Source organism: Teredinibacter sp. KSP-S5-2, assembly GCF_032773895.1.
Taxonomy (GTDB): Bacteria; Pseudomonadota; Gammaproteobacteria; order Pseudomonadales; family Cellvibrionaceae.
The window spans coordinates 4,698,334-4,756,004 of the sequence record NZ_CP120416.1 but is presented as its reverse complement, the minus strand read 5'-3'; the positions used below and the strand labels follow the sequence as shown (position 1 = coordinate 4,756,004).

At 45.2% G+C, this 57,671-nt stretch carries 54 protein-coding genes (2 of these 54 only partly in view); 20 read left to right on the top strand and 34 right to left on the bottom strand.

Translation table 11 applies throughout. From position 1 onward, the window contains the following. Together P5V12_RS20430 and coaBC are read right to left on the bottom strand one after the other, a co-directional pair. Window positions 1-1,288, bottom strand: partial view of a phosphomannomutase/phosphoglucomutase gene (locus P5V12_RS20430; RefSeq protein WP_316954933.1) — the 5' portion only. The gene continues 1,223 nt to the left of window position 1, outside the view; 1,288 of the gene's 2,511 nt are visible here — the first part of the coding sequence; the start codon lies at window positions 1,286-1,288; its stop codon lies off the left edge, out of view. Window positions 1,289-1,334: 46 nt separating this feature from the next. After that, entirely contained in the window at window positions 1,335-2,528 is a 1,194-nt protein-coding gene (gene coaBC, locus P5V12_RS20425) for a bifunctional phosphopantothenoylcysteine decarboxylase/phosphopantothenate--cysteine ligase CoaBC (protein WP_316954932.1), read from the bottom strand. A gap of 234 nt (window positions 2,529-2,762) precedes the next feature. On the opposite strand from coaBC, the gene radC reads away from it, so the two are divergent. The 4 genes from radC (at window position 2,763) to mutM (ending at window position 5,003) form a co-directional block, all read left to right on the top strand. Further along, on the top strand, window positions 2,763-3,437 hold the full coding sequence (gene radC / locus P5V12_RS20420) for a RadC family protein (protein ID WP_316954931.1): 675 nt from the start codon (window positions 2,763-2,765) through the stop codon (window positions 3,435-3,437). A gap of 184 nt (window positions 3,438-3,621) precedes the next feature. Next, window positions 3,622-3,858 carry a 50S ribosomal protein L28 gene (gene rpmB / locus P5V12_RS20415; protein WP_316954930.1) on the top strand — a complete coding sequence of 79 codons (237 nt, stop codon included), beginning with the start codon at window positions 3,622-3,624 and terminating at the stop codon, window positions 3,856-3,858. Between the two features lie 25 nt (window positions 3,859-3,883). Further along, on the top strand, window positions 3,884-4,039 hold the full coding sequence (rpmG, locus tag P5V12_RS20410; RefSeq protein WP_316954929.1) for a 50S ribosomal protein L33: 156 nt from the start codon (window positions 3,884-3,886) through the stop codon (window positions 4,037-4,039). A gap of 148 nt (window positions 4,040-4,187) precedes the next feature. Further along, the gene (gene mutM, locus P5V12_RS20405) at window positions 4,188-5,003 is read left to right on the top strand and encodes a bifunctional DNA-formamidopyrimidine glycosylase/DNA-(apurinic or apyrimidinic site) lyase (protein WP_316954928.1); all 816 of its coding nucleotides are present in this window, start codon (window positions 4,188-4,190) and stop codon (window positions 5,001-5,003) included. An 89-nt stretch (window positions 5,004-5,092) separates the two neighbouring features. Here mutM and P5V12_RS20400 read toward each other — a convergent pair whose 3' ends face one another. The 3 genes from P5V12_RS20400 to rph form a co-directional block, all read right to left on the bottom strand. After that, complete coding sequence (locus tag P5V12_RS20400) at window positions 5,093-6,208, bottom strand: DUF5009 domain-containing protein (protein WP_316954927.1); 1,116 nt, start codon at window positions 6,206-6,208, stop codon at window positions 5,093-5,095. A 132-nt stretch (window positions 6,209-6,340) separates the two neighbouring features. Next, window positions 6,341-8,032 carry a sugar MFS transporter gene (locus P5V12_RS20395; protein WP_316954926.1) on the bottom strand — a complete coding sequence of 564 codons (1,692 nt, stop codon included), beginning with the start codon at window positions 8,030-8,032 and terminating at the stop codon, window positions 6,341-6,343. Window positions 8,033-8,315: 283 nt separating this feature from the next. Next, window positions 8,316-9,038, bottom strand: a complete 723-nt coding sequence (gene rph / locus P5V12_RS20390; protein WP_316954925.1) for a ribonuclease PH — start codon at window positions 9,036-9,038, stop codon at window positions 8,316-8,318. 111 nt (window positions 9,039-9,149) lie between these two features. On the opposite strand from rph, the gene P5V12_RS20385 reads away from it, so the two are divergent. Continuing rightward, window positions 9,150-10,016, top strand: coding sequence for a YicC/YloC family endoribonuclease (locus P5V12_RS20385; RefSeq protein ID WP_316954924.1), 867 nt, complete (start codon window positions 9,150-9,152; stop codon window positions 10,014-10,016). A gap of 63 nt (window positions 10,017-10,079) precedes the next feature. On the opposite strand, the gene P5V12_RS20380 is transcribed toward P5V12_RS20385, so the two are convergent. From P5V12_RS20380 to P5V12_RS20360, 5 genes are all read right to left on the bottom strand, one after another. Further along, a complete protein-coding gene (locus P5V12_RS20380) occupies window positions 10,080-11,174 on the bottom strand; it encodes a lipid A-modifier LpxR family protein (protein WP_316954923.1) in 1,095 nt (364 codons plus the stop codon). Window positions 11,175-11,312: 138 nt separating this feature from the next. Then, on the bottom strand, window positions 11,313-11,897 hold the full coding sequence (locus P5V12_RS20375) for a TetR/AcrR family transcriptional regulator (protein ID WP_316954922.1): 585 nt from the start codon (window positions 11,895-11,897) through the stop codon (window positions 11,313-11,315). A gap of 45 nt (window positions 11,898-11,942) precedes the next feature. Beyond that, window positions 11,943-14,015 (bottom strand): pyridoxamine 5'-phosphate oxidase family protein, encoded by a 2,073-nt coding sequence (locus P5V12_RS20370; protein WP_316954921.1) that lies wholly within the window; start codon window positions 14,013-14,015, stop codon window positions 11,943-11,945. Window positions 14,016-14,059: 44 nt separating this feature from the next. Then, a complete protein-coding gene (locus tag P5V12_RS20365) occupies window positions 14,060-14,683 on the bottom strand; it encodes a glutathione S-transferase (RefSeq protein ID WP_316954920.1) in 624 nt (207 codons plus the stop codon). Window positions 14,684-14,714: 31 nt separating this feature from the next. Further along, window positions 14,715-15,125, bottom strand: a complete 411-nt coding sequence (locus P5V12_RS20360) for a nuclear transport factor 2 family protein (protein ID WP_316954919.1) — start codon at window positions 15,123-15,125, stop codon at window positions 14,715-14,717. A 222-nt stretch (window positions 15,126-15,347) separates the two neighbouring features. On the opposite strand from P5V12_RS20360, the gene P5V12_RS20355 reads away from it, so the two are divergent. Next, on the top strand, window positions 15,348-15,914 hold the full coding sequence (locus P5V12_RS20355) for a TetR/AcrR family transcriptional regulator (RefSeq protein WP_316954918.1): 567 nt from the start codon (window positions 15,348-15,350) through the stop codon (window positions 15,912-15,914). A gap of 21 nt (window positions 15,915-15,935) precedes the next feature. Here P5V12_RS20355 and P5V12_RS20350 read toward each other — a convergent pair whose 3' ends face one another. The 5 genes from P5V12_RS20350 to P5V12_RS20330 all read right to left on the bottom strand — a co-directional run bounded on the left by P5V12_RS20350 (window position 15,936) and on the right by P5V12_RS20330 (window position 19,452). Then, window positions 15,936-16,541, bottom strand: a complete 606-nt coding sequence (locus tag P5V12_RS20350) for a nitroreductase family protein (protein WP_316954917.1) — start codon at window positions 16,539-16,541, stop codon at window positions 15,936-15,938. Window positions 16,542-16,543: 2 nt separating this feature from the next. Continuing rightward, the gene (locus tag P5V12_RS20345) at window positions 16,544-17,287 is read right to left on the bottom strand and encodes a GNAT family N-acetyltransferase (protein ID WP_316954916.1); all 744 of its coding nucleotides are present in this window, start codon (window positions 17,285-17,287) and stop codon (window positions 16,544-16,546) included. Next, a complete protein-coding gene (locus tag P5V12_RS20340; RefSeq protein WP_316954915.1) occupies window positions 17,280-17,723 on the bottom strand; it encodes a DMT family transporter in 444 nt (147 codons plus the stop codon). The genes P5V12_RS20345 and P5V12_RS20340 overlap by 8 nt, the downstream gene beginning before the upstream one ends. 39 nt (window positions 17,724-17,762) lie before the next feature. Next, a complete protein-coding gene (locus P5V12_RS20335) occupies window positions 17,763-18,380 on the bottom strand; it encodes a Crp/Fnr family transcriptional regulator (RefSeq protein WP_316954914.1) in 618 nt (205 codons plus the stop codon). Window positions 18,381-18,525: 145 nt separating this feature from the next. Then, the gene (locus P5V12_RS20330) at window positions 18,526-19,452 is read right to left on the bottom strand and encodes a DUF2167 domain-containing protein (RefSeq protein WP_316954913.1); all 927 of its coding nucleotides are present in this window, start codon (window positions 19,450-19,452) and stop codon (window positions 18,526-18,528) included. A 333-nt stretch (window positions 19,453-19,785) separates the two neighbouring features. Here P5V12_RS20330 and gmk point away from each other — a divergent pair, with 333 nt between their 5' ends. The 4 genes from gmk to P5V12_RS20310 all read left to right on the top strand — a co-directional run bounded on the left by gmk (window position 19,786) and on the right by P5V12_RS20310 (window position 23,582). Next, window positions 19,786-20,409 carry a guanylate kinase gene (gene gmk / locus P5V12_RS20325; RefSeq protein WP_316954912.1) on the top strand — a complete coding sequence of 208 codons (624 nt, stop codon included), beginning with the start codon at window positions 19,786-19,788 and terminating at the stop codon, window positions 20,407-20,409. 128 nt (window positions 20,410-20,537) lie between these two features. Further along, window positions 20,538-20,837: a DNA-directed RNA polymerase subunit omega gene (gene rpoZ, locus P5V12_RS20320; protein ID WP_316954911.1), complete on the top strand. Its 300-nt coding sequence runs from the start codon at window positions 20,538-20,540 to the stop codon at window positions 20,835-20,837. A 208-nt stretch (window positions 20,838-21,045) separates the two neighbouring features. Further along, window positions 21,046-23,157 carry a bifunctional (p)ppGpp synthetase/guanosine-3',5'-bis(diphosphate) 3'-pyrophosphohydrolase gene (locus P5V12_RS20315; protein WP_316954910.1) on the top strand — a complete coding sequence of 704 codons (2,112 nt, stop codon included), beginning with the start codon at window positions 21,046-21,048 and terminating at the stop codon, window positions 23,155-23,157. Between the two features lie 35 nt (window positions 23,158-23,192). Then, window positions 23,193-23,582: a RidA family protein gene (locus tag P5V12_RS20310; protein ID WP_316954909.1), complete on the top strand. Its 390-nt coding sequence runs from the start codon at window positions 23,193-23,195 to the stop codon at window positions 23,580-23,582. Window positions 23,583-23,629: 47 nt separating this feature from the next. On the opposite strand, the gene P5V12_RS20305 is transcribed toward P5V12_RS20310, so the two are convergent. The 4 genes from P5V12_RS20305 to P5V12_RS20290 form a co-directional block, all read right to left on the bottom strand. Next, the gene (locus tag P5V12_RS20305; RefSeq protein ID WP_316954908.1) at window positions 23,630-24,400 is read right to left on the bottom strand and encodes a hypothetical protein; all 771 of its coding nucleotides are present in this window, start codon (window positions 24,398-24,400) and stop codon (window positions 23,630-23,632) included. Window positions 24,401-24,452: 52 nt separating this feature from the next. After that, window positions 24,453-25,181, bottom strand: coding sequence for a hypothetical protein (locus tag P5V12_RS20300; RefSeq protein WP_316954907.1), 729 nt, complete (start codon window positions 25,179-25,181; stop codon window positions 24,453-24,455). Window positions 25,182-25,478: 297 nt separating this feature from the next. Next, window positions 25,479-25,958: a hypothetical protein gene (locus tag P5V12_RS20295; RefSeq protein WP_316954906.1), complete on the bottom strand. Its 480-nt coding sequence runs from the start codon at window positions 25,956-25,958 to the stop codon at window positions 25,479-25,481. A 120-nt stretch (window positions 25,959-26,078) separates the two neighbouring features. After that, window positions 26,079-26,918 (bottom strand): SDR family oxidoreductase, encoded by an 840-nt coding sequence (locus P5V12_RS20290; RefSeq protein ID WP_316954905.1) that lies wholly within the window; start codon window positions 26,916-26,918, stop codon window positions 26,079-26,081. Between the two features lie 53 nt (window positions 26,919-26,971). On the opposite strand from P5V12_RS20290, the gene P5V12_RS20285 reads away from it, so the two are divergent. The 4 genes from P5V12_RS20285 (at window position 26,972) to P5V12_RS20270 (ending at window position 33,866) form a co-directional block, all read left to right on the top strand. Next, entirely contained in the window at window positions 26,972-27,886 is a 915-nt protein-coding gene (locus P5V12_RS20285) for a hydrogen peroxide-inducible genes activator (protein ID WP_316954904.1), read from the top strand. 18 nt (window positions 27,887-27,904) lie between these two features. Continuing rightward, window positions 27,905-29,986, top strand: a complete 2,082-nt coding sequence (gene recG, locus P5V12_RS20280) for an ATP-dependent DNA helicase RecG (protein WP_316954903.1) — start codon at window positions 27,905-27,907, stop codon at window positions 29,984-29,986. Window positions 29,987-30,152: 166 nt separating this feature from the next. After that, on the top strand, window positions 30,153-31,511 hold the full coding sequence (locus tag P5V12_RS20275; protein ID WP_410483349.1) for an HDOD domain-containing protein: 1,359 nt from the start codon (window positions 30,153-30,155) through the stop codon (window positions 31,509-31,511). Between the two features lie 267 nt (window positions 31,512-31,778). Continuing rightward, entirely contained in the window at window positions 31,779-33,866 is a 2,088-nt protein-coding gene (locus tag P5V12_RS20270; protein ID WP_316954901.1) for a TonB-dependent receptor plug domain-containing protein, read from the top strand. 93 nt (window positions 33,867-33,959) lie between these two features. Here the strand turns inward: P5V12_RS20270 and P5V12_RS20265 are convergent, their stop codons facing one another. Both P5V12_RS20265 and P5V12_RS20260 read right to left on the bottom strand, forming a co-directional pair. Then, entirely contained in the window at window positions 33,960-34,382 is a 423-nt protein-coding gene (locus tag P5V12_RS20265; protein ID WP_316954900.1) for a hypothetical protein, read from the bottom strand. Next, the gene (locus P5V12_RS20260) at window positions 34,383-35,087 is read right to left on the bottom strand and encodes a response regulator transcription factor (protein WP_316954899.1); all 705 of its coding nucleotides are present in this window, start codon (window positions 35,085-35,087) and stop codon (window positions 34,383-34,385) included. 233 nt (window positions 35,088-35,320) lie between these two features. Between P5V12_RS20260 and P5V12_RS20255 the strand changes: the two genes are divergently transcribed. Continuing rightward, window positions 35,321-36,517 (top strand): sugar efflux transporter, encoded by a 1,197-nt coding sequence (locus P5V12_RS20255; RefSeq protein WP_316954898.1) that lies wholly within the window; start codon window positions 35,321-35,323, stop codon window positions 36,515-36,517. Here the strand turns inward: P5V12_RS20255 and P5V12_RS20250 are convergent. The 4 genes from P5V12_RS20250 to P5V12_RS20235 all read right to left on the bottom strand — a co-directional run bounded on the left by P5V12_RS20250 (window position 36,514) and on the right by P5V12_RS20235 (window position 39,709). Next, window positions 36,514-37,584, bottom strand: a complete 1,071-nt coding sequence (locus P5V12_RS20250) for a class I SAM-dependent methyltransferase (RefSeq protein WP_316954897.1) — start codon at window positions 37,582-37,584, stop codon at window positions 36,514-36,516. The genes P5V12_RS20255 and P5V12_RS20250 overlap by 4 nt on opposite strands. A gap of 175 nt (window positions 37,585-37,759) precedes the next feature. Beyond that, window positions 37,760-37,939 carry a hypothetical protein gene (locus P5V12_RS20245; protein WP_316954896.1) on the bottom strand — a complete coding sequence of 60 codons (180 nt, stop codon included), beginning with the start codon at window positions 37,937-37,939 and terminating at the stop codon, window positions 37,760-37,762. A 139-nt stretch (window positions 37,940-38,078) separates the two neighbouring features. Then, window positions 38,079-39,350 (bottom strand): dicarboxylate/amino acid:cation symporter, encoded by a 1,272-nt coding sequence (locus P5V12_RS20240; protein WP_316954895.1) that lies wholly within the window; start codon window positions 39,348-39,350, stop codon window positions 38,079-38,081. Between the two features lie 80 nt (window positions 39,351-39,430). Continuing rightward, complete coding sequence (locus P5V12_RS20235; RefSeq protein WP_316954894.1) at window positions 39,431-39,709, bottom strand: HU family DNA-binding protein; 279 nt, start codon at window positions 39,707-39,709, stop codon at window positions 39,431-39,433. A 106-nt stretch (window positions 39,710-39,815) separates the two neighbouring features. On the opposite strand from P5V12_RS20235, the gene ubiA reads away from it, so the two are divergent. The 5 genes from ubiA (at window position 39,816) to P5V12_RS20210 (ending at window position 46,644) form a co-directional block, all read left to right on the top strand. Continuing rightward, window positions 39,816-40,688 (top strand): 4-hydroxybenzoate octaprenyltransferase, encoded by an 873-nt coding sequence (ubiA, locus tag P5V12_RS20230; RefSeq protein WP_316954893.1) that lies wholly within the window; start codon window positions 39,816-39,818, stop codon window positions 40,686-40,688. 214 nt (window positions 40,689-40,902) lie between these two features. Further along, window positions 40,903-41,610, top strand: coding sequence for a phosphate regulon transcriptional regulator PhoB (gene phoB, locus P5V12_RS20225; protein ID WP_316954892.1), 708 nt, complete (start codon window positions 40,903-40,905; stop codon window positions 41,608-41,610). A gap of 43 nt (window positions 41,611-41,653) precedes the next feature. After that, window positions 41,654-42,970, top strand: a complete 1,317-nt coding sequence (gene phoR, locus P5V12_RS20220) for a phosphate regulon sensor histidine kinase PhoR (protein ID WP_316954891.1) — start codon at window positions 41,654-41,656, stop codon at window positions 42,968-42,970. Between the two features lie 61 nt (window positions 42,971-43,031). Continuing rightward, window positions 43,032-44,204 (top strand): GNAT family N-acetyltransferase, encoded by a 1,173-nt coding sequence (locus P5V12_RS20215; RefSeq protein WP_316954890.1) that lies wholly within the window; start codon window positions 43,032-43,034, stop codon window positions 44,202-44,204. Between the two features lie 124 nt (window positions 44,205-44,328). Further along, a complete protein-coding gene (locus P5V12_RS20210) occupies window positions 44,329-46,644 on the top strand; it encodes a PQQ-dependent sugar dehydrogenase (protein WP_316954889.1) in 2,316 nt (771 codons plus the stop codon). 1 nt (window position 46,645) lies between these two features. On the opposite strand, the gene P5V12_RS20205 is transcribed toward P5V12_RS20210, so the two are convergent. From P5V12_RS20205 to P5V12_RS20165, 9 genes are all read right to left on the bottom strand, one after another. After that, window positions 46,646-48,073 carry a deoxyribodipyrimidine photo-lyase gene (locus P5V12_RS20205; protein WP_316954888.1) on the bottom strand — a complete coding sequence of 476 codons (1,428 nt, stop codon included), beginning with the start codon at window positions 48,071-48,073 and terminating at the stop codon, window positions 46,646-46,648. 57 nt (window positions 48,074-48,130) lie between these two features. Further along, the gene (locus tag P5V12_RS20200) at window positions 48,131-48,991 is read right to left on the bottom strand and encodes a response regulator (protein WP_316954887.1); all 861 of its coding nucleotides are present in this window, start codon (window positions 48,989-48,991) and stop codon (window positions 48,131-48,133) included. Between the two features lie 38 nt (window positions 48,992-49,029). Beyond that, window positions 49,030-49,800: a peroxide stress protein YaaA gene (yaaA, locus tag P5V12_RS20195; protein ID WP_316954886.1), complete on the bottom strand. Its 771-nt coding sequence runs from the start codon at window positions 49,798-49,800 to the stop codon at window positions 49,030-49,032. A 30-nt stretch (window positions 49,801-49,830) separates the two neighbouring features. Beyond that, a complete protein-coding gene (locus P5V12_RS20190; RefSeq protein WP_316954885.1) occupies window positions 49,831-51,012 on the bottom strand; it encodes a GAK system CofD-like protein in 1,182 nt (393 codons plus the stop codon). Between the two features lie 84 nt (window positions 51,013-51,096). After that, window positions 51,097-51,981 (bottom strand): N-acetylglucosamine kinase, encoded by an 885-nt coding sequence (nagK, locus tag P5V12_RS20185; protein ID WP_316954884.1) that lies wholly within the window; start codon window positions 51,979-51,981, stop codon window positions 51,097-51,099. Between the two features lie 39 nt (window positions 51,982-52,020). Continuing rightward, window positions 52,021-53,562 carry a tryptophan halogenase family protein gene (locus P5V12_RS20180; RefSeq protein ID WP_316954883.1) on the bottom strand — a complete coding sequence of 514 codons (1,542 nt, stop codon included), beginning with the start codon at window positions 53,560-53,562 and terminating at the stop codon, window positions 52,021-52,023. 10 nt (window positions 53,563-53,572) lie between these two features. Next, a complete protein-coding gene (locus P5V12_RS20175; protein ID WP_316954882.1) occupies window positions 53,573-54,283 on the bottom strand; it encodes a SapC family protein in 711 nt (236 codons plus the stop codon). Window positions 54,284-54,473: 190 nt separating this feature from the next. Next, window positions 54,474-57,140, bottom strand: coding sequence for a TonB-dependent receptor (locus P5V12_RS20170; protein WP_316954881.1), 2,667 nt, complete (start codon window positions 57,138-57,140; stop codon window positions 54,474-54,476). Between the two features lie 281 nt (window positions 57,141-57,421). Further along, window positions 57,422-57,671 carry the final stretch of a Gfo/Idh/MocA family oxidoreductase gene (locus P5V12_RS20165; protein ID WP_316954880.1) on the bottom strand. The gene runs 653 nt beyond the window's last position, so only the last 250 of its 903 coding nucleotides appear in the window; the start codon falls outside the window, past its right edge — the gene reads right to left on this strand; its stop codon occupies window positions 57,422-57,424.

The window sequence follows — 57,671 nt, the reverse complement described above, 5'->3', positions numbered from 1 at the left end:
GAGTTCGAGCGTCACGAGCAACGATAAGCGTATCCTCACCGTAGTCAATCGCCTCGCTCCCAAGCGCCTGGCCAATTTTTTTCGCCAGCTCATTACTAATCTGCTCTCGAGCTATGCCGCGAATATCGTAGGCTCGAAAAATTGATTCAGGAATAAGTTCTTCCGCATCCTGCAAATCAAAAATATCATCCTCTTCTTCTGGTATAGGTTCGATCTCTGCCCCGTCCTCGACCGATTCCAAACCAAGCAACTCTTCATCTTCTTCCGCTATTTCAACATCCAGAATATCGGATGTTTGATAAATAGGGTTTACCAACTCACTCTCACCCGTAACACCGGATACTGAACCCGTTTCAACGGATTGCTTTTTAAGTCGATTTATTTCTGCAATCTGCGCAAGGCGCATTCCAACATAAACAGCCAAACCAATAAGAATTAAGGAAGCGACAACAATTATCAAAACCGGCTGCAACATATTGACATGGGTTTGGTCTGATAAAGCGCGGGATGCAGTAAAGTTTATTGACCAAAAGCTTTCTGGAATAATGACCGATTTACTCGTCGCCAGCTCACCCTGCCCAACAAGAACAACTACCTGTGCTGACTGATTTGCACCAAAGCTTTGTGTGAGCTGCACCTGACCTGAAGTTTCAACACTCTGTTGGAGCTTTTGGTTTAAAACAGATAAATCAAACGTCGCCAGGAGAGTACCAACCGGTTCCTGACCAGGATCATCTGGCGCGCCTAACACAAAATTCAAATACCATTTACCTTCTAACTGGAATGCTTCAGGCAGAACACTCTCTCGATGCTCTGCACGCCGAATCATTTCCAGTTCTGAAAATCGAATGGGGGGAAAAATATCTTTGTTTAGTTTTGCAGTTTGTCGCGGATGCAATCGAACGGATAATACGCCGTCGAGACGCTTTAAAATTTTCTCTTCTGTATCTTTCAGATATTTTGTGTCATTTACTGCAAAGGAAGCGCTTAGCAATGGTTTACGAGCATAAAACGCCAACTGGGATGTAGTTTCTTTAATATAGGCCTGAACAGTGTCCGCCGCGAGTTGTGCCCGCTGCTGTGATAACTCTTCCAATTGCTGCTGTTTAACGTCTATAACAAGAATTTGAACAACAACAAACCCGACTACTGCACTTAACAGTATGCCAACCGCCAACCCGAGCAATTTACCAACTGCCATCGGTTCAATTTTTTTAATTTTCTTTGGCGCGGCGACAGAAGCTTCTTCCTGTTCCGCACTAAATCGTCTTTTAACACCCTGAACCACAAAAATTTCCTTTTTGACTAAGCTGTGAAATCAAGTCGTAACATATTTATATTTTTTGAGCGATAAGCTGGATAAGCTGCTTGGCCAATTGATATTTACTTAACCCTGCAATCTCTGTTTCGCCGTTGGCATCGATAACAGTGACATTATTGTTATCACTGTTAAAACCTATGCCCGGCTGCGACACATCATTGGCTATTACCATATCCAGTTTTTTGTTTACACGTTTTGCTCTCGCATACTCCAAAAGGTTATCTGTTTCAGCCGCGAAACCAATGACACACGCCACCTGATTAGTTTCCGCCACCCCGGCAATGATGTCGGGGTTTTTAGTCAATTCGATGGACATGGTCTCGGAGGCAGTTTTCTTCAGTTTAGCTGCTGCACACTGAACCGGACGATAATCAGCAACAGCCGCTGCACCAATAAACACCTGTGCATTTTCTATTCGAGCCATTACTGCCGCATTCATCTGCTCCGCACTTTCTACTGCAATAAACTCCACATCTGCCGGTGGTGGCAAATTGGTAGGCCCCGAGATTAAAATCGTTTGCGCCCCAGCTTCTGCCGCTGCCCGAGCCAAGGCATAGCCCATTTTTCCAGAGCTGTGATTACTGATATACCTTACGGGGTCAATTGCTTCTCGAGTCGGGCCTGCGGTAAGCACCACTTTTTTTCCTGCCAGGACTCCTGAATCAAAACACGCTTCTGCGCATGAAGCGATTTCACTCGGCTCCAGCATTCGTCCCAGCCCCACATCACCACATGCCTGCTCTCCACTCGCAGGCCCCCAAACCTTAACACCTCGATCAATCAACTGTGCGAGATTCGCCTGAGTTGCCTGATGGCCCCACATAGCCTGGTTCATGGCCGGCGCTATAGCCAAATCCGACTTTGCGGCCAAGCACACGGTCGAAAGTAAATCTGAGCCTTCTCCAGTAGCGAGTTTGGCAATAAAATCTGCAGTGCAGGGAGCGATAATGATGATGTCGGCCCAGCGGGCGAGTTGAATGTGGCCCATGGCTGCTTCTGCGGCCACATCGAGCAAGTCGGTATGGACCGGATTACCCGACAATGCTTGCATAGTAAGGGGGGTTATAAACTCCTGCGCCGCTCGAGTCATCACCACCCGAACATCAGCACCAAGCTCTGATAAACGGCGAATAAGCTCTGCGCTTTTGTACGCAGCTATGCCACCGGTAACTCCGAGCAACACATTCTTATTCGTCAAGCTCGACATAAGATCCTCGTCCTCAACATATTCGTTTGGCTTGAACAGCCTTTGCGGAATCCCAAAAAGTTAGAAAAGCTAGTCCTTACTAGCGCCCTACCACCAAAAAGTGCGGGGCTTTGCACCCAGCGACCCAAAGGCGGTAAGATACCACTTTAACGCAACGGAAAGTACCGGCTAGGTGGAAAATCACGGAAAAAATTCCCTACCAAAAACCGGAAAACAACAACAAGGAAAAAGACTATGCCTATCACCGATTGGCCCGCCGACGAACGCCCAAGAGAAAAACTCCTTCTTCGCGGGGCTCAAGCCCTATCTGATGCCGAATTACTTGCAATATTCCTACGCACCGGCTGTGCTGGAAAATCTGCTGTCGACCTTGCCCGGGAACTTCTCAAACAATTTGGCACTTTACGATCTCTGCTAGAAGCACCAAAAAACGAATTTTGCCGAGCAAACGGTTTAGGTACAGCCAAATATAGCCAACTCCAGGCAGTTCTGGAGATGTCCCGCAGGCATATCCACGAAAAAATAACTCTATCCAAAACCCTTTCCAGCAGCAGAGTCGTTAAAGATTTTTTCATCAGCAAGTTACGACACCACCACAGGGAAGTATTTGCCGCAGCCTTCCTAGATTGCCAGAATCAATTCATTGCTTATGAGGAGCTTTTCTTTGGCACAATCGACTCCGCCTCAGTTCACCCGAGGGAAGTGGTCAAAACCGCCCTCCACCACAACGCGGCATCGGTTATTTTTGCCCATAATCACCCTTCAGGTAACGCAGAACCCAGCCAACAGGATAAAGTTATCACCCAAACTCTGCGCAGAGCCCTCCAACTGGTCGACATTCATACTCTGGATCACATTGTTGTCGGCCACGGCGAACCGGTCTCTTTTGCCGAAAGAGGACTGATATAAGAGAAAATCCAAGAAAAAAAGCCAAATAAGTTGCTATTAAGAAGTCCTTCTGGTATAAAACGCGCCTCATTTTTCGGCCTATACCTCTTAACCTCAGTAGGTACTTGGATTTCTAGATTGGCCGGTAGATACTGGTGCGAAATGCACCCGAAACCAACTCAGTATTGAAGATAGAGGCAGGACCATGTCTAAGGTTTGTCAGGTTACTGGTAAGCGTCCAGTAACAGGCCACAATGTATCACACGCAAAAAACCACACTAAGCGTCGTTTTTTGCCTAATTTGCACAGCCACCGCTTTTGGGTAGAGTCTGAAAAGCGTTTTGTTAAGCTTCGCGTTTCCAGTAAGGGTATGCGAATCATTGACAAGTTGGGTATCGAAGCTGTTTTAGCTGATATCCGCGCTCGTGGCGAAAAAGTTTAAGCGCCCCGCTAAAGGAGATTAATCCATGCGAGATAAGATTCGATTGAACTCAACCGCTGGTACCGGTCACTTCTACACGACCGATAAGAACAAGCGTAATATGCCTGGTAAAATGGAGATCAAAAAATTTGATCCTGTTGTTCGCAAGCATGTACTGTACAAAGAAGGCAAAATTAAGTAATTCGCAGACATTGTCGAATTACCGCTGTAACTCAGCAAATTTGTAAGAAAGCACCCTTTGTATTCAAAGCCTGGTTATACCAGGCTTTTTTTATGTCTGAAAAATATTCTAATATAGCGTAATTAATTAACCTGATTACGACCTTCCCATGCCAGAACTACCCGAAGTTGAAACGACACGACGAGGCATTGAACCTCACATCACGAACAGCAAAATTATTCGGGTCGACATCCACAACCCCGACCTGCGCTGGCCGGTGCCCACAGAATTACCCGACTTAATAACCAATAAAAAAGTCCTGCGTGTAACCCGTCGCGGGAAGTACCTCGTGTTGCATTTTAAAAATGGATACATCCTGTGGCATCTGGGTATGTCTGGCAGTCTACGCGTATTGGAGACCCCCTCTGATCGACAAAAACACGACCATATTGAAATTACGTTCGCCAATAAAAAACGCTTGAGATTCAATGACCCGAGACGGTTCGGGTGCGTATTGTGGTCGGACGAAGATATTGAATTACACAAACTCATTCATCATTTGGGTCCAGAACCACTCACCGACGAATTCCACAGTGACTACCTTTTTCAAAAATCACGCAAGAAAACACAAAAAGTAAAAAGCTGGATTATGGATAGTAAAGTGGTCGTAGGGGTTGGCAATATCTATGCGAATGAATCACTGTTTCTATCCGCCATCAATCCCAATAAACCCGCAGGAAAGCTCACAAAAGCCAACTGCGAACTTCTGGTCGACAATATAAAAACGGTTTTATCAAAAGCCATCTCCCAGGGCGGCACAACATTAAGGGATTTTGTCGGCGGAGACGGAAAACCCGGTTACTTTGCACAAGAACTCAATGTTTACGGCAAGGAAGGCACCCCATGCCCAAAATGTAAGAAACCACTGACTTTAAGGAAAATCGCCCAACGTGCGACTGTCTACTGCACTCAATGCCAGAAATAAAAAAACAAGAGAAGAAAAAGAAAAGACACGAATACCCGTTAACCCAGGCTGAGACTGGCGTGAGGTAACGGGTATTTTTAAATATTGCTCTAGATTTTTATAAATATTTTTTTCTTGTACATACCCCAGGAAATAAACCAGAAAAGCAACATGTGTACAAAAGCATACATGTGAGAGGCCACATATTTATTTCCAAGCGCCGGTAAAAACCAGGCTTCATACATATAGCGGCCAAAACCAACACTTTCCCCATTCAAGTCCATTGGAATAAGCCAGTATGTTGAAACCCACAACCAGGATAATGCATAGATGAATAACGGGTTAGTGCCGTAGATACGAAACGGCTCCATTATTTTTTGCCCTTTCTCTGTGGAGCAAATCACAATTAACAAACCCAGTACAATGAACGCCCAACCACTACTCACAATGACATAGGAACTCGTCCAAAGGTTCTTACTGATTGGGAAGATTAGCCCCCAGAGCTGACCAACAACTACCAGGCCAACACCCCACAACATAAGCTTTTTAAACTTTTCTCCGTCATCCTTCATTGTCGATATGGCTTTGGTCACCCAAAAACCGATGGTCACATTGACAATGGCTGGAATGGTACTCAACAGACCTTCCGGCTCGAAAGTAGGATGCATATGCGGGAACATATGAGATGGGCCTAAAATAGCAAAATCGATAACTCGGACAATATTATTTTCGATACTGTACGGCTCTGGAGATGTGCCGGCAAAAAATAAAATTAGCCAATAAATAAATAAAATAGCCGCAGAAAAAATTACCAAGCCACGGGTAGAAAGATACAAAACAGCAATAGATGCTATGCCATACGCAATAGCAATTCGCTGTAACACTCCCATGATTCGCAGATCATCAAACGATTTGGTAAATGGATACCAATGCAGGAATATTCCAATACCAAAAATGATCAACACCCTTTTACCGAGTTTTTTTAACACTCCCGGCGAAGGTTGATAATCAAAACGCTTCAAGGCAAAAAACATTGCCGAACCGGTGATAAAGAGGAAAAAGGGGAAAACCAAATCTGTGGGTGTATATCCATACCAGGCAGCATGCCCAAGAGGCCACCAAATTGCTTCCCAGGTACCAGGAGTATTCACTAGGATCATTAATGCTATGGTCATGCCCCGCAAGACATCTAGAGCAATGTTTCGCGATGGGTTTGTTGTTGTCATGTTTATTTCCGATCTAGAAGTGCGCTTCAAACAAAAAATCGTTGAAAGCAGTTGTTATTAGATTAGCATTTCCTAAAAAAAAGGCGTACTGAGAATGTACGCCTTATTACCTTATACAGCAACAGACAATCCCTACTCGGCGTGAGTGTCTGCAAACTCCCCTTCTTTAAGCTCGTTAATTTTCCCCATGCGATAGCCTTTAACCGCATAGAAAAGAATATAAACATAGCAAAGCATACAAATCAGGAAGCTGAGTTTATAACCGGCATGGTCGGCAATCCAGCCGATAGTCAACGGGATAACCGCACCACCGAAAACCCCCATAACCAACACACCAGAACCTTGGGAAGTATGACGCCCGAGCTTGGCGATACCAAGAGGGAAGATTGAAGGCCACATAACCGAGTGGCATAAACCACATAAGACTAAACAAACCGCAGCAACAGGGACATGAACATTGATAAAGCCAATGCTAAATGGATCTCGCACCAAAGCCAGCACAGGAATATCAAGCCAGGTGTTCAGCAACGGCGGCATGAAACTGAGAGCAAGCAAAATAATGGCGGCAACCACGACCACTCTCAACAATAATTCAGCACTTAGTTTGGTACCCACATAGGAACCAATAAAACGGCCAATCATTGCGCTACCCCAGTAATAGGCCAGTAAGTAAGCTGCGTGCTGGTGGCTTAAACCACCCATTTCTTTGTTTTCCAGATACAGAATAAGCACTGCACCGATGGAGACTTCCACACCAACGTAAAAGAAAATTGCCAAAGCACCCAGCTTCATATGCAGATAATCAAAAGCAGAACCATATAACTTACGATGCTTGTCTTCTTCGCTTACCGCTTCTTCATGAGCCAATATTGGTAGCTTGATAAAGAAAAGCGTTCCTGCCACCAAGAAGCAGACAACACAGAGCGCAACATAGGGAAGCAATACGGAATTGGCTTTCTCCAGTTTATAGTCCCACCAGAGCTTCTCTGATTTATCGTCAACAGCTTTAAATTCATCTGAAGCAAACAAGGTTTTCAGACTTGGCTTGACTTGATTTAACAAGCTTTCAGCTTGATCCTCGGAAGGCGCGTCGACACTATTAAGCGTACCCAGAATAACCTGAACCTGGCCGCTTTCGTCTTGCCAGGCAGCTGGATGAGATAACACTTCTTTAAGTCGATTCAAGTCAGCAAGCGAAGATTTTTCTTCAGCAGCGTCAACTTGAACTTCATAGACTGATTGAACCTTATCAATTGCATCGGCGGAGGGATAATCAGGCGCGGTGACATGCTGCAAAATAAAAGCACCACCGATAATCGGACCAATAAAGGTCGCCGTAGAATTGAGCGCTCCCCCAAGATTAAGACGGGAAGCCCCCGTTTCCTCAGGCCCCAAAGCAATGATGTAAGGGTTGATACAAACCTGAAGAATAGTTAACCCTGAGGCCGTCACAAACAGCGCCAGAAGAAATACCGGGTACATCACCAATTGGGCGGCGGGAATAAACAACCCCAAACCAACAGCCATAGTACACAGGGCAATAATAATACCCCGCTTGTAACCGGTTACTTTGACAATACTTCCCGCAGGGTAGGCCCAGACGAGGTAGGCACCGAAAAAGACAAACATAATGAGCATGGCATCGCGATTGGATAGCTCGAACAAGCCTTTTAATCGCGGCAATAACACATCATTTAAAACTGTAATAAAGCCAATAACAAAAAACAGGGACACCATAAGCGCCAAAGCAAACTTATAGGAACCCGTACTTTGGCCGCCAGACGCAACTTTAGTGGAGCCTGTACTGGGAATACCACCCGCCATAATATTTCTCCGAACGTTTTTATAATCTTTATTTGAGAGCGGCAATAAACCACCCCAACACGCCGCTTGCGAGACACCTTAGTGCCTCTCCCCCTGGCTGTGAGCAATATGTGAGCTTACCCCAACTCACACTAAACTCTTAGAATAGCGTAGAAACGGTGAAAATCAGAAAAAGCCGGCACAAGTTGGCTGCATTACACCCATTGAGATGAATAATTAGACTAACCTATACAAAACTATCTGTCCGGTCATGCGTTTAAAGCGTGAAAATGCCGTACGCACGCTATTCTTTGTCCAATGCAGCTCGCTGTGTTTCCACAAGCTCTGCAATACCTTTCTTAGCAAGAGCAAACATCTTGGTAAACTCTTCCTCAGAAAAGGGCGCTTTTTCTGCAGTCCCTTGAATCTCGATTAAACCGCCCTCTTCTGTCATAACGAAATTCATGTCCGTTTCGGCACTGGAATCTTCCGGATAATCCAAATCCAGCACTGCTTCGCCTTCATAAATGCCTACAGAAACAGACGCGACCATCTTCATTATCGGACCAGTAGAAACCTTTCCCGCAACCTGCAAAGAACGAATCGCATCAGCCAAAGCGACGCAAGCCCCTGTAATAGATGCAGTTCGTGTCCCTCCGTCTGCCTGAATGACATCACAATCGATAGTGATGGTGTATTCCCCAAGGGCCTTTAAATCTACCGCAGCACGCAGTGAGCGACCAATCAAACGTTGAATTTCAACCGTTCTGCCACCTTGCTTACCTCGCGCAGCTTCACGCCCCATTCTGGTTCCAGTCGAACGTGGCAACATCCCGTACTCCGCCGTGACCCATCCCTGCTCTTCACCTTTGAGAAAACGAGGAACGCCTTCTTCCACCGACGCAGTACAAATAACTTTGGTATCACCAAAGCAAACCAGCACTGAGCCTTCGGCATGTCGAGTAAAGTTTCGGGTAATGGATACATCGCGCAGCTGATCTGCCGCTCTTCCACTTGGACGTTGCATGGGAGCCTCTTAAATCAATAAATTTGCAAGGATTATATAAGGGTAGGGATTAGAAAAACCATCACTGTGTTAGTATTGCTCCTCTTATGTACCTTTTATAGGAAACACTCCATGTCTCGCAGTATGACAGGCTTTGCTCGGCGGGAAGAGCAATATCCCTGGGGCACGCTTTCATGTGAAATTCGCAGTGTCAACCATCGCTACCTTGAACCTTCATTTCGAATGCCGGAAGTATTACGGCGGGTTGAACCCATTTTCCGGGAAGCTCTGCGTAAAAAGCTAGCCAGAGGCAAGTTGGAAATCAATATCTACCTGAAGACCGAGACAGCGGAATGTACCGATATTGAACTGAACCAGGCATATTGCAATGAAATCGTTCATCTTGCAGAGCAGGTCAGCACCAAAATCAGCAACCCAGCCCAACTCAATCCTCTTGAGGTACTTCGCTGGCCTGGCGTGATTCAGGCGGCTGAAATTCCACCAGAAGTCCTGGCTGAAGCCGCAGAAACACTGTTTTCCGAAGCTCTCGAACAGCTGATCGAAAACAGAGGCAGAGAAGGGCAGGAACTGGTCAAAATTATTGAACAAAAACTGCAAGGCATTACCGAAAATGTCGCTCTGGTGAAAAAGGCATTACCGGAAATCCTCGAACATAATCAGCAAAAACTGCAAACCAAGTTAGCCAGTATTGAAGTCGATGTCGACCCGGATCGTCTTGCTCAAGAATTGGTAATCATCGCCCAAAAAGCCGACGTAGCCGAGGAACTGGACAGACTGGAAACCCATGTTGCCGAAGTTGCACGAACACTAAAGAAAAAAGAACCGGTTGGCAGACGACTCGATTTTCTTATGCAGGAGCTAAACCGGGAAGCGAATACACTTTCCTCCAAATCCATCAGTACAGATACAACGCAAATTGCCGTGGACTTGAAAGTGTTGATTGAACAAATGCGCGAACAAATTCAAAACATCGAGTAACTATAAAAAAAGCAGAGCGTATAAAACGCTCTGCCAAGGTTCTCTTACTTACCAGTTAAGAGATTAATGAATTCGTTTACCGATCATCAAGCCTCCCCAAACAACACTTCGATTCGCTACACCGTGGCGAACTTCTGAAGAATGACCACGCAAACCATAACTAAAATAAAAGCCGTTTTTAAAACCGTGGGTATAACCCAACCACGCCTCCACAAGAAAATGATTTAATTCATCCGAATCGAAAGTGACTGGTGAATGTTTAAACTGCCCCTGTAAAAAGGCGTTATAGGCTCGCGCTTTAACAGCAACACCCGCCCAAAAATAGGATTCCCGGTATTCTTTTTGCGTTTTCACACTGCTTTCCGCATAAGTTGCCACCTCCGGGCTAAACCCATACCAGGCGGATTGAATATCTCCGGCACGAAAACTTAACCCCCAGCTAGCCTCGGTGATGTAGCCAAGGGAAATCGAACGCGTATGCTTCAATTCGTAGTTGTTTCCCAACTCCCCTAACAACTGTTGTTTCGACAAGCTGTAACGAAACGTAGGCTCTCCACCATCGGAAATTTGCCGATTCCAGCCAACCTCCTCTGCACTGTCAAGCAGCTGGTGTGTCATGCTCTGAAGTTCCGCAGCAATATTTAACCCCAACACCCCAAACGTTAGTTGAGAACGCAACACCGTTTTATTACGCGGACTCACCCGATCCGCACCCGTGGAAACATAAACCAGACTCGCAAAAGGACGATCCTGAGCATCCTTAACTTCTTCTCTCGGCTCGGCTGGAGTAAATGCATATAAGCCTACCTCCATGGAGCGACGCTGTATGAGATTGCTTTCGATACCCAGCAACTCATCACCAAGTTTTCTTGACCGGGTAAAGAAATTATCTTTCAGATCGGTTCCAACATAACTGCCGCTAAAACCGTAGGTGTAATCCTGATCTTTACCTCCTGGCACCAAAAAATCATTCTCAAAACTAAACGACCAACGTTCGAACTCTTTGGTCGAACCACCCAGATTCAACAGGTTGAGCCCCAACTTTTCGTTCACATCAAATACCGACTGTGTAAATTCATTTGCCTTTAACGGAACGGCTTGTATGCCCACTACAAACAAACCGATAAACAACACCAAGGCTTTTGTTACGTACTCCATAAGCGCCTCTTATATATGACCGGTCGTCTTACTTTTCCAGAATACAGACCGGTCGGTATGTTTCGGGATGATCAAAATGTCTCTGTGTTTTTTTTGTTAGTGTTTTTTAGAATTGTTATAAGAGGGATGTATGACCGACTACTTTAGTATATATCGAGTCATAGTCAGAAAAGCGTCAAAAGGCTCCCTATTCTTGGTAGCCTTAGCACGCATTAACGCACCTTCCCAGGCATTAAACAAAAACTCAGCGACGATAAAAGGTTGAAGCTCCGATGCATCACCCTCCTGCTTAGGATGCACTTCCTCAACTACTTCCGCGATCAGAGCTGTGACCCTGTTTAGCGCCGCTTTAAGCTTGAGCCGGATAGGATCCGAAGTGTCAGACATCTCCTGAGTAAGATTCCCCAGAAAACAACCATGCTTAAACTCCGAATCACAAGCCTGATCGATGCCACTTTGGAAGAAATCAACTATACGCTCCAACGGTGGCTTGGCTGTGTTTAACAACGTCTTCTCCGCATTTGCGTAACTGCTGCTCGCCGCCTTCTCGATTGCTTCCAGCACAAACGCTTCCTTGCTTGCAAAGTAATTATAAAAGGACCCCTTAGGCACACCGGCAACATCAACGATATCTTTGACGCTGGTTCCCTGATAACCACGCAGCTTCATTACCTCCATACCGGACGCAAGAAGATGCTCTTTTTTGGATTGCCTTTTATTCATATCTTAAACATATGACCGGTCGTCTTGTTTTTCAACCAAATGCCATTAAATATTTAGACGAATTACGGGTACACCTTCAGCTGCGGCCGGCATAGCGCAGCACAAAAGCACCTCACCCTGTCCTAAAGCCGCTGTTGGCATATGCGTATAAGCCACCTCCCCACCACGAAGCTCAACGCGACAACTTCCACAATTGCCATGACGGCAGCCATAATTTGGCGTCAATCCTTGGGTCTCAAGAAACTCCAATAAACTGCCATCGCCTTTACGCCAGTGCAGCTCACCACCCGAAGCTATCAGCTCAACCACCGCCTGATCCGCAAATTGATCTTCTGTTTCGAGCCCCATTTTTTCACTGTTTCTCGTTAACGACGCAGGACCAAACGCCTCAGCATAAATATGCTCATCCGCTACACCTAAGCTTGATAAGTCGTCGTACACACTTTGCATGAAACCCGAGGGGCCACAGAGAAAAAATTCGCTGCTCTCCAGTTCATCGCCAAACACACTTCGCAATAAATGCGAGTTAATTCGGCCAATAAAATCGACTTGCCGCTTAGCATGGAGACTGATCTCTTGAGTTAAACCCGATAGGACATGAATCGCGGAGTCAGAACACGCAACCAGGTCTTTCAGTTCATCAAAAAAGGCTCGATCACTATCCGTCTTAGCCAACGCAATAAGAGTAATTGGACGAATATAACGGGTACGTACCAACTCGCTTACCGCATGACGAATCATCGCCATCATAGGCGTAATACCAATCCCGCCGGCAATGAGTACAGCCGGCTTTGGACTCGAACAATCCAATACAAATTCGCCGGAGGGCTGACTAACCAAAAAACGCTGACCAATATCTACCTGCTCATGCAGAAACGTCGAAAAAATACCGTCTGGGTGATTATCATCTGTCGCGTACTCAGCTTTAACACTGATTCGATAATAACCTTCGTTTGGAGCATTAGATATAGTGTAATTCCGACTAAACTCACGACCATCAATTGAATGCTTTACGGTAACAAATTGTCCAGGAAGAAAATCCGGCAATAAACTCTTCACATCTGGAAATAGGTAAAACGACTTTATATTGTTAGCTTCCAGCTCAATTTTTTTAACTTGAACAGAAAACCACTGTTTTTTTTCTTCCATTAATTTCCGGCGGGCAGCTGCCTCGTCCCAATTACCAGCCAAGAGTGAATTTGGCGAATATTCCTCCAAGTGCCAACGATATGGCAGAGCATATTTAATATAATGACCAAACTCTAAGTCAAAATGCCACAGTCGTTCCGCACTACGAAAAAACTCTCTATCACTTGAATCAAAATCCAGCCGAACCTTACCTATCAAACTCATAAGACCCCCGGATTCAAAGTCGACAAATAACAACCCCGCTTTAGGGTTCACTAAAAAGTTTCCCAAAGTATTAAAGAGAAGATTACCTGGATAGTCTGGCACGGTGATAGAACGATCAGAGTTAATTCGAATAAAACCGGGCTTGCCTCCACGATGAGAAATATCTACCCCCTGATTTATATCATTACTATCACCAGTAGAACTCGCAACAAAAAAAGTGTCACACTGCTCCAAAAACAATTTCTCTTTTTCAGAAAAACGGAAAAATTCCTTTTTCTCTGGTTTAATACTGACTGTTTTTATCAACTCCCGCTTTTGAATATACTGCGGGCAGTTACCAAATGTCTGATCAACATTAACCGTAAACCTTGAGAAATTCCCATCCACAACTTCACCGTTTAATCGGTTTCGTCTTCGGGTATGCAGTTCAATACCCAACATGCCCACTTTCAACCCGCTTCTAATAAGTTTCCGAGCTGGATCGTCATAAATCATCTCACCATTAATAGACAATTGATGATCATTAAGAGCGCGTATAAATCCCGGTTTTCCTGTTACGATAGTTGCTCTAGGCCAACCATCGTCATCAACATACCCAATAAAAACGTAAGGTAGATTTTGATAAAAACGTTGGTGTTGTTCGGGCATGTATTTTCGAATATACCGGCGACCCAAAGGCTCCATTTTCTCCCGCACGCCAACTATTTGCTGAACTTGCTTTTCCCCATCATGAAAGGGTGATTCGGGAGACTCGTATTTTTCCATTTCAGATGCTCTTTCGTTTCGGCTACCCGAAGGTAGCCTTACTTTTATGCACAAAGTCCAACAGGGGTAGACTGCATAGGGACAAAACCTGGAAGTTGTTCAAATCGATGCAACCAGTTTTTTATATTGGGGTAATCGTCAAGAGATACGCTACCTTCAGGCGCGTGGGCAATGTAAGTATAGTTGGCCACGTCTGCAATAGTGGGATGATCTGATACCAACCAATCCTTGCCTGCCAAATGCTGTTCTAAAACCGCAAACAGTGCATGAGAAGTGGTAATTGCAAAATCGGCATCCAAGCCGGCACCAAACACGTTTATCAACCTTGCAGCGGCCGGGCCAAATGCGACACGACCCGCTGCCACAGAAAGAAAACGCTGGATCTCGGCGGCAACAATAATATTGTCGGGATACCAGGTTTTATTTTTGTCATACTTATTAGCAAGATATAGAAGAATAGCGTTGGAATCACTTAACGTGATATCACCATCTTCCAGAACAGGCACCTGGCCAAATATATTTTTTTGCAAAAACTGTGGCTGCTTATGCTCACCATTCTTCAGGTCGACATTGACCAACTCAAAATCTACATCTAATAACGATAAAAAAACTTCAACCCGGTGAGAGTGACCGGATAAAGGGTGGCGATATAATTTTATTGCTGACATCGTATTTGTTCCTTGTAGTTAGAGATTGAATCTAAAAAATTTCTCTTTCGCTGTGTTGAATTGGAATTTCGTTAATACTGGCTTCACGCACTTCCATTAAACCTTGCTCATCAAATTGCCAGTGTTCATTACCGTATGCGCGATACCACTGCCCACTGTCGTCACGATATTCATACTGGAAATTGACTGCAATTTTGTTGCCGGAAAAAGTAAAGAGTTGCTTGCGTAAACGATAGTCCAATTCTCTTGTCCACTTGCGCTCCAGCAACTTTTGTATAGCTTCCCGGCCAGAGGCAAACTCACCTCGATTTCGCCAATGCGAACCTTCAGTGTATGCAAGAACGACTTTTTCCGGATCCCGAGTATTCCAAAGATCCTCTGCACGCTGAACTTTTTCTATTGCTGTCTTCTCTGTAAAAGGGGGTGCAATAACCTGTGACATATTTACCTCTGCTTTCAAGATCACTTTATCGAAGAGAAACAGATCTGTATCCCTTCGATGCAGAATGTAAACAGATCTGTTTCCTTTGTCAACCAGTTTTTTATACCTAAATCGCCTATATTTAAAAAGCACCCGCCATTTCGGCCAATAATTAATCGCTTTTATTGAAAAAAAGGTAATTTAAAGGTATACATAGTTGTTTATTTAATTTCGAGGAAAATCATGCCAGCGGTTTCCAAAAGAGAGCATATCGTCACCACTGCGCTCAACCTGTTCTACAAAAATGGCTTTAACGCAACAGGTGTCGATACCATCATTGCCCAGGCCGGCGTGTCCAAGAAAACGCTATACAATCACTTCCGAACCAAAGACGAGCTAATACTGGCAACCTTGCGTAAACGTGATGAGTTGTTTCGTAACTTTTTTATGCGCGAAGTGGAAAAAAAGGAAAAGACTGCCAGAGGCCGACTATTAGCTATCTTTGATATGGTCGATAACTGGTTCAAAAGTGATGACTTTGCCGGATGCATGTTTATTAACGCTTCTGCGGAATTTGGTGCCGCCGACAACCCGAATCATATCTTCTGTGCCGAACATAAACGTCTTATGCTGGACTACATTCGCGACCTTGCTTCCCAGGCAGCCGCATCCAACCCAGATCAGTTAGCCGATCAGTTGAATTTGTTAATTGAAGGCGCCATTGTCTGTGCTCATGTGATGGGGGATAAAGAGGCCGCTTTAAAGGCCAAAGAGATGGGAATGAAATTTATCGAGTCGGCCATCAATTAAGTGGTCGACCCGATAAAAATTTTAAAAGCCGTTTTCGTATACCAGCTCATCCAACGTTAACTGCCCTGGTTTTGGCCAGGCGTCTTTTGTTCCCTTCCCAATGGCAATTAACGGCCCCATAACAAAACCTTCAGGTAACTGAATCAACTCAGCCACACCATCAAAATCGTAGCCAATCATTGGGCAACTGCTGTACCCCATTCCATGAGCCGCCAGCATCAGCGTTTGCATGGCAATACCCATTGAACGTTGCGCTTCATCTCGCTGTAACAATTCCCTTCCTTGATAAAAAGGCTTAATCATCCCCACCAGCATATCAGCAACCTCCTGTGGTGCATTTTGCCAGTAGCGCTCTGGTGATTTATTCCAGGCTTGAGTATCCGCGACTAATAATATCAACAGGGATGCATCGGTTATCTGAGCTTGGTCGTAACCATACTCTTTACGAATTTTTTCTCTCAATGCCGGCTCTCGAAGAATAACAAATCGCCAATGTTGAATATTAAAACTTGTGGGAGACTGAATGGTTGCTTCAAGTAATTGTTTTTCTTCTTCAGCCGTCAAACGATGCTCCGCGTCATAATGTTTAATTGCTCGTCGCGCATAAATAGTATCAATGACATTCATTTTTATTTCTCCTGATTATCCCGCTGGAAGTTTCGAATAACGAATTGCTCTTGAAATCCCAGTCTTTTATATATATTGATGCCCAAAGGCGAGGCTTGCAGAGTTGCGTATTTCACGCCATCTTTTTTGCCTCTAGATAACACAGCGTGCATTATTTTGCTCGCAATTTGCTTGCCTCGCATATCACTCACCACACCGACTTGGTGGATACCCAACACATCTCCAGTAACATAACTCAAAACGGTTGCGACAGGATGATCGGCATAATATCCGACTTCAATAATGACATTATTCTGATTTAACAACTTTTCCATTACCGAAAAATTAATTTGATAGCCAAAAGCTGAAGACCCTAACGCTCCCCATAATTTAAGCAGTTCAGCATCTTTAACTTCTCTTAAGACTAACCCTTGCTCTGGACTATATGAGTGAGAAGCTAACTCAACATACATTGCAATTTGCTCGGACCGAAAAACAAAATCTTTTTGCTTTAATACAGCTTCAAGCTGGTCGTAACTTCCCCATACCGGAAAAACGGCATCTATATGGGATTGATCGATACTGGCTTTCAATTGACCAGGTTCCGGTGAGAAAAGATCTTCCCCTTCTAACCAATGTTTATTAGGCCACATCGAACAGCGGTAAAGATTTGCTGTGCTATCTAATTCGCTTTCCTTCGCTCCCATCAACTTCCATAATGAAACCAAATTAAACAGGTTCTCTTTTTCTAAGTTCATACTACTCATGGTTTACTAAAACAACTCCAAGAATTAACGCCAGGACACCCATTAACTTTAAGGTTGAAAAGGGTTTTATAGGCATACTAAACCAGCCGAAATGCCCAATTAAAATTGCAATGATCAATTGTCCTGAAAGCGCAAACGACATCATTGAGCCTACGCCCATTTTAGGTATTAAAAAATAAAACATGGCGATGCCAAAACTACTTAACATACCGCCGGCGAACCAAAGGTAAAAAGGCACGGCTTTCAGCAATGCAGTTGGCGGCAACTCTTTGCTGAATACACCAATGGCAAGCATGGTAAAAAACACACTGCTTATAAAAGCAACACCGGTTGCTAATAATGGATTATCTAGCAAGCTGCCCAGCTGCGCGTTCATACTGGCTTGCACTGCGATGGCCGCACCGGCAATAAAAGCTAAAAAAGATAAGTAACTCATAGGCACAGATTACCTACAAGCTACTCCAACCTCATTTACCTATGTAAACGCGTGGCCTAATTTTTTTCGGATACGACTTAATTGCGTAGGCGTTACGCCAAGATGGGATGCAACGTGGTACTGGGGAATGCGTTCGAAGATATTGGCATAATCAGCGATGAACCGGAGATATCTTGCTGATGCATCATCCTGAACAAGTTGAACCTCGCGAGCATCTTTCGCCAACAGCCAATTTTTTTCCAAATACAGAATATGGTATAGCTTAAGGTCCTCATCTTTTTGTAACAGATTACGGTAGCCTTTGAAATCAATCAGAATAACCTCTGAATCTTCAAGTGCCTCAATGCAAAACTGTGAAGGGGTTTGGGTGAGGAGAGCGGTCATACAACCGGGGAACGTACCTTCTTGAAAGAAGTTTTTGTTGTATTCATGACCGTCTTCGTCTGTCACATACACGCGAAACAGCCCGTGAACAACAAACGCAAACGCCGTAGGTTGGACTCCTGCGGAAAAAAGCTCTTCAGACTTGGCCACATGACGAAACGAAAAAAGCGACTCCAACCCCTCCCACGTAGCCGATGAAATGGGATAGTAGGATTCCATTACAGATTTTAGATATGCTAAAGACAACTTCGTCGACATACTAAACTCACTCACAAGCCCAACCTCAGGGCAACTCGTTCACACAATAAGGTTCCGAAAAAAAACCACCTGATTAACGGGTGGTCTTTTCAATATTCGGAAGTCGTTTCGTTTTGCTATTGAAACCATTGCCTGCTGGAAGTATATCTCCCGGCATTTTCTAGCGATTCCCTTGGTTACCGGAGAAAAGCTTTTTCAAGAAAGCGCCAAGACCAACAACAATAAACACGCCAAATTTCTTCAGGAATAATAACAAGCCTGCCAGAATACCGGATTTTGCCAACACCTTACCGGCAACCAGCGCACCAATACCATATGCAGCGACTTTGTCCACATCCGGATCAAAGTCCGCATAGCGGGCACCTTCGTCAAAGGATGCCATAGCCAAAACCGTGTTCACTTCATTCTGGATAACAGGCAGCTGATCAACCCCGGCAATGAAATTCATCACCAGCACACCTTTTCGCCCAAGTGCACGGATATTGTAGTTCAGCGTGTTCTCTTCAGAATCACCAAACTTCACTTCTTTTGCCCAATGCAGTTTATTGGTCGCTGCATCATAGAACGGTGCCGCAGCCCAACCAACAAGCTCAATACTTTCGTAGCCCTGCTTGATTCGAGCTTTACTCGCTTCACGTGTATCCCGCTGCATATCACGCAACAAATCATCGTAATCGATAGAAGCAGCATCCTTATCGGACACATAACCATCTTCTTCATATTCGATGGTCACCGCCCAGGCATCGCCATCAAAGGGCGTTGATTCCATTGGAAAAAGCATACCAAGGACATTTTGCCCAGGAGGATTCCCCCACACATCCACCAGCACTTTTTCTGCATCAGCCGAACCAAGAAAATAAAAGTTTTCCGGTACTTTTAACGTCACTCTCGCCTGATTCAGTGTGACATCTCCGGTTTTGCGATCCAGGGATTCCCACAGGTTGCGAGCCCAGTCCATATAGGCCTGATCCTCTGCGCTTATTTGCTCTTCAGCAGCATCAGCTTGCGCTTCCGGTTCTTGGGTCATCCCAAGTGATGGCCAAAGTATTCCCAGTACCACGGCAACAATACCCAAATATTTGTACATAATTTATACCCTTTTTACTTATACACGATCCAGTTTGTTGGTAAGGCGACAAAAAGAAGCGTTCACACTAAACGTGGAAAACAAGATATGCAGAGCTAGTTTGAAGTGCGTTGAACAATGATGATTTTCGTCCGCTGTATACCTGATCCTTTTTGTGCAGGCCTATACTAACCTGAAAGCCTTGTGATATCAGTGGCGAATTCATGCACTGCTCAAAAAATCTCCAGGCGTTTGATTCAACACACAATAATGCGAAGTGCGGATTCCCTTGTTATTATTATTACCAATCCTCATTGAGCCCCAACAACTTACAGAGAATCCATACCCATCTCCATGAACAACCGCCAAATCGGAACGCTATATACCATCTCAGCGCCTAGTGGCGCTGGTAAAACCAGCCTGGTCAACGCACTTTTGGAATCAACAAATGCGATTCAGGTGAGTGTATCGCACACCACCAGAGAAAAACGCCCCGGCGAAGTAGACGGAGTGAACTATCACTTTGTCGATCAGGAAACCTTTTTGAGCATGGTGGGGGAAAGCGCGTTTCTTGAACATGCTCAGGTGTTCACCAATTACTATGGCACCTCCAAACAGTGGGTACAGGACACTTTGTTATCGGGCAACGACGTTATATTGGAGATAGACTGGCAAGGTGCTGCACAGGTGCGCAAGCAGCTGCCAGAAACCCGAAGCGTATTTATACTGCCCCCATCACGCCAAACCTTAAGGGAACGACTGACTGGAAGAGGTCAGGATGGCGAATCGGTGATTGAAGCCCGAATGGCTGAAGCCAAGAGCGAGATATCGCACTATGTCGAAGGAGATTACATCATCATTAATGATGATTTCGACCAAGCGCTTATGGAACTGCGCTCAGTGATCTATGCCGAACGGCAAACCCTGGCCAAACAACAAGTCAGGCATCAGGCACTACTTGAAAGCTTATTGGCCTGATATTCAGTTTTTCACCCCAAAACCGCATTTTTTCATCGGTTTTGGTTGAGAGAAGTGGGCAATTTGCGTACACTTCCACGCCCTCCCGTAGGTCGTACACCAATTGATTCTATTAGTGGATTTAAATTATGGCTCGAATTACCGTAGAAGATTGTCTTGATCACGTAGATAACCGTTTTGAATTGGTTATGGTGGGCAGTAAACGTGCTCGTCAACTTGCAGTGCAAGGCAAAGACCCTTTGGTAGATGAAGAAAATGATAAGCCAACTGTAATTGCCTTACGTGAAATCGAAGAAGGCTTGGTTGATGCCAGCATTTTGAACGAATCGGATGAAGAAGAAATTCTGGAAGAAGAAATCAATCTTGCTGACGATTCTGCACCAGCAATGGGTAACATGATCGACCCATCTCAAGGTCCAATGCTGTAACATTTTTATCGGATAGCAGTTGTTCTTCTGCTATCCGAAATTCCTTTCCCCCACTTCTCTCCTATACTCCCGTTTAAATTCGTTTTTATTTCGGGTAAATAATAAAATTTATTTCAAACATAAGCATGAATTTACTGCTTGCCCCTTTTTATCAAATACAAGCAGCTATATATTCTCTATCATGACATCCTAAATTAGAGCTGAGTTTATGCTGACAATAGACACCTTGAGTCACCGCCTTTCCGGTTACCTGGAACCTTCCCAGGTAATGAGCGTTAAGCGTGCCTATTACTATGCAGAGCAAGCACACATGGGCCAGTTTCGGCGCAGTGGTGAACCCTATATTACGCACCCTCTTGCTGTGGCAAATATTCTCGCCAGCGTGCGCATGGATCATCAAAGCTTAATGGCCGCCATGCTTCATGATGTCATTGAAGATACCGGAATTCCAAAATCAGCCATCACCGATCAGTTTGGTCAGACCGTCGCAGAAATTGTGGACGGTGTCAGTAAGCTGGCCAAAATTGATTTTGAATCCCAAGCGGAAAAACAAGCCAAAAACTTCCAGAAAATGGCTTTGGCCATGACCAAAGACCTTCGAGTAATCGTGGTCAAACTGTCAGACAGATTACATAACATGCGTACATTGGGTGCGCTATCTGCGGATAAGAAACGCCGCATAGCAAAGGAAACATTGGAAATCTACGCCCCCATTGCTCACCGTCTGGGCATGAATGATTGGCGTATCGAATTCGAAGACAGAAGTTTTGCTGCCACTCACCCTTTGAGAGCCAATCGATTACTTGCATCGCTACAAGAAGTTCGCGGGGATCGAAAAGCGATTGTCGATAAAATTAAAGCGGCCATTCAGGATCGTTTGGATCGACAGGAAATTGATGGCTTGGTGATCGGTAGAGAGAAACACCTGTACAGTATCTACAGCAAAATGCGGGCAAAATACAAATCGTTCCGCGAAATCATGGATGTGTTTGCGTTTCGCATTATTGTCGACAATATCGACGATTGTTATCGCACTCTGGGTGCGATCCACAATCTGTTTAAACCCCGCCCCGGCGAATTTAAAGACTACATCGCTATCCCAAAAGAAAATGGCTACCAATCATTGCATACGGTGGTAGTTGGCTCACAAGGTGTGCCGATTGAAGTCCAAATTCGCACCAAGGAGATGGATGATTTTGCCAACAGCGGTATTGCCGCTCACTGGATATACAAAACCGCCGTAAACGAAGAAAGCGAATCACTCGAAGGCCACGATGGTGTGCAACGTTGGGTACAACGTCTACTGGAAATCAACAAGCTCACTTCAAGCTCAACGGAATTCGTTGAGAACGTAAAAATCGACCTGTTTCGTGATGAGGTGTACGTCTTCACCCCCAAAGGTTCCATTATCGAATTGCCTTCTGGCGCAACGCCCGTCGACTTTGCCTACGCAGTCCATACCGATGTAGGCAATACCTGTGTGGCCTGTCGTATTGATGACCGCCCGGCACCGCTCTCACAAGTTTTGTATAGCGGTCAAAAAGTTAAAATCATTACCTCTGGCAATACCCAACCCAACCCCAATTGGCTTAACTTTGTTGCCACAGCCAAAGCCAGAACCGCCATTCGCCACTATTTGAAAAACCAGCGTCATATCGAATCCATCGAACTTGGCAAACGTATGTTAAATCGCTCGCTGGTGAATCTGGATATGAATCTGGAGCAAATTACCGACCAACAATTCACCCATGTATTTGAAGAAACCAAAGTGGAATCTCTGGAAGAACTCTTCGAATGTATCGGTATGGGTAAGATCCAGGCGTTTACCATCGCACAGATATTAAAACCCGATGCCGAACTCAATAGCCGGGATTCCGCCCCCATTACCATTGACTCAGCAGACAGCCTGATGGTGAGCTTTGCTCGCTGCTGCCGTCCCATTCCCGGCGACCCCATTATTGGCCATTTGAGTAAGGGTAAAGGCGTTGTTGTTCACGCGGAAACCTGCAAAAACGCAATGAACCTGCGTAATCAGGGGGAAAACATCGCTAACGTCAACTGGTCACTGAATGTTACCGGGGAATTTCAGACTGGCGTCCGCATTGAAGTTCGATCAGAACGTGGCATTATCGCCACACTTGCCGCACGTGTTGCCCAAACCGGGACAAGCATCGAAGGCATTCAGGTCGAAGAACGGGATGCGGAACACAGTGTAATCACGCTCACCTTATCGGTAACTGGACGTGTTCACCTTGCCCAAGTGATGCGCACAATAAAAACCATGAGTTCAGTAACCAAAGTACACCGATCAAAAAAATAATTTATTCAACGAGTTAGAAAGTCTTGGAGACCATTATGACTGACAAAGCAGTTGTCCACTCTGATAATGCACCGGCGGCAATCGGAACCTATTCCCAAGCTGTTAAGGTTGATAATACCGTCTATCTATCTGGACAAATTCCCTTGGTTCCCGAAACCATGACATTGGTGGAAGGTGATTTTGCCGCACAAGCGGAACAGGTATTTAAAAACTTAAGTGCCGTATGTGAAGCCGCTGGGGGCAGTTTACAAGACATCGTCAAACTTAATATTTACCTGACAGACTTGAGCAACTTTGCAATCGTTAACGAAGTGATGGATAAATATATTAAGCAACCTTACCCAGCACGTGCAGCGATTGGTATCAATCAGCTACCCAAAGATTCTCTTATCGAAGCTGATGCCATTATGGTGTTAAAAGCCTAACAAGCTATTGGGGGCTGCAATAACGAGCATGCCCCCAATTAGGAGGACTAAGGCTGAAGAAGCCCTTCGACCACCTCCGATTCCATTCGCTCAAACTGTTTCATTCCTTTTTTAAGACGCCCTTTCAAATGTGGTTTCAGATACTGCTTTGCTTCAGAAATCGGAATTTTCTTTAACTTACAAAATACCGCCAAAGCAAACAGGCATTCATCCTCACTCAGTGCTGCACTGCGGTTGGCATGTGGGTTGTAGCAACTTCCGCACCCGCCACGAAAGGTATAAGCCGAATTAGAAAACAAAACGCCGAAGCCCATAAATATCGCAACCACTTCCGCTGCAGGCACAAATAGCTCTGGCCCACCCGGTGGAGCCTGGTGATATTGTGCCAACATATGTTGAGCAAGCCCGTGAGCAAAGCTCGCTGCCAAATCCCCAGGTTTAGCGACCTGTTGTGGAGGGTAACTCAGCACAAGGCTGGATTCTGTTTGTTGGGTAACTAAAGCTTTTTCCGTGTGCCGTTCTATTTTCTCAACCCCTAAGCGCATGGGCTCTTGCGGAGAAAACATTTCGGGACTGGTTAACGTAAATGGCCAATGTGTCAGCCCCGTGTAGGTCAGACAATGTTGAAATATAGAGTCCGCTTTTTCGTGGACACTGGTCACCCGGCCAGGGAAGAATGCATTGGAGGGTTGAATTAATTGGGTCTGCTGAAAAAACGCTTTACCGTCAAAATGCTCGATGGCCCACTGAAACACATCAGAGATCCACAATGCGGTATCAGCATCAATTAAAGGTCGAGGCGTAAAAAAGGAAATCATGGGCTCTTCTTATTCTATAAAAGCCCATGATACAACGCTTTTTTATAAAAAATCAGTGACAGGCGGGATGTTTTTTATGTTCATGACGATGAAATAGCTTAAGCCGCCAACGCACACTAAACATATAAAAGAACTTAAACAACGCACTTAATGTGCCGTAAAACCCCTTCTTCGGCCTTTGCCAATACTCAGGAAAACGGTTGTGCTTCCATATGCAATCGATATCATCCATAGAAAAGAAACGCCGTCCCTGCGCATCCCGCTGTGCATAGATCTCCATAACCGTGGATATTTCCAGGGACTGAATATTGGTTCCCAAGTTAGATTTAAAATTGACTGGACAACGGTGAAAGTCATTGGCTGCAGCAGCCATCTCTTTTTTATGCAGACACTTACCATCGTCAGAAAAACTTTTTAGATGATCTAACCGTTCTTCGGAAAAACCGTGAGTATTATTGAGAATCCCGGATGAACTACCGTGATCTAAACGCGTCCCTTTTAATTCAATAATGTTTATATGGTCTTTCCGTTTAAACTCTGTCGCACCCTCACTTACAGATACCAGTTGTTTTAACACCTGAGATTTCTTTTTCGCACCGATATAATTTAAAAAATTTTTCATTTCGGCGGAAGAGACCCAACCGTATTTGTCAGGGTTCAGCAATCCCATTCGTACTCCGATACGAAGATTAGGACATAAAATTTTATTGAATTGTTCAACGGTAAGCTGGGTGTCTTTAATTTCGCGATATTGCGGTTCAGAAATCGAATGGCTATCCATATAAATGTCCCTATATGCACACAAAAAATAAACTAATGTATTTATTTCCAGACTAGCACATACAATGACATTTACTTTCAGATGCAAAAGTCACTTGCCAATTAATTAATATTATTTAGTTATATGCGGGAAATTCTGGCCATAAACCGGAGAAAAGATATTAAAAAAAAATTGCTTATGACCAGAACGTAAAGAGACTAATTTCATGAACGTTTTTTAATACAAAAACCTATAACCTCATTAAAGCTATTGGATCGAAAAAATAGTTTCCTGTTTAAGGTTGTTTAACAAAACACATTAGGTAAAAGTGTTCAATGTCACCTGTGTGTTCCCTGCTTGCTGCTCCATCTCACCCAGTCGATTCCCCAGTGCTTTCAAATATTCAGCAATATTGGCAACATAAAAATTATCTGGTTCGAAGGTACACTCTTCGTAAACACAGGGAATCTTGAAACCGTAACAATGATCGTCTTCCAGTGTTAAGCCTTCATTCTCCAAAAGCATAGCCAGTTCTGGCATGAAATATAAATCCAGCGTCTCTTTGTCTTCAAGCAGAGAGGAAAAAGATTCCAAAGAGTCTGAAATTTTTTCGTAACTGCCTCCAGAGGAACTCATAAACCAGACTTCGTCGTCATCGTTTATAACAAACAACTCGGCAAATTTGGTCACAAGCAAAACTTGTATCTCAGGATTCTTTTTCAACAACCAGGACCAGGACTGCAGGCAATCTGACCAATCAGTTTCTTCATGGGAAACGGTAAAATCTTCAAAATTCATTAATAATTCGCCTTTTCGTTTTTCATATTCGATGCATCCAAGTTGACGATAAGCCCCAGTAAATATGCCACCAACTCACGTAATCATTCAAAAAATACTTTTTACAACAGACAAAAGAAATCAGTTTTCTATCATAGAGGCGTAGCCTTCTTTATACGACGGATACAAAAACACATACCCGGTTTCCAATAGCCTCTTATTGGCGCATTGTTTTCCCAGACTGCGACTTTCATCTGCTGAGCTAAGCAAGTCTATACCAAGTTGCTCTGCTAACCACTTACGGACGTCTTCACCAGATACGGGAGCGCTGTCGCTGGCGAGATACACGCTTTCAAGGCGGGTCCCCTGCATGTGGCAACTAACCAAGTGACTAAGTACACCCGCACAATCCTCCGCATGAATACGGTTGGTATAAGCAGGACTTCCTCCCTTCCCTTCTTTAACTTGCCGCAGTAAAAAGTCTCGCCCTGGCCCATAAATTCCCGAAAAACGCACAACACATGCACAATAACCCAACTGCAATACCGCTTGTTCGGCTTCAAGCATGACTTCGCCACGAAAATTTTCCGGCTCAGTTGGGCTCAATTCATCAACCCATTCTCCCTCATCTTGTCCATATACAGCGGTACTGGAAACAAAAATCACCAATCCGGGTACCGTGTTTGTATCACGCCAGGCATCAACCAGCGCCTTGGCATTGGCCAAGTAGGCATCACGATAACCGGATTCCGTTCTATCGTCTGGAGTAAGCGTAATAATGGCCGCAGAAAAATGCTCTGCGGTTATTCTTTTTAGAATTGCTTGATCACGAACTGAACCACGCCAAATATCGACTCCCGAGTCCGCTTTTTTGTCGGATCGCGCAACACCAGTGACCAAAAAGCCCTGTTCAGTTAAGCGCCTGGCTGCTCGTTGGGCAATATCTCCATAACCCACAAAAAGTACTTTCTTTAGACTCATTTTATGAAATACTCTGCATTAATAAATTTTGACTACAACAACGAGTGATCGCCATGACCTTAACTGAGCTACGTTACATAGTGACCCTAGCGCAAGAACAGCATTTTGGACGAGCTGCCGAACGATGTCATGTATCACAGCCCACTTTAAGTATCGCGGTAAAAAAACTGGAAGAAGAACTGGACACTGCAATATTTGAACGTTCCAAAACGCGTGTTTACCCCACACCACTCGGGCAAAAAATTATTTCTCAGGCACAGAAAGTTCTGGAGCAGGCATCCACCATTAAAGATATTGCCAACGAAGGTAAGAACCAGCTGGTTAGCCCATTGCACATTGGTGCGATCTTCACTATTGGCCCCTACCTCTTCCCACAATTGATTCCCGAAATTCAACAAATGGCGAAGGATATGCCTTTGTACGTGGAGGAAACCTACACCGCCACGTTACGCCGGCGTATTCGACAAGGTGACTTGGACGCAATTGTCATCGCCTTACCGTTTACCGAGGCCGATATTGTTACCCAGCCACTCTATGACGAAGAGTTTGTGGTGTTGATGGATAAGAACCATCCGTTAACACAATTTACGCAGCTAGAGCCTGAACAGCTTACCGAATACAACGTATTGTTACTTGGAGAAGGACATTGCTTCCGTGATCAAGTATTGGAAGCCTGCCCTAACCTGAAACCATCCATAGACGACCCCAGAGGGAAAATTCGCACCGCTGCAGAAGGCAGCTCGCTGGAAACACTTAAGTATATGGTAGCTTCCGGCCTTGGCATTACCATTTTGCCGCAGTCGGCTGCAGTAGGTAATCACACCACCAGCTTGCTGGAAACACGGCCATTCAAAACCCCACCAACCAGAACCGTTGCCCTGGCCTGGCGAGCCAGCTTTCCGCGCCTGCAGGCAATTGATGCCGTTCGTACGGCCATTACCCGCTGCCAACTTGGACAACATAGTTAAGCGCAAAGGTTGTCGACTGTGGGTGGGCGGTTACTGAAAAATATTCCCGTTACTGCGCTGAAAGGCGTTGGGGACAGCCTGGCAGGAACCTTAAAAAAGCTGGGGATAACTAACGTCCAGGATTTACTATTCCATTTACCTAGCAAGTATCTGGATCGTACACGTATTACACCACTCGGCCATTTACGGCTGAACACCATGGCCGTCGTTCAGGGCTACGTGTTAACCAGTCAGATCAAATTTGGCAAACGGCGAAGCCTTGAATGCACCATTGAAGATGGCAGCGGTACTGTTCGGCTGCGCTTTTTCCACTTTAATAACACCCAAAAAGCCCGTCTGGAAAAAGGCACGCTTTTGCGCGTATTCGGCGAAGCCAGAATGGGGGCAACGGGCATCGAGTTCTACCACCCCGAATACGAATATATCGATCCGCACAAACCTCCTGAGGTTGAAGAGACCTTAACCCCCGTTTATGGCTTAACCGAAGGCATTACCCAGCCCCGATTACGAAAAATCATCATGCAGGGGCTCGAGCTTCTGCAAAAACACGCGCTGGAGGAACTGCTGCCCCCGGAGATCAATCGAGAATTCGGGGTTGAATCCCTTAGCCATGCAATCCAGTTCATTCATAACCCGCCGCCAGATACCAGCGTCGACTATCTGCTTTCAGGCCAGCATCCCTGTCAAAAGCGTTTAGCCTTTGAAGAATTACTCGCACACTTTATTGTTCGTCAGCAGTTACGGCAGGAAACTCAAAGCCATCAGGCACCAGAGATACAACAAAGCCCCGAAGTGATACAGCAGTTTCTCGATTCGCTTCCCTTTACCCCGACACAGGCACAACAAAGGGTATATGGCGAAATTCTGGATGACTTCCGTGGTGGCTATCCCATGCTCAGGATGGTTCAGGGGGATGTTGGCTCGGGGAAAACACTGGTTGCGGCACTTGCCGCGTTACAGGCCGCCGCCAGTGGCTATCAGGTTGCTATTGCCGCACCAACTGAAATATTGGCGGAACAGCACTTTAAAAATTTCGCAGCCTGGTTGGAACCGTTAAATATTCGTATTGGCTGGCTGGTGGGAAAGCTCACAGCCAAGAAAAAACGGGAAACCTACGAAGCCATTACACGCGGTGAATATCAGATTATCATTGGCACCCATGCCCTGTTTCAGGACAACGTCTGCTTTGCACGCCTGGGCCTGGTCATCATCGATGAGCAACATCGGTTTGGGGTAAACCAGCGCCTCAGCCTGCAACAAAAAAGTCTCTCCCGAGAAATGCCACATCAACTGGTCATGACTGCCACGCCTATCCCTCGGACGTTGGCCATGACCGCCTACTCGGAATTGGATTACTCGATTATCGATGAACTTCCTCCCGGCCGAACGCCCATTAATACACTTTTAGTCAGCCAGAAACGACGGCCGGAAATTATCAACCGGATTAGTGCCGTATGCGCAGAGGGGCGACAGGTTTACTGGGTTTGTCCATTGATTGAGGAATCCGAAACCTTGTCAGCGGCCAACGCCGAAGAGTTGGCGGCCATGCTCAAGGAAGCCTTGCCTAATATCTCCCAAGGACTCTGCCACGGACGACTGAGACCCGCGGAAAAAGAAGCCGTAATGACGGCATTTAAACAAGGCGAGGTTCAGTTGTTGGTAGCCACGACCGTCATCGAAGTCGGTGTAGATGTGCCCAATGCCAGTTTAATGATCATCGAAAATCCTGAGCGGCTGGGCCTGGCTCAGCTCCATCAATTGCGCGGTCGAGTCGGACGAGGCAGCGCAGAGAGCCATTGTGTTCTGCTCTATGGCGATAAGCTTTCTAATGATGGCCGCGAGCGGCTCAAAGTTCTTCGCCAGTCTACCGATGGTTTTGTTATTTCGGAAAAAGACCTGGAATTACGCGGCCCAGGCGAGCTCCTTGGTACCCGTCAAACCGGTAATATGGAATACCGCATTGCCGATGCGCAGCGAGATAGCGCTATGCTTCCTTTAGTTCACAAAGTAGGTAAAGACTTACTCACAGACAATTCCATATCTGCAGAACACCTTACCAATCGCTGGTTTGGTGATGCCAGAGTCTACGCCAGGGTGTAAAAAAAGCCCCCTTTCATCACATTGCCAACCCTGATTTTTCTCATTCCCTGGCGATTGCTCATAGGCCAACTATATTGATTAAGAGGCGCATTGTTTGTCTTTTGTATGCGCACTTAAACAATAATTAAGGAGATATCTTGTGAGTCTGCCAACTAGCGTTGTTGAAATGCTCGAAACTCAAAAGGTGCATTACAACATCACCGAGATGGATTTACGGAATCCAAAGCTACCGGTTACACCAAATACCGGGAATAGCTGTGTTGTCAGGTCAATACTTGTTGAAGATGCCCAAGGCAGAGCACAGGTTTTGATTCCTAGCGATACCATGTTGGATCTGGATTCCATGTACCAACAGTTTGCACGTAACTTTGTTGCGGTGCCGAACTCGGAAGTCCGCCCTCTCATAAACGAGCATCACCTTACGGCCGTTCCAGCCATACCACGCTGGCAGGGTATGCCCACACTGGTTGAAGCCAGTTTATTGCAGCGGGAGAACTTGCTGCTAGAAACCGGTGACCAGCACAGTATGCTTGAACTCGATCACAATGGCTTCAGCAGTATTATTAAAACCGCCAGCATTGGCAGTTTTGCGATAAAGATTCCCGAGTTATCTGCCGACCCGGATAAAGACGAAAAACAAATTCAGTCCAGCGTAGAGCGCTTTACTCAACTTAGAATTAAGCAGCGCCTGGAAGAAACTCTTGAGCTTCCGCCCTTACCAGAAAGTGCACAGCGAATTATTAAGCTTCGCGCAGACCCCAATGCCGATATTAGCGATCTCACCAATATTGTTGAAATTGATCCTAGCCTTGCAGCTCAAGTTGTGAGCTGGGCGGCATCGCCTTATTACTCTGCTCCAGGAAAAATAAAATCTGTTCACGACGCGATTGTTCGTGTACTGGGTTTCGATATGGTACTTAACCTGGCACTGGGTTTGGCCCTTGGCAAAACCTTATCCACCGAGCAACTAAGCCACAGACAAGTTGCAACCTATTGGCGCAACGCGGTGTATACCGCTGCGGCAGTTGAGGGGTTGGTGACATCCATTGCGCGTGAACACCGCCCCAGTTTTGGTATGGCTTACTTGTCGGGCCTGCTCAGCAATATTGGTACGCTCATTCTTGCTGAGGTATTTCCTCCATACCTAAACAATATCATGCGTCTTTCTGATGCCAATCCCCACGTTCCTGTCGCGGCAGTTGAACAACACTGCATTAAAGTAACGGGCAATCAGATTGCATCTTGGTTGTTAGATAACTGGAATATGCCGCAGGAAGTGGTCATAGCTTTACGCCAACAAAACAACATTGACTATTCCGATCACCACCAAACCTACTCTAAACTCATTTATCTGGCCAAACGTATGCTTGCCAATCACGGTTTTGGTACAGCGTATGGCGGGGCCATTCCAATGCAACTCTTTAAGTCTTTGCACCTCGACCCAGAAACGGCGGACATTACGATTGAAAACCTATTGGAATCCGGCGACGACTTAGACGATATTGCCGATAAACTCCGCGGTTAGTTTTGTTTTCTTTGCTGTTACTCTGTGAATATAAATTTACAGGATAACAGTAAAGAGCATTACTACACGTTCCTTCCTGAAACAGTCATTTGTATTCTTACGAATATTCTCTAATCAAACCGACAGCTTGTTTACAAACTGCCCTTAATTAGCAACGCTTAGTAACACTCATTGCAGCTGATGTAACAAACCATAACATACCCCTCAAATACACAGCTCAAGTCAAGCCGTAGAATTTGCCGCATAAAAATTATTACGGACAGTCAGATGAACATGCCTCTAGCAAAAAAGATTCTATCGACCAGTATTGTGAGCGCGCTTGCCCTAAGCTCTCTGCAACTGCACGCCGCAGATGCAGAAAAAACCACACCAAGTTCAGATGATCAAAAAGGTGAGGAAAACATTGAAGAAACCTATGTTTATGGCAGCCGCAGAGCAAACTTCACAGAGATAACCGAAGAAGCGCAAAAACTGGTGGATATGCCAGGTTCATTTGGTGACCCACTCGGCGCAATCTATAGTCTGCCAGGTGTCGTGTATTCTGATGGAGATGGCGGTGAACCTGCGGTACGCGGCTCTTCACCTGCGGATAATATTTTCCAGGTTGACTTTCTTCCCGCAGGCTATGTTTTTCACCAATTCACCAACTCTATCTTTCACGAATCCATTATCCAGGATTTTCAGATGTACTCCGCGGGCTTTGGTCCCGAATACAGCAACGTGACTGGCGCCGCATTCAATATTACTTTGCGCGACCCAAAAGCCGAACAATTTCACGCGATCGTCGACGCATCGATGTTACGTTCGGGCATATTCCTTGAGTCCGGTTTGTGGAAGGGCGGAGCCTTCTATGCGAGCTACCGAAAAAGTTTAATGCATCTATTTATTTCCGAAGGGGAAGAGGAAGATGGCATCACTATTGAGCAAGTACCGGAAGATGACGATTATCAATTTAAGTTCGTACAGGATGTTGGCGAAAACAATAAGCTAACACTTTCGGCCAATGGTGCTTCCGATGAAGCCGCTGCAAATTTCTCTCGCGAATCAGAATTTGTGCGCAGTAATCCGGATTTCGAAGGCGACGCAAAATTACTTGATCGATATGTCGGGCAATCCGTTATCTGGGACAATTTCGGGGAGAGTGGTCGACATATAAAGTTGGGGGTCGGAAGCTTAACGTTTGATACCGATGTAAACTGGGGGAATAACTTCTTTTCCAATACAGAGGAAAAACTCGATACGATAAAAGGCCAGATAGTCCAGCCCATAGGCAAGTCCCACACATTTACGCTGGGTGCGGCTTCCTACGACTACACCACCAAATACAAATACAGAATGATTCATTTTGTCTGTACTGAGTTTGACCCTTCTTGTGATGAAACCCGCCGAGGAGAAACGGAAGATAATAGTCGTTTTGATAGAAAAGAATACACAGCATATTTAAACGATGACTGGTCGATTACAGACAGATTCACGCTCAATATTGGTGTTCAGTATCAAGAGAATGATTACACCGATGAGTCATTTACTCATCCACGATTGGCCGCCAGTTACATTATTTCAGACAGTTGGAAAATATCCACCAGTTATGGCAAATACAATCGTTTCCCGGATATCGAATATGTTATCGAAGGCATAGGTAACCCAAATCTGAAATCACCAACAGCAACCCATTACACTGTCGGTGTCGAAAACACGTTACAAAATGGATGGAGTTGGACTCTTGAAAGTTATTTCAAAGAATTGGAAAACCTACCACTCGGACTGAAAGAGGAAGAAGATCCAAACCATCAGTATTTCTCGAACGAAGTCAGTGGTGAAGCTTACGGGTTCGATTTGTTTGTTAACAAAGAACTGACCGACAAATTTTATACCTGGGTTGGTTTAAGTTGGGCCAAAAGTAAACGAACCAATGAACGAACCGATGTTACCCAGGACTATAACCTGGATACACCGTTAGTCTTTAACTGGTCGGGCAACTATCAACTTACACACAATCAGGATATTGGTTGGCGCTGGACAATTCGAAGTGGTTCGGCCTACACCCCCATCGTCGGCGTGAAAGACAACCCATATTTTGAAGATGAAACCGCTGTCTTACCCGAATACGGCGAGCCTTATTCTGATCGACTACCAACATACAGCCGACTGGATATACGTTACAAAAACGAATTTAAAATTGGCAAATACGATGCTGCCTTTATTGTCGATGTCATCAACGCATTGAACCAAAAAAATGTCACAGAGCGTTCTCTGGATTACGACAAAGTGAACAGTCCGGATGATGACGTAGCCATTGAAGAAGAGGAAGGCCGGGGTATATTTCCATACCTTGGGCTTCGCGTAGAGTTTTAACCCCCTGGTAGGTTTACAATTAGACCGACCCCTTGCCGCAAGGCAAGGTTTTGGGAGCGAGTTCATCGCTCCCTTTTTTTTATCCAAAAAATTTTACTTTGTTTTTTTAACAGCGGAAAAAATGGACTGATCAAACGCGACAGCTAAAAAATAGTCTTCTTGTGGCAGTTTATTCTTAACGGTAACAAAACGCATAAAATACACAGGAAGAACAGAAGCGTGACATTGAATGCTGTCAATTTGGACAGAATATAAAATAGTCTCAAGCTTACTGACGGGATTTTCAGCCAAATACTTTATGGCTAGTTTTTTTGCTTTATCAATTGGCAATGGAGGAGGGATTTTCGTATCCCATTGAATATTTTTTCCCGCCTCAGACGCCCCTTGAAGGGAATAGTCTTGTCCTTCAAACCGAAACTCAAACGGTTCCCCGGAAATAAATAACTCACACCCATTTTCTTCTGCCAATACCGATACGGGCAGAAGAAATATCAGGACAATGAGTAGTTTGTTCATTTACTCATTCCAGGCATCGGATGCAAATAAGTAGCCTTTACCCCGTACAGTGATAATTTTTCTTGCGATTGACCCGTTATCTTCCAATTTTTTCCGCAGGGCGACTATTTTGGTATCAACAGAACGATCCAGCCCATCAAACTCAATACCCCGCAGTTCTTTAAACAATTGGTCACGACTTAAGACATCGTCTGCATGGTTCGCAAGCAACCATAAAAGATCAAATTCAGCCGGGGTCAAAACGACTTGCTTGCCGTGCAAATACACTTCACGGGTATTGTTCTTTATTGATAAACCACCAAATACCAACTGTTGAATATGCTCGCCACCGCCGGGATGGGACTCAATTCGTCGCATAAGCATACGAATTCTGGCTAACAACACGCGAGGTTGAACCGGTTTCTTAACAAAGTCATCAGCTCCAAGCTCCAGGCCAACAACCTGGTCCATATCATCTTCGCTGGCGGTTAAAAACAGAATTTTCCCGGTATAGGTATCTCTCACCTCTTTACATACATCAAAACCATTTTTCCCTGGCAACATTAAATCCAGAATGATCAGGTTTGGTCGAAACTCTTCAATCGCAGCGGGAATTTCTTCTCCATCCTGCTCTCTTCGAGTGATATATCCCTGGTTATCCAGATACTCTTGAAGAAGCTCTCCCAGCTTCTGGTCATCCTCAACAAGTAGGATTCTGACACTCATGCCCATTCCCCAGCTCTACTTTCAATATCATAATGTTAGACGCAAGATCATCTTCGATGCAGCCCAAAACTCACCCGGATTTTACTAAACATTCTTTAAAGTTTCCCCGTTTTCTGTATTTGTGGCTGAAATCTTTCGCAAAATCAATCATTTTCACAAGCTACACTTTGCTGTAGCGTATTTCACACTAAAATCAACTCGACTCCCTCGCAACAACAGGCGGATACACTTTCGTGCAGCAATATCAAACACTCTATTCAAAGTACTCTCTTATCATGTGCATAGTATCGCTCTTCGGCGGCGGCCTATTCGCGCTTATTGTGCCCACTTTGAGTGTTTATCTCGCCGAACACCTAAAGGTAACGCCTTTTTTGGTTGGCAGCTTCTTCGTCGCCATGTCGGCCACCAGTATTGTGTTTGCGCAAGTGGTTGGCCATTGGTCAGACAAACTTGGCGACAGACGCCATATCATCCTTATAGGTATGAGCAGTGGTGCCCTGGCCTGTATTACTTTTGCTTTTGCCGATAGCTATGTATTGGTATTAATCGCAGGCTTAACATTTTTTGCTTTTTCATTGGCGTCTACCTCACAAATGCTGGCAATCACCCGCGAATATGCCGACCAGTTTCTCCATCCAGACCGCAATGCGTTATTTAACTCTATTGTAAGAGCCTGCGTAGCGGTGTCCTGGGTTGGCGGCCCACCGCTGGGTTTTTACTTATTTACCCTGCTGGGCCCCAAGTACCATTACCTTCTGGTCGGTTTTTGCTATTTTGCTGTGGGCCTGTGCGGTCTGGCCTTTTTACCTAAAGTCCAGCGTGTCACCACACCACCGCTGCAACCCGCCGCAAACCGCAACAGAACCCTCACCATTGCCATTCTGGCATTTGCGCTGCTCTACAGTGCCAACCAGACTTACATAATCTGTTTGCCATTGTTTCTCGCTGAATCCATGGCAACGCCAAGCAGCCAAGCCGGTTGGATATACGGTACCGCAGCGGGACTTGAAGTACCGGTGATGATCCTCGCCGGATGGTTAGCCAGCCGTTTTTCGCTGTTGGTAATGATCAGAATAGGCGCATTTTGCGCTGCATTGCTTTATGCCGGATTTTTCTTCGCAACAGATTTGTGGCAGCTATTCGCCCTACAAATTTTTAATGCCATTTTTATCGGTACGCTTGCCGGCCTCGGTATGACCTGGTTCCAGAATATGATGCCAGGGAAGACCGGTACAGCCTCAGCCATGTTTGTAAATACAATCAGTGCGGGGAATGTAATCGGTAGCAGTGTTGTTGCGGTGGTTGCTCAATGGTTCGGCTACCACTCCGTGTATGCCGTAAACATATTCGTCGCGTTAATTGCACTCGTTCTTTTGATCACCATGAACAGCTCAGTTGGGCACCGCAGCGCCCAACTCAATGCCGCTTAAGCTTTACGGCATACCACCAATGAGTGGCCTTTACCGATATGGTCGATGGACTTATCTATAGTCAGACCTGCGCGTTGCACTATATTTTTAAATACGTCGGACTCATACATACGGCTGTTGCCATTGGCAAAGCAACTAAAGTACAGGGATGTACAATTAATGCTTAGTGCCGCGGCTTCATAATTCTGTCGATCCCAGAAGGTTTCCAGAATACAAAGACGCGTACTATCAGACATGGCCGCTGCGGCTTTCTTCAAAATACGCTCAATTTCTTCTTCTGAAAAACAATCCAGGAACTGGCTCATCCAAATAACATCTGCGCCTTCAGGTAAGCCACCTTCCAGAGCCAGGAAATTATATGGCTGCCCATCTATCCGATCCTTACCCGTTTTATTCGCGATATTTTCTTTCATTAACGCCAATTGCTGCGGCAAATCCAGAATAGTGACGTTGACATTTTCATCGTATGCAACACAGGAAAGCGCAAATTTTCCAGTGTTACCACCACAATCGAGCAATCTCTTTACCGGCTGCTCGAAGATAATAGGCAAGACTTCTGGAAAGGCACTGTCAGAAAAGTAGTGATCAAAATTAAACCAGCTCGCTTTGGCCGGTTCTGGCAAAGAAGATAAAATCGGGTAAATGGTTTTCTCTTCGGAGTACTCTTTTAAACCTTCCGGCACACCCGTTTGAATCGAGGACATCAGTTTTTCCAAACCACGGTAACTAAAATCCCGGCTAAACTCGAAATTTACGCGAGTCATCTGATCATGCAACAAAAAATGGCCGGCTTTGGTTAACTTAAACGCACCGCCCTGTTTGTAAACCAAACCTATCGAAAGGCCAGCATCCAACAACACACTCACACCATAACGCGACAGGCCCAGCTGCTGTGCAACCTTATCAACCGATACCCCTTCCTCTTTGGCCTGATCCACTGCCCCAAGAATGCCTAACCCATCCAAAGCAACCGTTGCCTGGAAGATGTAGGGAGCAAAAGCAATTTTATGTGCATCAGTTATCGCTTCCAGAGCAGATTTTGTGTCGCTAGTATAGAGTTCAGCCATGATTTTATAATTTTCACAAATAAAAAGGGGTTGATGATAGTAGACGAGTCAGCAGGCCACCAAAAGAAGAAAGCCTTCAACTGTTGACCCAACGCAAATCTAACCAAGCGGCAAAAATATACTAAGCCAAACAACAAACAGCAACTCTATCCAATGATAAACAGGCCATATCTGCTTAATGGCTATTGAAGCCAATTGCCGGACAAAAAAAACCGGCAACTGCCTTAGTTTTTTTAAGTCCGCAAATAAAACTCGACTCTAAAGCAAAGTATGTTTGGAATTTCCCTTGATCAAAAACATGATGATGAAAAACGCCACCCAAAATTATTTTGGCATGAAATATAAAGGCAGCCATGTAACAGTCTCAATCAATTCTTTGTAATAGATTGTGTTGATATTCCTCACACCATGATAACAATGCTATTTACCACGCCCATAAAAAAACGTTTACCCGCACTGAAAAATTCAATTATTCCCTGTGGCATTTAAGGTGATTACTGCAGCGAAGTTTCTTCACCTTCTGTACGAGCAATCACTGTGGCACAGCAACTATCACTAAAGACGTTGACCGTGGTACGCATCATATCGAGGATCCGATCGGTAATCATCAGCAATCCAATACCCTCCAAAGGTAAACCGACCGCAGACAAAATTACGGTGATAGCAACCAGACTGGCGGATGGAATGCCAGCCACCCCAATCGACGTCAGTAATGCAATTACAACAATAGTAAATTGCACACTAAACGATAACTCCAAACCATACGCTTGTGCGATGAACATTGCCGCAACACATTCGTACAGTGCGGTTCCGTCCATATTAATGGTTGCCCCCAGGGGCAAAACAAAAGAGGTTGTTTTATTCGACACCCCTGCATTTTTTTCCATACATTCCATCGTCACCGGCAATGTACCCGATGAGGATGCGGTAGAAAATGCCGTGAGCATAGCGGGAGAGAGCGCTTTAATTTGTTTTACCGGATTCACTCTGCCCAGCACTTTTAACAAGATCGGCATAGTAATCAGCGCATGCGCAAGTAAGGCCATAGCCACAGTCAAAAAGAAAAGCCCGACTGTTTCCATTAACTCTCTAAAATCTGTTGCAATGGCTGTTGTTGCAACCAAGCCAAACACACCGTATGGCGAGAGTTTCATAACAAACATGGTGATAAACATCATGGTTTGAAATACACCCTGCCAAAAACCGATCATAATATTTTTATGCTCGTTTTCTATCTTCAGCATAAAAAAGCCAAATAAAATGCCAAAGAAAATTAAACCAAGCATTTGCCCTTGCGCTGCTGCAAATACAATGTTGGGCGGCACCATCCGTAAAAAAACTTCTGCAATATCTCCTGCCCCGCGATTGCCGATGCTTTCCAGCTTTTGTTCAACTTGCCCATCGATCGTTAAACCCAGTAATTCCTTCGCTGGCTCGCCACCAATAATGCCTGGTTGAATCATGTTAACCAGAAACAGGCCCATTAAGATGGCAAGCAAACTTGAAATCATGTAGAACGCCAGAGTCTTTCCACCTAGACGCCCCAAATTACCGCCACTGCCAATACCCGACATTCCGCAAATAATGGATGACAACACCAGAGGCACGATCACCATTTTTAATGCGTTAAGAAAAAGTGTGCCAAGAAATTCAAAAATGCTAAGTAACGGTATGGAAAAAATCGTTGTGGTTGGTTCAAAAGCCGTACCAACAACCACAGCTAAAATGATGGATATCAGGATCTGCCAATGAAGCTGTAACTTCATTCCTTCTCTCCTTACTTAATTATTATTTTGCACTTCAGCGAGGAAGTTAAAGATCATTAAAGCTTCGTCACTACGGCTATCTAGGCCGGCTGAACAATCTCTTTCAACGCCTTACCAGGCTTAAAGACTACTTGATTATGCGCAGCAATGGTAATGTCTTCCCCTGTTTTGGGGTTTCTTCCTTTTCGTTCCGCACGAGATTTCACGGAAAACGCCCCAAAACCAATCAGATTAACGGATTCCCCGCGCGCGAGCGCGTCAGTCATGTGTTCTAATGTGGAAGCAATGATATTGTCGGATTCTCTATGAGAAATGCCCAAATATTCGGCAACAACAGCAACCAATTCGGTTTTATGCATAAACTCGGACCTTGTAAATTGAGATACAACTAAAAGAATACGTTAAAATTCGGACTACAACGGCTCATTCGTCGATATAACTCAAAAAAATGATAAAGACCGCACCGTGAAACAGAAAATCAGCGCTTATCTCAACCTGACCCGGCTAAACAAACCCATCGGGATTTATCTCGTTCTATGGCCGACGCTCTGGTCACTTTGGTTGGCTGCGGATGGTATTCCGCGCATAGACATATTGATTATCTTCACCCTTGGTTGTGTACTGATGCGTTCCGCAGGGTGTGTGATTAACGACTTTGCCGATCGTAAAGTCGATGGCCATGTAAAACGCACCGCCAACAGACCCCTGGTAACCGGCATAGTCTCCGCCAGTGAAGCCTTTATCCTGTTTCTGGTGCTGTCCTTAACGGCTTTTGGCATGGTGCTGCTCACTAATCAACTTACCATTCAGTTGTCTTTTGCTGCGGTAGCGCTCGCCTTTTGCTACCCCTTTATGAAACGCCACACCCACCTGCCCCAAGTGGTATTGGGTGCGGCATTTGCCATGTCTGTGCCGATGGCCTTTGCTGCCCAGGCAAACGAACTGCCGGAAAGCATATGGCTGGTGTATACCACCGTGGTGCTTTGGACGGTAACTTACGACACCTTCTACGCCATGGTTGACCGTGACGATGACCTTAAGATTGGGGTCAAATCGACCGCAGTATTGTTTGGTGATAGCGACAAAGCCATTACCGGCATACTGCAAGTCATGACCATTGTTTCACTGATGATGATCGGCAGTCGCTTCGAGCTGGGGTTCATCTATCAGCTTTCTGTGGTGATATGTGCGGGCTTCTTTGCCTATCAGCAATATCTGGTGCGCGATCGGAACCGACAGGCCTGTTTTACGGCCTTTTTGAACAATAACTACGTTGGCATGGTGATTTTTATCGGTATTGTACTGGACAAGACATTCGGGCCTATTACAGGCATATAGGGCACAAAAACAGAAAATATCCCCTGCCTGAGCCATTTTTTCTGTAATTAAACGGCAACTTGAGCACCGCTGTCATAAAATGGCAACAAAAGCTTTATTTAATCTGCGTACCTAAAGTGTTGGAGCAACAACAAAAGCAATCTTGCGCCAACCCAGATTTAACTTCTTAGTAAGCAACTATTGGAAGCCTGGTCTATTCACCAGGTTAGGTAAAATGGCAGAAAAAACGATTTTAGTAGTAGACGACGAAGCCCCGATTCGCGACATGCTCCGAGTGGCTCTGGAAATGGCAGAGTATTCCGTATTGGAAGCAGGCGATGCGCAAGAGGCCCACGGCCTGATCGTCGACCGCAAGCCAGACTTGGTTCTACTCGACTGGATGCTACCCGGCACCAGCGGCATTGAGTTAGCACGACGTTTGAAACGTGACGAAGTCACCCGCGAGTTACCCATCATCATGCTTACCGCAAAAGGTGAAGAGGATAATAAAGTTCAAGGGCTCGAAGTCGGTGCTGACGATTACATCACCAAACCTTTTTCCCCACGGGAGTTGGTGGCTCGCCTGAAAGCGGTACTCAGACGCACGGACACCTTATCGACAGGTGAACCTATTCGCGTTGATGGCCTTTGTCTTGACCCAAGTAGCCACAGAGTCACTATTAACGACGTGCCTGTCCAAATGGGTCCAACAGAGTATCGTCTGCTAGAATTCTTCTTAACTCACCAAGAGCGCGTATACACTCGCAACCAGCTTCTCGATCACGTTTGGGGCGGTAATGTATATGTGGAAGAACGTACAGTGGATGTCCATATTCGACGCTTGCGTAAAGCCTTATCGCTTGATGGACATGACCGTTTTATTCAAACTGTACGCGGGGCAGGTTACCGATTCTCCAATAAAGTGTCTGTGCCTAATAATTAATACTCAGAGCAGAATATGCTCTTCACCTCGATAATTGGGCAGTATGTTTCGCAGAGGTCTGAAAACCGAACTGCGGTGGTTAATTCTTTACCTCGCGGTTGTTGCTTTTATTGGCGTAAGCATTGAAAAACTCGCCGTCTCTCTGGTTATAGGCCTTCTGCTCTATATCGCCTGGCTGTTCTACAACCTGCATAAACTGGAAAGCTGGGTACTCACCACACGACGTAAATCCGCCCCGAAGAACACATTAAACGGCATCTGGGGCGAAATTGCCGATGACGTAATTCTGCTATGTAACCGCTACGAAAAAGACAAGCAACGCCTTCAGGCGGTGGTAAGCCGCGTTCAGGACATGACCTCGGCCCTTACCGATGGGGTTATTCTGGTTGATGGCCGCTCCAACATTGAGTGGTGGAACCAGGCCGCCAAACGGCTATTCGATTTTCGGCAAGTAGACTTGGGCCACAAGCTGACCAACATTATCCGTCACCCGGATTTTATCCAATATTTTGAGGGGGGTAATTACGACGAACCGATAGAACTGGAATCCGTTCGCCTGTCAGGCCAGCATTTACAATTTCAGGTTCACCGGTTTGGAATTGGCGAACGCATGGTCATCGTTCGCGATATTACCCGCGTGTTCAAACTCGAATTAATGCGCAAGGATTTTGTCGCTAACGTATCACACGAGTTACGCACCCCCCTGACCGTGGTTCGCGGGTATATCGAAACCCTGGCCGATAACGACGAAATTCCCAATGTATGGAAACGTGCGTTCAGTCAGATGCAAGATCAGTGTCAACGTATGACGGCGTTGGTGAACGATTTAATTACCCTGACCAAACTGGAAACGGATGACAGAGATATTCGTCAGGAAGCGGTCGATTTACTTCCCGTTATTGAATCCATATTGGCAGACGCCCGAGCCCTGTCTGGAGAGCGGAATCATAATATCCATGCAAAGGATGCGAGCGATATTGTCATTCTTGGCAACGAGAGAGAGATACGAAGCGCAATTTCCAATTTGGTCTTTAACGCGGTTAAGTATTCTGCCGATGGCTGCGATATTAGTGTGGCTACGCATATTCTCGAAAACGAGTTTGTTATTGAAGTGACCGACACAGGCGCCGGAATTGATCCGAAACATCTGCCACGATTGACCGAACGGTTTTACCGGGTCGACGGCGGTCGCGCAACTAAAACCGGCGGTACCGGTCTCGGCTTAGCCATCGTCAAACACGTGCTTTTACGTCACGATGCCTATCTAAAAATTTCAAGCAAACTGGGTAAGGGCAGTACCTTCAGTTGTCATTTTCCTCTCGACCGCCTGGTCGAACACAATATGGATATTGTCAGCTAAGCATCCGTGATCTATGTTATAGCTCCGCCCACAGGTAAACCCGGCCTCAACAGGTGCCAGTTTGAACTTACAATGTCAATTTATCGATTCAATAAACGCGGTAAAAGCCAGTGAGTGGAACGCCCTGTTTCATCACAGCGATAATGAAACCCAACCCTATCCATTTATTTGTCATGAATTTTTAGCTGCATTAGAAAATGCCGGCTGTACAACAGAAACCACCGGATGGAAACCACAACACCTGTTGGTTTTTCATAACAGCGAATTAATTGCAGCCATGCCGCTGTACCTGAAATATCACTCTTACGGTGAATATGTATTTGATTGGAGTTGGGCGGACGCCTATGCACGTTATGGTTTGGAGTACTATCCAAAATTACTGAATGCCATCCCCTTTACCCCATCCGTCGGCCCCAGGTTTGGGCTTGCACCTTTTGTATCCGGAGATGAAAAGGAAAACATTTATTCATTTGCCATTGGGAAGATACAGGAACATGCAGAAAACATTCACGCCAGCGGTTTTCATTGTTTATTTCCCAGCAATTTCCCGTCGAAAACCAAAAATGGTTTTAGTACACGCATAGGCTGCCAATTTCGCTGGCAAAATAACAATTACCGAACCTTTGATGAGTTCCTTACCACATTTAACTCACGCAAACGTAAATCCGTAAAAAAAGAACGCAAAGACATCCTGTCGCAAAATATCATATTCAAACGAAGAAAGGCATCGGAATTATCCAGCGAAGACTGGCAACGCTTTTATTTTTTATATCGCGACACCTATTTAAAACGCAGCGGTCACGATGGCTACTTAAATCTGGAATTTTTTCTGCAGGCAGCTTCGGCGTTGCCAAAACAAACATTATTAGTTACCGCACACAAACAAATGAAAACCGATTTTTTTGCAGCGGCGCTTTATTTTATGGATTCCCACACACTTTATGGGCGTTATTGGGGAACGATCGAAGATATCAATGGGTTGCATTTCGAAACCTGCTACTACCAGGGTATCGAATATTGCATTGAAAATAATTTACACAGCTTCGATTCCGGTGCACAGGGAGAACATAAAATCCAAAGAGGATTTACTCCAATTGAAACCTGCTCGTACCACTGGATTCGCCACGCTGAATTTTCTCATGCCATTCATCAATTTGTGAATGAAGAAGCTAAGGAAATAAAACGCTATATCACGGACTGTAGTAATTACCTTCCGTTTAAAACAATTCCCTAATTCTCATTTGATTTATGAATACTGTGAAATGGTATAAGCCATTCGCTTTTACCTGTGTTCACTGAAAATGACTGTGATAGTATCCGCTGCACTCGATAACTTCCTATTTATCTGGTTCACTATCATGAACGATAATTTCTTACGCAGAATTAAGGCGCTATCCGTTTTTTTATTATGTTTTGTGATAGTCGCCTGTAACGGAAAAAGCAGCGGCCTAGCTCAACCTTCCAGTTCCAGTTCCAGTTCCAGTTCCAGTTCCAGTTCCAGTTCCAGTTCCAGTTCCAGTTCCAGTTCCAGTTCCAGTTCCAGTTCCAGTTCCAGTTCCAGTTCCAGTTCCAGTACAGGATCATCTTCAAACAGCTCTGGATCAAGTAGTTCCGGCAGTAGTTCATCTGGTGGTGCGTTGGAACGTGTCAGTAATTCAAGCTGTATTGCACCGAATCAACCTGGCTCTAGTACAGCGACGATTGGTATTGAACCTGTGTTCACTGGCGTTGGTTCAATGAGCCAAATCCTGGGCCTGATGCAAGCACCGGGCGACAACACGCAGTTTTATTATTTTTTGCGTACCGGGCAAATATATCGCTTTGAAAACAGAGCTGATGTCACGTCCAGCACACTGCTTCTGGACCTAAGCAACAAGGTTCGGGTGCAATCGGAAATGGGTTTATTGGGCATGGCCATACATCCCAATTTTACCAGTAACGGGTATGTTTACTTTTACTATAGCGATGACACCAGCAATGGCGATTCCACTATATCCCGCTTTACGTTTACTGGAAGCGCCTTCGATAGCAGTTCAGAGCAAGTCATTTTGCGTGTTCCACAACCGGCAGGAAATCACAACGGCGGCGCCATCCACTTTGGTCAAGATGGTTATTTGTATATAGGCTTTGGGGACGGCGGCGGCAGTAACGACCAATTCGGTAACGGCCAAAATAGTTTAAGCCTGCTCGGAACAATTCTTCGTATTGATGTGGATAGCGGCTCACCCTATTCCATTCCTTCCGATAACCCCTTTGTTGGCAATAATAACTACCTCCCGGAAATTTATGTCTGGGGGCTACGCAACCCCTGGCGATGGAGCTTTGATTCCCAAACTGGTGCAATGTGGGTGGCGGATGTTGGACAAAATACTTATGAGGAAGTGAACCGGGTAATGGCAGGCAATAACCTTGGCTGGCCAATCATGGAAGCAACACACTGCTTTCAGGCAGCTTCCTGTGATCAAACCGGTTTAACCCTACCCGTTGCGGAGTACGACCACAGCGACGGCAACTGCTCAATTACTGGAGGCTATGTTTATCGCAGCAGTGTTATCCCCACGCTACAGGGCAGTTTTCTCTATGGTGACTATTGCAGTGGTAGTCTGCGCCGTACTTGGCAGGAAAACGGCAACTGGCAATCCGAGCAATTAACATCAACCGGGTTAACCCTCGCCAGTTTCGGTACAGATAACAACGGTGAGGTTTACCTGTTAAATATGCTGTCTCAACCACATATTTATAAAATGGTTGAAACCACGCCGGCGGATTCCAATATTCCTCAGACTTTGTCCGCTTCTGGCTGTTTCAGCTCGACGCAGAACAAAACCCTTGCACCGGGCGTAGTGCCCTATTCCGTTCGCAGCCAGCTCTGGTCTGACGGCGCATTGAAGCAACGGCATTTTGCCATTCCGGATAGCCAATATATCGATATAGAAGCCGACGGCGATTTCACATTTCCGGTTGGTACCATTTTGCTTAAAAGCTTTCTCGATCAAACCACCTGGCTGGAAACCCGCTTATTCATGCGCCATGAAAACGGTTGGGCCGGATACAGCTACCAGTGGCTTCCAGATGGTTCGGATGCGGTTTTGTTAACCGAAGGAAAAACTCAGGATACCGGGAATTTTATTCACACCTTTCCCTCCCGCGGGGAATGCATGCAATGCCACACCGGCGTTGTGGGCGGCTCACTCGGCTTGGAAGCCGGGCAATTGGATTGGGACTTCACTTATCCAGTGAGCACGCAGACATCAAATCAGGTTGAGGCGCTGGTGCAGGCTGGTTACCTCTCAAGCTCACCTACGAGCGCTCAGCGGGCTTATTTACCCGCCTTGGATGACAATCAGGCGAGCCTGGATCAACGTGCCAGAAGCTATTTGCACAGCAATTGCAGTGGTTGCCATAGACCCGGCGGGCCAGGGTCTCTGATTGACCTGCGCGTGCAGACACCACTTGTCGATACAGGAACCTGTGACCAAGCTCCAGCGGCCGGGGATTTAGGGCTTCCTAACGCCAGGATTATTGCGCCCGGTGATGCCACCAGATCGGTTCTTCTATCCAGAATGCTGGCTACTGACGTTAATCGTATGCCACCCTTGGCTAGTTTGATTGTGGATCAAGAAGCCACTGCATTAATGGAAAGCTGGATTAATAATCTGGTGGGGTGTAACTAAGTTAGCCAGCTTTAAAAAGCTGGTAAATATCCAGGGCTTGCCGCCGTGATTCAGCGAGATCAATCACTGGTGATGGATAGTCATGATCCAGTTTGACTCCCGCTTGTTCAAGTATGGCTTGTGGCGCTGTCCAGGGCGCATGAATCCATTTATCCGGCAGCTTCGACAACTCCGGTAGCCATCGACGAATGTAGTCACCCCTGGCATCAAATTTTTGGCTTTGGGTGACCGGGTTAAAAATTCTGAAATAAGGCGCAGCATCCGCACCACACCCTGCAACCCACTGCCAACTGGCGGAATTACTGGCCAGATCCGCATCAACGAGAGTGTCCCAGAAATATTTTTCACCCTCCTGCCAGGGCACCATCCCGTTTTTCACTAACAGTGATGCGACCACCATACGCACCCGGTTATGCATCCAACCCGTTTCCCACAGTTGCCTCATTCCGGCATCCACCAAAGGAATACCCGTCTCACCTTGCTGCCAGCGCTTGAGCAGGTGTTTATCTTTTTTCCAAGGGAAACCCTCAAACTTGGTATTGAAGGGCTTATTGACGATATGGGGCCAGTGAAACAGCAGGTAATAAGAAAACTCCCGCCAACCTAACTCGCGCAAATAATTGGCAGCCCCGTTTCCTTCGCCCCCCAGAACGCTGATGGTATGCCAAACCTGACGGGGGGAGATTTCACCAAAATGCAAATGCGGCGACAGCTGAGACGTGCCTTCCACACCAGGCACATCCCGTTCATGATCATATTCATCGACACACTGGGTGAAGGTTTTGAGGTTTTTATGCGCGCCCTTTTCGCCTGGCAGCCAATAAGAATGAAACTTATCTGCCCAACGCTCCTCTTGAGGCAATAAGGAAAGATCATCAAGGCTTAAACTTGTAATCTCTTCAACCGGCATAAAGTTCAGGCTGGTAATATTTTTTAGCGGCGCTTTCGGCTCTGGAAGTTTGAGACAGGCTTTCCAAAAGGGGGTAAACACTTTGAAAGGCAGACCAGCCTGATTATATATGGCGTCTGGCTCAAACAGGAGAGAACCACCAAAGCGTTTTGCTTCTATTCCCCTTTTAGAGAGTTTTTTCTTTAACAGCTCTTCCTCTTTTAAGTAATACGGCTCGTAGGCTCTGGACCAGAAGACACTTTCGGCATTCAGTGCTTTGGCCAAACAATCAACCGTTTCCGCCCATTTTCCCCTGCGCAAAATTAAGCGGCCGCCCATTTTTGCGAGCTTTTCCTGCATAGACGCCAAGCTTTGCTGCAACCACCAGCGACTTGCACCGCCTAGCGCAGGGGTTGCCTTTTCGTCAAAAACATAACAGACAACAATCTGTCGATTGGTTTGTTTGGCAGCAAATAAAGGCGGGTGGTCTGCAAGGCGTAAGTCATTACGTAGGCAAACCAGAATAGGAGCTTCGGACATAGCGAGTCGTTTCTTAACATCTGGAAGGGTGTTTACGCCGCGGCCTACACTTTAGATCTATGTAATGGCTTTGGAAAGGGCTTCAAATTTTGCCGGGTCATTATCAACAAAACGCACGGTTACCCTAAGCAGTTTGCATTCCGGCCGAGGTTCCGTTGCTTGAACAGAATGAATATACGCATTTAACCGGCCAATCATATTGCCATCTTTATCTACCAGATCCACAGCGGCCTGATCAAACACAGAAGGAACAGATTCCGGCCGAGGCATGGTTCCCGCTAATGCCTGTAGCGAAACCTCCCTCACCTCAAGTGGAACCTGACTCTTGGCAAACCGAAGTACGGCTTTGCCGGTAAAATTACCCACGGGAGCCGGTTTGGGTTTAGCGGCAGGTTTCGGCTTGCCGAACCCCGCTGCAACAACGACTTTGTTTTTTTGCTGTGTTGCACCAGCGAGCTTTGCTTTAGTGGCGCCGCCGGTAAGCACATCTACCGAGCTAGCATGGGTGGCTTGATCCAGACGAGAACGCTTGGGCGAATACCCCATCTTTTTAAACTGTTTAGCCAGCTTGTGTTTCAACTCTTCTGGGGTAAAAGGTTTGGTCAAGTAGTCGTTCACACCAGCCTTTACAGCCAAGATAACGTGATTCCTGTCGCCCCGACTGGTCACCATAATAAAAGGCGTTTCGTAATAGGAAGGGTGTGAACGCACCCACTGCAAAAGCTCTTCACCAGACATTTCCGGCATTTCCCAGTCTGATAGAATCAGGTCTATCTGGTTTGCCTTCATCACCGAAACAGCTTTTTTGCCGTCAATCGCATCGAATAAGTGAATATCCGCTGCCATTTGCCGGATAGTGCGCTTGATCGTATCACGTACGAAACTCGCATCATCCACAACCAGAATGTTTAACCCCATATATCAGCTACTCAAATCCTTTCCGAGCAGCGACGGGATCAGGCTTTACGCGTAAACACCCATTTCGTTGGCTCGGATAACGCTTCGTTGTATAAATACCCATCCCAGTCAAAGCCCTTCAATTTGTCGGGATCGGTAATCCGATTCTTTATAATATAGGCGCTCATCAAGCCTCTTGCCTTCTTCGCGAAAAAGCTGATGATTTTGTAATCCCCGTTTTTCCAGTCTTTAAATACCGGAGTAATAATCTGGCTGTTTAATTGCTTCTGCTGAACGGACTTAAAATACTCATTAGAGGCGAGATTTATCAAATATTCGCCTTTAAGCTTTTTCTGCTGTTTGTTTAACTCATCGGTTATTTTGCTGCCCCAGAAGGCATATAGATCCTTGCCACGGGTATTCTGAAATTTGGTTCCCATTTCCAGTCGGTATGCCTGCATTAAATCCAAAGGTTTTAGCACACCATAAAGTCCGGAAAGAATGCGAAGGTGCTGCTGGGCAAATGTCAGATCATCATTGGTCAGGTTATAGGCATCCAGCCCCACATAAACATCACCTTTAAAGGCAAAAATCGCCTGGCGCGCGTTCTCTTTGTCAAAAGGCAGAGACCATTGTTGAAAACGGTCGTAGTTAAGTGTGCCCAACTTGTCACTGATACTCATCAGCTTGGAAATATCATGCGGAGCCAGGTTTTTCAGGTCTGAAATAAGCTCCTGAGCATCATCCAGCAAGGCGCCTTGCGTGTTCTTTTTGGTCGGCGTGGGGGTTTCATAGTCCAGGTTTTTCGCTGGAGAAATCACAACGAGCATAACAATATTCTTTTATTTGACGTGGGTTTATCAGGAAAGTGAAGCCAGAGCTTCGGCTAGTAGCCGGGGATTATAGTAAGTGTTGCGATCACCTGTCACAAGCCTTGATTTAAGAACCTGAATACCATGCGCCTGAATAAAATCAGTATCCAGATCGCCCCTGTAGAGGCTTGAATCCTCGTCCAGTAATACATGTGTCAGTAACGTTTTAGTCTCTACCGAATTGCCCGCATCCCGCCGCAAATAGCGAATCAACGTTTCAACCGATTCCTGTAAGCACATTCCATATTGTTCGTTGTCCGTGCCTAAATTGGGTACATAGACCTTATTACATTCTGTGCTGGCAACCGCCTTACCCGCACCTTTGGGCAATAGGTTTGCAATAATACTCGAATAAAAACTGCCTGGAGGGTAACAAATCAGGTCCGCGCTTTTTATATATCTTTCGTTGTTTTTGTCCAGATAACAGGTGACCTCGACCCCTTCACCTAAAGATTTCACCAATCTCAAATCAACGATTTTCTTGCACAGGGGCTCCACCTCTTTGCCCGTTATCAGATGTTGCCCAACTACCTCGGTATCATCCTCTAAGCGCGCGAAAAGTTGAAAATCTTCCGTTGAAGTTAACCGCACTATGCCCCGGATGGGAAACAGCAGGTATAACTCTTTCAACATCGATTCGAGGCTTTTGTTATTGCGAAAGTAGACTGCAGTCAGCAGAATATTGCCTAAGCTTGCGCCACAAAAATCAAACTCTCTGGCGAACTTGTTTTTGAAATAAATCAGGTTTTTTATGACGTAGTCTTTAATCAGCAATGGCAACTTTTCAAAGACCAAATGATTGCCTTCAAGCAGATTGTTAAATTCTTCCAGACACTTTCTTTTATCGTCCGACTCCGCTGTACGGTACTTAAATAACCAGGCAATTTCCTTATACCCTCTGGCATCTTCATCCATTAAAGCAACCATACGATTACGCAGGTCACCAAATGCGGGAATATTGAACGCTTTTCGGAGCTTACCCGTGCTGCCGCCAGAGTCGAAGGGGGATATGAGATGTATGGAGAGGGGGGTAATTTTTTTTAATTGCGCGGATAACCCGGTAAGCGCACTACCTCCAGAGAAGAAAAGGATCTGTGGAGGTAGATTGGATGGGTTCTGTTCCTTAACCAACCCATCTTCAATAAGCTTGCGTAAGATTAGATGATCCAAAACCTAACCCTAGTGATCATGATCAATGTGCAAAAAGTCATATAAGCATCCCACTTTGAATGACTTAGAGCCAATCAAGCGTCTTTATTTTTTATGCATTTGCTGCGCGTAGTAAACAGCACCAACTTCGGGCTGTTCTTTTGGCTCTACGACAAAATCCAACACTTCCTGACTCAGGTAGGGCTTCCACAGAAAGCCAATTCCACCAATCATTGATAACGCCGGAGCACCAAATTCTTTGAGCTTTAAGCTTAGATCATTTACATAAGCTGCGCCGACTTCGATAATTTTCTGCGCAACCTCGTCACCCGCTTTTGCCGTGTTAAAGGCACCCAAGGCCAGTTGCGCAAATTCACTAGAAGGTTTCCCTGCCATATGCTCAATCGAATCGATGAGGTCATTCAGCTCATATTTTTCCAAAACCCACTCCTCAAGTGAGGTTTTGGGGCCCAGCTGGTCGTAGGATAACAACGCCGCTTTCAGAATTTCCAAACCTAACCAAGCGCCGCTGCCCTGATCGCCAAGGGGAAAACCATAGCCACCAAGCATCAAGTCTTTACCCTCAACATGAGCAAAACCGCAAGACCCGGTACCAGTAACGATAATTGCACCATCACCGCCATGAGCACCCAGACACGCTGTGTGCAGATCGCCAGTCAGATACATTGCTTTGAATGGGTGATCCCAAGCTTCCATCGCCTTTTTCGGACCCGGAATATTAACCCCAGCCAATCCCAAACCTGCAACACAATCTCTCAAATGTGTTGCCTTTAGTCCGGCATCTACAAGCGCCATCTGACAGGCATTGGTAATCGAATCCTTCGCCCGCTCTAAGTTTTGGTAGGGATTTGCTCCGCCACCAAGGCCTTCGCCTTTGATTTCACCATCAATCCATACAACGGCTTTACACTTAGTGCCACCGCCATCGACGCCTATATATATATTTTCTGAGCTTTTCGTTTCGGACATATAAACCTCAAATTGCTAGTCTACCCCATACTTGAAAGGTTAACAGACTTGAAAACCATACTTATTAATTTTATCCAAGAGCTCTCTGTGGCCTGGCAGCCTCTCGTTAAGAGACTGGCTTTCCTTGCGAATTCTGGAAAATTCTGCTTCAGCAAGCTCATCATCACAATACTTTAATCGAATATCATCCAATTCAGGTAAATGCTTCATTCCATAAAGAACATATAAATAATTATCTAAATTAAATACATCAAAGCGGCTAAAAAAATCAAAAGTGGTAGGAACCGCTCTCTTCCATAAATCTAACCGTTCTTTTAACGTGTCCGGTGCACTATCCTCACTCACATTATCCAACCAGAACTGCGAATCTCTCCTGCGAGAAATAAAATAATGCAACTTCACGAAATCAATAATTCTATCCCAAATATACTTAACATATTTATTGTATTGCTTTTCTATTTTATCTAAATCATTGAAGTGTGTAGGAATTTTTTCAGCAAGCAATCTACTGGACACGTCAAATGCAAGCAAACCTGTCGCCTCTAATGGTTCCACAAATCCCGCAGACAACCCTATTGCGACACAGTTTTTTTCCCAGAACTTTTCTCTATAGCCTATTTTCATAGGTATTTTTCTAGCGCCGTCAATGTTACTTTCAGGGCCAAGGTATTTGCGTAGAGTTTCTTCCGCCTGGCTATCATCTGTATATTTACTCGAATACACATACCCAATGCCTTTACGGTTAGTTAACCCAATATCCCAGATCCAACCATTTTTTTTTGCTGTAGAAATTGTATAAGGTGGGACTTCACACGCTAAATTTTCATACGGAACCTGAACTGTTAATGCTGTATCAACAAAGAGGTATTTTCCTTTATCTATAAAAGGTACTTTTAAAGCGTCGCCAACCAAGAGGGAGCTAAATCCTGAACAATCGACAAAAAAATCTGCTTCGATATCACTACCCGACATAAGTCGAACCGAATCAATATAACCAAGACTGTTTAAACAGGCTTCGAGCACTTCATCCTCTATATGGATAACACCATACTTCTTGGTGGCATTCTCCTTCAACATCATAGAGAACTTAGCGGCGTCAAGGTGATAGGCGTAATTAGCTCCACCATCAAACTCTGGGGTAGTAATTAATTTTGGCGCTTTAAAGTCATCGCATAAGTGAGACTGAGCCGATATAGCATTGGCATAAGTAGTTTTTTTTACTTCTTTTTTTATCCAATATGCAGACAAATCGTTAAAGCGAGTCCTTGGAGGGTCAAACACATGGTGATAGTAATCATTATTTCCAGAGTCCACCCAGTCAACGAATTTTATTGATTGCTTAAACGTAGCATGACATTTCTGCATAAAATCCGTTTCGCGAATACCAAAATACATAAGGGTGTTTCGCATCTCAGGTACAGTACCTTCTCCAACACCTATCGTGGGTATATTTTTTGACTCTATTAACCTAATGGATATTTCTGTATTAGATAGTTTTTTCCCGAGATGGTTAGCGGCCAACCAGCCGGCAGTACCACCTCCAATAATGACAATACTTCTTATCGCCCTGTTCTCAACCATTAAGAAGTTCTCACGATTTTTTTTGTCTTTTTAGAATCAAACTATGAATTTGATTTAGAGATATAAGGTGTCCATATATACTTGGCAGAAAGCCTCTTTTTCTCATATCCTCAAACGCCGATGCAGAAAGTCCGGCCAGTTTTTCTTCATCTATAGTGTAGATGCCATTAAGATTAAACTGTTCATTTTCAGTAAAATTTAGCGCGATGCTTTTTTGGACTAGAAGCTCATTTTCAACCAAGTAGGAAATATAGCCCTCGGTCATTTTTACATCAGCATCATATTGCGCAAGCATAGCTGTCCGAGACTTTAGAAACTCACTTTCATCACCACTTTCCTCAAACAGGGCAATGCCGCTATCGTCGACCAGTGAACTATTCTCATTAATACATACAAACGCCTGTGTTTTATCTCCGTCCTCGTTCCTTCCTAATTGAAACGGAAGATTCCTCAGAGCCGCGGGGATATACACGCTAAGCCATTCTCCGTTTTCAACGAATAGATTTTCTCCCGGTTTCAATCCGCACATAGCCACAAGGCGAAAAGTACCTGTATTTGCATCCTTCACATAAACAACAGGGAAAACTACAGCAGCTCTCGCGATCTCCTGAGCCGCCAAAGGTACTAGCTGCTGGCCTTCAACGACCGAAGTATCTACCTGATCAAGAACTTTGATATGTTTGTGGTTGTCTTTGCTCAATGGCACTATGCTAGCAGACATTCATTTCTCCAATTTGATACGTTTCAAACAACTCTAGTGAATCACAAGAGCAAGATATCTTCACATTTTTGATTTGGCAAACTTTTGCCAGTGACTTCACGGTACAGTTTACCAGCGAGCCCTACCTTTGTGTGAGCAAAAAAAAACCCAGCCTAAATAGACTGGGTTTTTTGAGGTACTTACTAATGAATTAGAAGCGGAAGTTAACACCTAGGATGTAACGAGCTTCACCTTCATAAGTCCAAGTTGGGTAACCTTCAGATAGCTCAGCTTGGTAACCTGCGTCCGCAGATGCAGCACCGGTTTGAATACTGTCTTCCTCAAGAAGGTTAACAATATCAAACGTAATACCAATCATATCCATTGGTTGAACACTGAAGCTTAGGTCGAAAGTACCGAAGTCATCATGCATACGGTTACCGTAGAAACCAGATTCACGAATCATGTACTCTGAACGCCAGTTATACGCTGCTCGAGCTGAGAAAAGATCGTTCTCATAGAAACCAACCAAGTTAAGAGTATTCTCAGAGCTATCTGTGAACACACCAACTCGATCATTGAAGTTTTCAGGCTCTGCATTAGCATTAGCGTAGGTGTAGTTAACAATACCACCGAAACCACTGTCTAGAGTATGCTGCCACTGAACTTCGAAACCATCGATCTCACCGCCACTACCGTCTTTCTTAGTAATAACAGTCCAATCATCACAGTTACAACCAGTATCGACGATACCAACTTCCTGATTAGGAATGTTTTCGAAAGTAGTGAAGTTACTTACGTCTTTTTTGAAGTAAGTAAGAGACAGCATGTTAGCGTCACCGTAGTACCATTCAACAGACACGTCTGCTTGAGTCGCTTTAAACGGCTTAAGACCAACAGAACCGGTAGTTAGCGTTTGGTTAGCTGGAGAGTTATCCCCTAAACCTGCTAGAGATGTTTTAGCAAACATATCCACATAGTTTGGACGAGAAATTACCTGAGCAGCAGAAGTACGCAATACTACGCTATCAGTAAGCTCAAACTTCACGTTAATGCTTGGCAACACGTCTGAGTACTCAGCTTCCTGGGTAGCGATTGTTTCAGATGTATTGTTGTTACCACCAACACCACCAGTTTCATACCCTTGCTCTGGCACATAGTAATCAGAGGATGCTTCAGTCTTAACATAACGCAAACCAAAATTACCGCTTACGCCTTCAGACTCAAACTCAGCCATTACATATGCTGCTTGGTTGTCTTCTTCGATTGTACCGTAGCCTGCACGGTCTTCAGCCCAACCTACTTGGTTAGCTTTTACATATGCATGCATCGCATCGAAGTTTGGATTTGGAACTGCATAACCTTGCATGCCAGCAGGAACAGTGCCACCCCAGTAGTTACTTGCAGAGCGAGCTTCATAACCGTCTGCGTCAACAACAACAAATAGAGTTTTGTCTGTTACTTCATGGGAAGTGGTACGGATACCGGCTTTAATAGTATTAATAGCGTTAAATTCTACATTGAATGACGTATCTACTTGGAAGTAAGTCTCTTCATCTGTATTAGGCTGAGATTTTTCGGCCCAACCAGAAGGTAGTACGGTATTTGCACCAGTAACAACAGCATTACCATCAGCGTCAGCAACGTTAATGTCAGCTACAGTCCAACCTGCATCAGCCAGGCTCAACTTGATTTCATCGCCACGCGCATCAATAGTACCGTAAACGTCTGAAGGAACACCGATGAAGTTACCGTAGTTAGTAGTTAAGTCAGTACCACCTTCAGATTCAGTTTTACCCAAGCGAGCTGTAACTTCACCCCAATCACCTTCATAAGAGAAGTCAAGGTCGATAGTTTCAGAATCCATGCTAGCAGCACGAGCAAAGGTCTGGAAGTAAGTGTTTACAGGCACATTGTCAGCATCGTTAGTAACTAATGTACATACACCACGCGCATTAATCTCATCACAATTTGAATTGTCAGTGCCAAGTTGTTGGAAGATGAATGCTGTACTGTTGGTGTTATCCGCTACCAACTCCAAATTCATGTAGTGTAGACCGAACTGCAGACCTTCAGATGGAGCTACTTGCATAGACAAATCAAACGCAGTGCGCTCACGCTGTTGCTGGAAGTTGTTAACAGAAACAGCAGCGTTCCATCCGTATAGAGACTCAGTACCTAGACGGTGGTACTCACTGTCTTGCCATGCACCAGCAACAAGAATACCGAATACTTCGTTATCAGTTTTGAAGCTGTACATACCAGACAATTGAGGGTCAACTTCTTCAGAAACGGTGCCGTAAGCTGCTTCAGCTGACAAGAATACTGTGTGAGCATCAAGGTCTAGTGGTTTACGAGTTTTAACGTTAACTGTACCACCGATACCGCCTTCTACAAGATTCGCTTGAGAAGATTTGAATACTTCAATACCAGCAATCATTTCTGGTGGAAGAAGGGTGTAGTTGAAACTACGGTCGATTGACTGCTGGTCGTACCAACCAGTAGAAGCAACGTTTTGACCATTAAGAGTAGTCAAAGTCAATTGGTTAGAAGCACCACGAATAGAAACTTGCTGACCTTGACCGAATTGACGGTTAACAGCAACACCTGGAATACGACCAAGAGCTTCTGCAACGTCACTATCTGGGAATTTACCAATATCTTCAGCTGATACTGCGTCAACTACTGATGTAGATGCGCGCTTGATATCAACAGAAGCTTGTAGCGAACCGCGGATACCGGTAACAACTACTTCTTCTTCGACAAGACCTGAATCTTGTGCGAAAACTGCACCAGAAAGTGCAAGTGACCCTAAAGAGCCACAGATTAGGGCAGATTTGTTAATCGCCTTAATTGCATTTTTTAACTTCGCAGACATGTGCGTCCCCTTGTCCTAAATATTATTTGTTATGTGTCTAGAACTTCTAGATCTTCGATCACTCTATACACAATAGTAAATACTACGCATAGAGCGACCTCGGCTGAAGACATTAATCCCCGCGGAACTATATGTCAAGCGCCTATTAGTGTTTGAAAATTAACCACTTTTCGACATATCAAATGGCACGTGTTTCCACAAAAAACAATAATAACAAGCCAATCTAAAAATTTTTTTTAATATAATTTTTACCAATTAAAAATGGTTACATTATGTTCGTTTTAGGATGATTTTTTTTGCGCATACTGGACAATCTCTTCTGCTACGGAATGTGTTAGCAGGTAGCTTTCCAGCAACTTTAAGTTGTCACCTACTTGTATTTCACCAAGAAAAGCAGCAACCATATCGACAAAGCCACGCTTATAAAGATTCGATTGCCAGCCGTTATCAAGGAAGTTTTTCTTCCCTTCAGCGTCATAGTGTTCCACTTGTTCAAGGTTGGTTATACGCCATTTTTCAACGCTTGAACCG

Coding starts and splice junctions, on each gene's coding strand:
- coaBC (WP_316954932.1), bottom strand. CDS start 2,528: ATGTCGAGCTTGACGAATAAGAATGTGTTGCTCGGAGTTACCGGTGGC.
- radC (WP_316954931.1), top strand. CDS start 2,763: ATGCCTATCACCGATTGGCCCGCCGACGAACGCCCAAGAGAAAAACTC.
- rpmB (WP_316954930.1), top strand. CDS start 3,622: ATGTCTAAGGTTTGTCAGGTTACTGGTAAGCGTCCAGTAACAGGCCAC.
- rpmG (WP_316954929.1), top strand. CDS start 3,884: ATGCGAGATAAGATTCGATTGAACTCAACCGCTGGTACCGGTCACTTC.
- mutM (WP_316954928.1), top strand. CDS start 4,188: ATGCCAGAACTACCCGAAGTTGAAACGACACGACGAGGCATTGAACCT.
- P5V12_RS20400 (WP_316954927.1), bottom strand. CDS start 6,208: ATGACAACAACAAACCCATCGCGAAACATTGCTCTAGATGTCTTGCGG.
- P5V12_RS20395 (WP_316954926.1), bottom strand. CDS start 8,032: ATGGCGGGTGGTATTCCCAGTACAGGCTCCACTAAAGTTGCGTCTGGC.
- rph (WP_316954925.1), bottom strand. CDS start 9,038: ATGCAACGTCCAAGTGGAAGAGCGGCAGATCAGCTGCGCGATGTATCC.
- P5V12_RS20385 (WP_316954924.1), top strand. CDS start 9,150: ATGTCTCGCAGTATGACAGGCTTTGCTCGGCGGGAAGAGCAATATCCC.
- P5V12_RS20380 (WP_316954923.1), bottom strand. CDS start 11,174: ATGGAGTACGTAACAAAAGCCTTGGTGTTGTTTATCGGTTTGTTTGTA.
- P5V12_RS20375 (WP_316954922.1), bottom strand. CDS start 11,897: ATGAATAAAAGGCAATCCAAAAAAGAGCATCTTCTTGCGTCCGGTATG.
- P5V12_RS20370 (WP_316954921.1), bottom strand. CDS start 14,015: ATGGAAAAATACGAGTCTCCCGAATCACCCTTTCATGATGGGGAAAAG.
- P5V12_RS20365 (WP_316954920.1), bottom strand. CDS start 14,683: ATGTCAGCAATAAAATTATATCGCCACCCTTTATCCGGTCACTCTCAC.
- P5V12_RS20360 (WP_316954919.1), bottom strand. CDS start 15,125: ATGTCACAGGTTATTGCACCCCCTTTTACAGAGAAGACAGCAATAGAA.
- P5V12_RS20355 (WP_316954918.1), top strand. CDS start 15,348: ATGCCAGCGGTTTCCAAAAGAGAGCATATCGTCACCACTGCGCTCAAC.
- P5V12_RS20350 (WP_316954917.1), bottom strand. CDS start 16,541: ATGAATGTCATTGATACTATTTATGCGCGACGAGCAATTAAACATTAT.
- P5V12_RS20345 (WP_316954916.1), bottom strand. CDS start 17,287: ATGAGTAGTATGAACTTAGAAAAAGAGAACCTGTTTAATTTGGTTTCA.
- P5V12_RS20340 (WP_316954915.1), bottom strand. CDS start 17,723: ATGAGTTACTTATCTTTTTTAGCTTTTATTGCCGGTGCGGCCATCGCA.
- P5V12_RS20330 (WP_316954913.1), bottom strand. CDS start 19,452: ATGTACAAATATTTGGGTATTGTTGCCGTGGTACTGGGAATACTTTGG.
- gmk (WP_316954912.1), top strand. CDS start 19,786: ATGAACAACCGCCAAATCGGAACGCTATATACCATCTCAGCGCCTAGT.
- rpoZ (WP_316954911.1), top strand. CDS start 20,538: ATGGCTCGAATTACCGTAGAAGATTGTCTTGATCACGTAGATAACCGT.
- P5V12_RS20315 (WP_316954910.1), top strand. CDS start 21,046: ATGCTGACAATAGACACCTTGAGTCACCGCCTTTCCGGTTACCTGGAA.
- P5V12_RS20310 (WP_316954909.1), top strand. CDS start 23,193: ATGACTGACAAAGCAGTTGTCCACTCTGATAATGCACCGGCGGCAATC.
- P5V12_RS20305 (WP_316954908.1), bottom strand. CDS start 24,400: ATGATTTCCTTTTTTACGCCTCGACCTTTAATTGATGCTGATACCGCA.
- P5V12_RS20300 (WP_316954907.1), bottom strand. CDS start 25,181: ATGGATAGCCATTCGATTTCTGAACCGCAATATCGCGAAATTAAAGAC.
- P5V12_RS20295 (WP_316954906.1), bottom strand. CDS start 25,958: ATGAATTTTGAAGATTTTACCGTTTCCCATGAAGAAACTGATTGGTCA.
- P5V12_RS20290 (WP_316954905.1), bottom strand. CDS start 26,918: ATGAGTCTAAAGAAAGTACTTTTTGTGGGTTATGGAGATATTGCCCAA.
- P5V12_RS20285 (WP_316954904.1), top strand. CDS start 26,972: ATGACCTTAACTGAGCTACGTTACATAGTGACCCTAGCGCAAGAACAG.
- P5V12_RS20275 (WP_410483349.1), top strand. CDS start 30,153: ATGCTCGAAACTCAAAAGGTGCATTACAACATCACCGAGATGGATTTA.
- P5V12_RS20270 (WP_316954901.1), top strand. CDS start 31,779: ATGAACATGCCTCTAGCAAAAAAGATTCTATCGACCAGTATTGTGAGC.
- P5V12_RS20265 (WP_316954900.1), bottom strand. CDS start 34,382: ATGAACAAACTACTCATTGTCCTGATATTTCTTCTGCCCGTATCGGTA.
- P5V12_RS20260 (WP_316954899.1), bottom strand. CDS start 35,087: ATGAGTGTCAGAATCCTACTTGTTGAGGATGACCAGAAGCTGGGAGAG.
- P5V12_RS20250 (WP_316954897.1), bottom strand. CDS start 37,584: ATGGCTGAACTCTATACTAGCGACACAAAATCTGCTCTGGAAGCGATA.
- P5V12_RS20245 (WP_316954896.1), bottom strand. CDS start 37,939: ATGGCTGCCTTTATATTTCATGCCAAAATAATTTTGGGTGGCGTTTTT.
- P5V12_RS20240 (WP_316954895.1), bottom strand. CDS start 39,350: ATGAAGTTACAGCTTCATTGGCAGATCCTGATATCCATCATTTTAGCT.
- P5V12_RS20235 (WP_316954894.1), bottom strand. CDS start 39,709: ATGCATAAAACCGAATTGGTTGCTGTTGTTGCCGAATATTTGGGCATT.
- phoB (WP_316954892.1), top strand. CDS start 40,903: ATGGCAGAAAAAACGATTTTAGTAGTAGACGACGAAGCCCCGATTCGC.
- phoR (WP_316954891.1), top strand. CDS start 41,654: ATGTTTCGCAGAGGTCTGAAAACCGAACTGCGGTGGTTAATTCTTTAC.
- P5V12_RS20210 (WP_316954889.1), top strand. CDS start 44,329: ATGAACGATAATTTCTTACGCAGAATTAAGGCGCTATCCGTTTTTTTA.
- P5V12_RS20205 (WP_316954888.1), bottom strand. CDS start 48,073: ATGTCCGAAGCTCCTATTCTGGTTTGCCTACGTAATGACTTACGCCTT.
- P5V12_RS20200 (WP_316954887.1), bottom strand. CDS start 48,991: ATGGGGTTAAACATTCTGGTTGTGGATGATGCGAGTTTCGTACGTGAT.
- yaaA (WP_316954886.1), bottom strand. CDS start 49,800: ATGCTCGTTGTGATTTCTCCAGCGAAAAACCTGGACTATGAAACCCCC.
- nagK (WP_316954884.1), bottom strand. CDS start 51,981: ATGTCCGAAACGAAAAGCTCAGAAAATATATATATAGGCGTCGATGGC.
- P5V12_RS20180 (WP_316954883.1), bottom strand. CDS start 53,562: ATGGTTGAGAACAGGGCGATAAGAAGTATTGTCATTATTGGAGGTGGT.
- P5V12_RS20175 (WP_316954882.1), bottom strand. CDS start 54,283: ATGTCTGCTAGCATAGTGCCATTGAGCAAAGACAACCACAAACATATC.
- P5V12_RS20170 (WP_316954881.1), bottom strand. CDS start 57,140: ATGTCTGCGAAGTTAAAAAATGCAATTAAGGCGATTAACAAATCTGCC.